The following is a 54726-nucleotide window of genomic DNA, read 5'->3' as shown; positions in this document are numbered from 1 at the left end:
GCGCGACGCCCTCGGCGGTGAGCGCGTCGGTGAACAGCTGCCCGAGCTTGCGTGCGTTGCGGTCCAGTGCCCGGTAGACCTCGGCGTCGGCGGCGCGCAGCGTGGCGAGGCCAGCAGCGACGGCGACGGGGTTCCCGGAGAGCGTGCCCGCCTGGTAGACGGGGCCAGCCGGAGCGAGCTTGGCCATCACGTCGGCACGGCCGCCGAACGCCGCAGCCGGAAGACCACCGGACATGACCTTGCCGAAGGTGTAGAGGTCGCCCGCGACGCCCTCGACGCCGAACCACCCCGCCGAGGAGACGCGGAAGCCGGTCATCACCTCGTCCATGACGAGCAGCGCGCCGTTCTCGTGGCACAGCGAACGCAGCCCGGCGTTGAAGCCCGGCTCCGGCGCGATGGCGCCCATGTTGCCCGGCGCCGCCTCGGTGATCACGCAGGCGATGTCGGCGCCGTGCGAGGCGAAGGCCGCCCGCACCGCGTCGAGGTCGTTGTAGGGCAGCACGAGCGTGTCCTCGGCCTGCGCGCCGGTCACGCCGGGCGTGGTCGGCAGGCCGAGCGTGGCCACGCCGGAGCCCGCCTGGGCGAGCAGCGCGTCGACGTGCCCGTGGTAGCACCCGGCGAACTTGACCACCTTGCGGCGCCCGGTGAAACCGCGCGCGAGGCGGATGGCGCTCATCGTCGCCTCGGTGCCGGAGTTGACCAGGCGCACCTGCTCGACGGGCTCGACCCGCGCGATCAGCTCTTCGGCCAGCTCGATCTCGCCCTCGGTCGGCGTGCCGAAGGACAGGCCGGCGGAGGCGGCGCGCTGGACGGCGTCGACCACGGCCGGGTGCGCGTGCCCCAAGATCATCGGACCCCACGACGCGACCAGGTCGACGTAGCGGTTGCCGTCGGCGTCGAAGAGGTGCGGGCCCTCGCCGCGCACCATGAACCTCGGCGTCCCCCCGACCGAGTGGAAGGCGCGGACCGGCGAGTTCACCCCGCCCGGCGTCGCGGCGGACGCGCGCTTGAACAGGGCTGCGGATGTCTCGGAACCGGAGTGTGCGGTCACCCCTCCAGTGTGGCAACCGGCGTGCGGTGCTCCGTCACGAGCCCCCGTGACGTGCCCCACGCAACCGCACCTCGAAGCTCGCGCCCTCGCCGGGAGCCGTCCGCACAGCGACTTCTCCGCCGTGCGAAGCCACGATCGCCGCCACGATGGCCAGCCCGAGCCCGGTGCCACCGCCGCTGCTCCTGCTGCGCCCCGCGTCCGCGCGGTAGAAGCGCTCGAAGATCCGCTCAGCGTCCTCCGCCGCGAGTCCGGGTCCGTGGTCGGTCACGCTCAGCACGACGTCCTCGCCGTCCGGGCGCGCAGCGACCTCGACCTCCTCGGAGGTGTGCCGGAGCGCGTTGCCGACGAGGTTCGCGAGCACCTGCCGCAGCTGGTCCTCGTCACCGCGCACGGTCAGCCCGCTCGGTTCCCCCAGCTTCAGCCGCACCTGCCGCCCCGGCTCGACGGCGTGCGCGTCGGCGACCGCGTCCACCGCGAGCACGGCCAGGTCGACCAGGTCGTCACGCCGCGAACGCTCCTGGTCCAGACGCGCGAGCAGGAGGAGGTCGTCGACGAGCAGCCCCATCCGCGCGGCCTCGTCCTCGATGCGGCGCAACGGTTGTTCCGGATCGGTCGCCGCACCCTGGCGGTACAGCTCCGCGTAGCCCCTGATCGAGGTCAGCGGCGTTCGCAGCTCGTGGCTGGCGTCGGCGACGAACCGCCGCATCCGCTCCTCCGAGCGCCGCGCGGCCTCCTCGGAACGCCGTTGCGCGCTGAAGGAGTCCTCGATCCGCACGAGCATCGTGTTGAGCGCCGCCGCCAATCCGCCGACCTCGGTGCTCTCCGGCCGCGCGGGCACGCGGCTGGAGAGGTCCCCGTCGGCGATGCGCTGCGCCGTCTCCCGCACCTCGTCCAGCGGGCGCAGGCTGGCCCGGACGAGGGTCTGGCCGAGCGCGCCGAGCAGCGTCAGCACGATGCCGCCGATCGCCAGCAGCGTGATCGCCAGCGCCTCGACCACGTCCTCCACGTCGTCCAAAGTGGACGCTGTCACGAAGAACCTGCCGCCGCCCGCGTCCCGCACCATGATCCGCCACGACCCACCGTCCACTGTGGACGGCACGGTGGCGAGCCCGCGCGGCAGCACTCCGGCGAGCACCGGGCTGCCCTGGAACTGGACGTCGACCATCCGCTGCTCGGCGAGCACGCGCCCGGTGGCGTCGGTGGCCTGGACCAGGAACGTGCCGGGCAGGTGCGCGCGGCTGCCCGTGGGTGACCCGCGTCCGGGCGGGCGCAGGTCGAGCTGGCTCACGTCGATCTCCGAGAGCCGCTTGTCGACCTGGGACTGCAAGTTGTTGCGCACGGCCGCGACCGCCAGCAGACCGACCACGACCATGCCGCCAGCGACCAGCACGGACAGGCCGACGACGAGCTGCGAGCGCAGGGGCACGCGGTCGAGCCTGGACCGGAACCAGGCGCGCATCACCGGGTTCCCGGCGGCTCGCGCAGCACGTAACCGATGCCGCGCACGGTGTGGATCAGCCGCGGCTGCGTCGAGTCGACCTTCCTGCGCAGGTAGGAGATGTAGGACTCGACCACCCCGGCCTCGCCGCCGAAGTCGTAGCGCCACACCGCGTCCAGGATCGATGCCCGCGACAGCACCTTGCCCGCGTTGCTGAGCAGGTGGTGCAGCAGCTTGAACTCCGTCGGCGACAACCGCACCGGCTCACCGGCGCGGCGCACCACGTAGGCGTCCTCGTCGAGCTCCAAGTCCGCGCAGCGCAACACTTTCCGCAGTTCCGGGCTTGGCGCGCGACTGCGCCGGAGCACCGCCTCCACCCTCGCGATCACCTCTTCGAGGCTGAACGGCTTGGTGACGTAGTCGTCGCCGCCGAGGGTCAGCCCGGTGACCTTGTCCTCCGCGGCGTCGCGTGCGGTCAGGAACAGCACGGGAACCCGGCCGCCCGTCGCGCGCAACGCGCTGATCACCTCGAAGCCGCTCATGTCCGGCAGCATCACGTCCAGCACCACGAGGTCCGGGCGGTCCAGTTCGGCGACGGCGAGCGCGTCGGCCCCGTCCGCAGCGGTGCGGACCTTGAAGCCCGCGTAGCCCAGGCTCGCCGCGAGAAGGTCCCGGATGGCCGGCTCGTCGTCGACGACGAGCACGCGCACCCTGTCGTCAGCCACGATCAGTCAGCCACTGTCAGTCAGTCAGCCAGCTCGACCGGCTCGAACTTGCCGCGCTTGGCCAGCAGCGCCTGGCGAACAGCGTCCAGCACCAGCAATCCGGCCGCCGTGCACAGGCCCGCCGCGAGCATCCACCACTGCCCCTCGTACCGCTCCAACTGGAACGGCTGGCCGCTCTGCCTGGGGTACTCCATGGGCACGATGCCGCGCTGCCACGCCCAGACCGCGATGAGGACGAACACGACCGCGAGCACGACCTCCGCGCCGACGATCCACCAGCGCTTGGGCTGGTGCAGGCGCGGTTCCCGGTGTTCGACCATGGCGCCTAGCCTCTCACGACGGCCGTTCCAGGAGCCGGATCAGGGCGTCCCGCAGGGCTTGCGCGTCGCGCGCCCACGCCAGCACCACGGCCCCGTCGTCGAGCCGGATCGGCAGCGCCGTCGCGCCCTTCGGCACGCTCCACCCCCCGCCGAGCACCTTCGCGCCGACCTGGGCGCCCACGTCGGTGACCGCCTCGATCCGCTCGACCGGAAGGTCCTCCCGGCCCTGGCGCAGCACGAACGGCGTCAGCTCCACCGCGCCGATCGCCCGCCGCGCACGCACCCACACCGCCGCCGCGACGGTGAACGCGAGCGCGACCAGCACCCACGTGCCCAGTCCCATCCCGCCCGGCCGCAGCAGTTCCACGACCACGCCGACCAGGCAGAACGCCGGGCCCCAGAGCACCGGCCACCAGCTCGCCCCGCGCTCGGCGTAGAGCACGGGAGCGGGCTCGTCGAAGCCCGGCCGCATCAGCGCGCTTCGCGGGCCGTGGCCAGCCAGTCCGTGGTCGGCTGCCGCCAGGTCATCATCAGCGCGCCGGTCACCAGCGCGATGATCAGGATCAGCACGGCGTTGAACGAGCCGCCGGAGAGCAGCAGGAACACGTGGAACACCGAGGCCGCGATCAGCGCGACCCGCGTCCACGCGAATCCCTTGCGCAGCAACACCGCCAGGATGATGTAGACCACCGCGAAGCCCAGCTGGAAGATCGTCTTCTGCCAGAGCACGTTGTTCAGGAACGCGTCGACGCTCTCCGGCGGGACGATCCCGGCGTCAGCGACCGCCTTGCGGATGTTGCTCTGCTCCAACCAGGTGAGCAGCACGTCCAGCGCGCAGAAGGTCGACAGCGCCAGCCACACGGCGACTGCGGTGCGCACGGACTTGGCCGACACTGCCGGTTCTTTGCTCATGCTCGGGGCCTCGCGAAGTAGCGGTTGGAGGCGGGCGCGTACAGCAGCACGGGCACCGCGACGATGGTGGCGATCGTGATCAGCGCAAACGCACTGGGCGAGCTGAGGTCCACGCCGTGACGGCTGGTCATCAGCCAGCCGAGGCCACCAACGCACAGCACAGTGACCACGGCGCGAGCCCAGTTCTTCCCGCCGCGCATCATGCCCACGACCGTCAGCGCCAGTGCGGCAACAACCCCGTTCACGACGGCGGCGAACAGCATCGAACCGCCGAAGGCGTCCGCGAACGCCTTGAGGAACCCGCCGGGCGGCGCGTCGTTGGCCGCGTCGACCAGCGAGCTGCCCAGGTGGATCGCCGAGAGGACGACCCCCAGCGTCGTGAGCGCGATGACCACGGCGACCACGCTGAGCCAGAACGCGACCTCGACGGTCTTCGGGCGCGGCTGGGGCGTGGTCACGCGTGCACGGTAGCCGACCGCCGCCGGATCACCCCTGGAGCTCGGGCTTGGCGAAGTAGCGGTTGGACGCGGGCACGTACAGCAGCACGATCACCGCGATGTTCACCGCGAAGACGAACAGCGCCAAGAACCCCGGCGCGCTGAGCGCCACGCCGTTGACGGTGGCCTGCATTCCGGCGAGCCCGAACACCAACACCACCGTCAGCACGATCCGGGCCCAGTTCTTCCGCTGTCGCATCAGGATCGCGAAGGTCACGAGCACTCCCGCGAGGATCACCGTCACGACCACCGACATGGTCATGGCGTTGTTGACCATGTCCTGGACGTATGCCTCCTGGCGCTCCGACGGGACGAAATCGAAGCGCCGGACGACGTGGCTGAGCATGGCGACCACGTCCTCGCGCTGGGCGAAGTAGTAGGCGAGCGACACGAACGCGCTGAGCGCGCTGACCACGCTCAACCGGAAGGCGAACTCGACCGTCTTCGGTCGCGGGAGCCGCTGCTGCTCAGTCATTCGTGAAAATTATTGGCGAACCCTCATACCTGTCCCCGGCTTCGAGGTTCGGCGAAGTAAGCGTTCGCGGTCGGCATCACCATCAGCAGCGTCGCGAAGACCGACAGCCCGACCATGCTCATGCCGTACCAGTCGGTGTCGACCCAGAACGAGGACACGGCGGAGACCACCGTCAGCCCGATCAGCACCACGCGCGCCCACCCCCGCCCGGCGAGCATCCGCAGCGCGAACCACACGTAGGCGGCGGCCAGCGCGAGCACCGCGACGCACACCACCCCGATCACCACCCCGGCGCCGAAGCGGACCACGCCGGAGTCCAGCTGCACCGAGTCGCCGCGCAGCACCGCGCCCGCGCGCTCCTCGTCCAGGGCCTCATCGGTCAGCAGGTGCCCGTCGGCGAGCACCAGCGGGATGAGCACGACCTCCAGCGCGGCGGCCGCGATCCACGCCCAGAACGAGATCACCACCTCACGGGGCCGCACGGGCGCGCGCCGACCGTCGTCGATCTCCGGGGCAGAGATCTCCGGGGCCGAGGGCAGCGACGACGGGTCAGGAGCAGTGGTCACACCCTCGACATCCGCCGCGAACCACGGACCGTTACCAAAATCGCCCGACCGGGTAACTCAGCGCAACGGGCGCCGGGGCATGCGCAGCGGCGCCATCTTCGCGAAGTACGCCAGCGACTCCCGCCGGAACATCAGCACGAGCGCGGTGGCGTCCAGCGCGAGCACGGTCGTCCCGAAGACCACGTCCAGCGCCGTCACCTGGAGCCCCGCCGTCGCGGTCACCCCACCGGCCAGCCCCACGAGCCCGAGCACGTTGAGGCTCACGCCGATCACCCCGAACACGACCAGCACCATCCGCGCCCACGGGAAACCCGCCAGCATCCGCGAGGACAGCCACGCGTAGATCGCGATGAAGCCCAGCGACAGCGCCAACCCCATGAACACCGAGGCCGAAGCCGCCGAGTCGACCTGGTCGAAGGGCAGGTCCGGGCGCATGGCCTGGAGCTGGTTCATGATCGCTTCGCGGTCGGAGAGCTTGGTGAGGGCCCGGCCCATGCTGACCACCGTGCTGGCGATCCAGAGCACCCGGGCCAGCTGCAACGGCTGCGGGGCCGGGGCTGGGGCCTGCTCCGAGGTCACCTCTGGTTCAGCCACTGCGCGGCTTCCACTGCCCAGTAGGTGAGGATGACGTCCGCGCCGGCGCGCCTGATCGAGGTCAGCGTCTCCAGCACGGCGGGCTTGCGGTCGATCCAGCCGTTGGCCGCGGCGGCCTCGATCATCGCGTACTCACCGGAGATCTGGTACGCCGCAACGGGAACGTCGGAGATCTCGGCGATCGCGCGGATCACGTCGAGGTAGGCCCCGGCGGGCTTGACCATCACCACGTCGGCGCCCTCGGCGAGGTCGAGCTGCACCTCGCGCAGGGACTCGCGGACGTTGGCGCTGTCCTGCTGGTAGGTCTTGCGGTCGCCCTTGAGCTGCGACTCCACCGCCTCGCGGAACGGGCCGTAGAACGCCGAGGAGTACTTCGCCGAGTACGCGAGGATGCCGGTGTCCAGCAGGCCCGCGCGGTCCAGCGCTTCGCGGATGATGCCGACCTGGCCGTCCATCATCCCGCTGGGGCCGATGAGGTGGGCGCCGGATTCGGCCTGCGCCACGGCCATCTCGCCGTAGATGCTCAGCGTCGCGTCGTTGTCCACCGAGCCGTCCGGGGCCAGCACGCCGCAGTGCCCGTGGTCGGTGAACTCGTCCAGGCAGCAGTCGGACATCAGCACGGTGGCGTCGCCGACCTCGGCGCGGACGTCGCGCAGGGCCACGTTGAGGATGCCGTCGGGGTCGATGCCGCCGGAGCCCGTGGCGTCACGGGTCTCGGGGACGCCGAAGAGCATCAGCCCGCCGACCCCCGCCTCCACCGCCTCCGCGGCGGCCTTGCGCAGCGAGTCACGGGTGTGCTGGAAGACGCCGGGCATCGAGCGGATCGCGACCGGCTCGCGGGCGCCTTCCTTGACGAACATCGGCAGCACGAGCTGGCGCGGCTCGACGGTGGTCTCGGCGACGAGCCTGCGGATCGCCGGGTTGCGGCGCAGTCGGCGCGGGCGGTGGGTGGGGAACACGGGCACTACTTCCCTTCTCGGGAAACCTTGCTGTGAAGCCAAAGCGGCGCGGTGAAGACAAAGCGGCCCCGGGCGAGGACACGCCCGGGGCCGCGGTGGCACTGCTGGAACCGCGGTCAGCGGCGGGCGCGCTTGGTCTTGCGCGGGGGCGGCAGAGCACCCTCCGCGCGCAGCCGGTTGGCGTGCTCGGCGAGCGCGTCGACCAGTGCGGGCACCTGGGCGAGGTCCGGCTGCACGTCCACGCGCAGGCCGAACTCCTTGGCGGTCTCGGCCGTCTGCGGGCCGATGCACGCCACCAGGGTGCGGGCGTGCGGCTTGCCCGCGATGCCCACCAGGTTGCGGACGGTGGAGGACGAGGTGAAGCACACCGCGTCGAAGCCACCGGTCTTGATCATCTCGCGGGTGTCCGCAGGCGGCGGGGCCGCGCGCACGGTGCGGTAGGCGGTGACGTCGTCGATCTCCCAGCCGCGCTCGCGCATCCCGGCGGCCAGCGTCTCCGTGGCGATGTCCGCCCTGGGCAGCAGCACCCGGTCGACCGGGTCCAGGATGTCGTCGTGCGGCGGGAACTCGGCGAGCAGGCCCTCGCTGGACTGCTCCCCGGAGGGGACCAGCTCGGGGATGATGCCGAAGGAGCGCACCTTCGCCGCCGTGGCCTCGCCGATGCAGGCGATCTTCACGCCGGAGAACGCGCGGGCGTCCAAGCCGAACTCGGCGAACTTCTCCCACACCGCGCGGACCGCGTTGGTCGAGGTGAACACGACCCACTGGTAGCGGCCGTCCACCAGGCCCTTGACCGCGCGCTCCATCTGCGCGGGGCTGCGCGGCGGCTCCACCGAGATCGTCGGCACCTCGACCGGGATGGCGCCGTGCGACCGGAGGCGCTCGCTCATCGCGCCGGCCTGCTCCTTGGTGCGGGGCACCAGGACGCGCCAGCCGTAGAGCGCCCGCGACTCCCACCAGGACAGCTTCGCCCGGTTCGCGACGGCTCCGCCGACGGTCACCACGAGCGGGCCTGCGAGGTCACCGGCGTCGCTGGCGAGCGAGGCCAGCGCGGTGTCGACGGTCTTCTGCGCGCAGGAGGTGCCCTCGGTGGTCACCGAGACCGGGGTCTGCGGTGCGAGGCCCTGCTCCACCAGCGAGGACGCCGCCTCGGCGAGGTGGCTGGCCGAGGCGTGCAGCACCAGGGTGCCCGGAGCGGCGGCCAGTGCGGCCCAGTCCACGCTGCCGCGCACGTCGGCCTCGGTGTGCACCGCGCCGAGCGCGACACCGGCGTAGGCCGGGACCGCGGTGCCCGCGGCGACGCCGGGGACCACGTCGAAGGCGATGGTGGACTTGGCGACGGAGGCGGCCTCCTCGACCACCGCGTCGGCGGTCAGCGGGTCACCGGCGACGAGCCGGACCACAGAGCGGCCGTTCTTGGCCTCGTTCACCAGGTCCTTGGCCACGTCGGCGGGCTCGCCCACCGCGGGCCGGACCTCGGCCGTCTCCGGAACCAGGGCGGCGACCTCCACCGGGACGTCCGGGTCGGTGACCACGAGTTCGGCCCTGGTCAACAGCTCCTGGGCCCGGACGGTCAGCAGACCGAGATCACCAGGTCCGGAACCGACGAAGGCCACCCGTCCTGGGGTCTTGCGAGCGCGGGTCATCAGGCAATCCCCATTCCCATTCACTCCCCTGGGCCGCTGAGCACCGCGGCCCCGAGGTCGAGCAGTTCCTCGGCCACCGCGCGGCCGAGCTGCTCAGCAGCTGTCGTGTTTCCGATGGCCGAGGCGCGCAGCATGTCCCCGTGGGGGGTCGCCGCGACTCCTCGCAACGACAGGCGCAGCACGGTGCGCCCGTCGTCGTCGAGGTCCTCGACCACATCGGCCAGTGCCCCGACAGGAGCGCTGCAGCCCGCCTCCAACCTGGCGAGCATCGCGCGCTCCGCGGTAACCGCGGCGCGACTGGCCTCGTCGTCGAGCGTGGAGCGGATCAGGTGCTCCACGTCGACGTCGTCGATCCGGCACTCCACCGCCAGCGCGCCCTGTGCGGGCGCGGGCAGCATCTGCAACGGGTCCAGCGTCTCGCTGATCTCGTCGAGCCTGCCGAGGCGGGCGAGTCCGGCCCTCGCGAGCACCACGGCGTCGAGTTCACCTGAGGTGACCTTGCCGAGCCGGGTGTCCACGTTGCCGCGCAACGGAACCACGGTCAGCCCGAGGCCGAGGGCCTCCAGCTGAGCGGCCCGCCGCGGCGATCCCGTGCCCACCGTGGAGCCGACCGGCAGCTCCCCGAGGGTCAGGTTGTCCCTTGCGCACAGCGCGTCCCTCGGGTCCTCGCGAGGGGGCACCGCCGCCAGCACGAGCCGGGGGTCCGGCGCGGTCGGCAGGTCCTTGTAGGAGTGCACGGCCACGTCGATCTCGTTCGCCGCCAGCGCGTCGCGCAGTGCCGAGGTGAACACCCCGACCCCGATCTCGGCGATCGGAGCGCTCGACCGGTCCCCCGGGGTGCTCACGACGACCGTCTCGATCTCTGCTCCCGCGCGCTCCAGCGCCGCGGCGATCAGGCCGGTCTGCGCCAGAGCGAGCGCGCTGCCGCGCGTCCCGATCCGCAGTCTCGGCTTCACCGGATATCACCGTCCTGTTCGGACTGTCCACTGTGGACGCCATGGGTAAAGGGATCGAGTGCGCCGACCGCGGCAGGGGCCTGCGGGTCGAGCGCGAACAGCTCGCGGAGCGCGTCCGCGTAGTCGGAGCCGCCGGGCGCGGAGGCGAGCTGCTTCACCCGCACGGTCGGGGTGTGCAGCAGCTTGTCCACCACGCGGCGCACCGTCAGCGACAGCTCGTCGCGCACCTCGGGCGCCAGCTCCGGCAGCCGCGTCGACAGCCTCAGCAGCTCGGCGTCGACCACCTCGGCGGCGCGCCTGCGCAGCGCGGTCACGGTCGGGGTCACCGCGGCGGAGCGCTGCGCGGCCAGGTAGGCGCGCACCTCCTCCGCGACGAGTTCGGTGGCGAGCCTGGTGTCCGCACCCGCCTCGGCGTCGCTGAGCCGGGCCTGGAGGCTCTCCAGGTCCACCACGCGCACACCGGGCACCTCGGCGGCGGCCGGGTCGATGTCGCGGGGCAGGCCGAGGTCGCAGAGCACGATGTCGCGGCTGGCCCCGGCGAGCATGCCCGCGTCGATGACCACCTCGGTGGCACCGGTGCACGCGAACACCACGTCCGCCGTCGCCAGCTCGACGTCCAGCTCCGACAGGCCCGTTGCGCGCGCGGCGACGCCCTCGGCGGCGATGATCTCCGCCAGCCGCTGCCCGTTCTCCGGGGTGCGGTTGGCGACGACGATCTCCGCCACGCCCGCGCGGCGCAGGTGCGCCGCGGCCAGCCCGCCCATCGCACCGGAGCCGACGATCAGCGCGCGGCGGCCGGACAGCGTGCCCAGCACGGCGGCGGCATCGGCGAGGGCTTCGGTGACCAGCGAGGCCCCGGCGTGGTCGATACCGGTCTCGCTGTGCACGCGCTTGCCGACCCGCAGGGCCTGCTGGACCAGCTCGTGCAGGACCTTGCCGACGGTCCCGGCCTTGTCGGCCTCGCCGTAGGCGGTGCGCAGCTGCCCGAGGACCTGGGCCTCGCCGACCACCATGGAGTCCAGCCCGGAGGCGACCCGGAACAGGTGCTCGACGGCGCGCGCCGCGTAGTGCACGTACAGGTGCGCCGACAGCTGGCCGACGTCGGTGCCCGCCTGGCGCGCGAGCACGCCGGAGACGTCCGCGAGGCCGCCGTGGAAAGCGTCGACGACCGCGTAGACCTCGACGCGGTTGCAGGTCGCGACCAGCACGGCCTCGGAGACGTTGGGGCAGCGCAGCAGCTCGTCCAGCAGCTTCCCGGCCTCGTCACCGGAGACAGCGGCGCGTTCCAGGACGCGGACCGGTGCGGTGCGGTGCGACAGACCGACGGCGAGCAGGGTCATCGCCCGACCACCGCCTCGCCGACGCCGGGCCGGGTGCCGTCCACGGTCACCTCGGCCTGCGCCTCGTCAGCGCGGCGGGCGACGTGGAAGGAGAGGATCTGCATCTCCACCGCCAGGTCCACCTTGCGCACCTCGACGTGGTCGGGGACCCCGAGAACCACTGGTGCGAAGTTCAGGATGCATTGCACGCCGCCGGAGACCAAACGATCGCAAACATCCTGAGCCACCGAGGGCGGCGTGGCGATCACGCCGATGGTGACCTCGCGCTCGCGGCAGATCGACTCGATGTCCTCGATGTGCTCGACCGGAATGCCGCCGACGGGGACGCCCATCAGGTCGGAATCGACGTCGAAGAGCGCGGCGACCGGGAATCCCCTGCTCGGGAATCCGCCGTAGTTCGCCAGCGCGTGGCCGAGGTTTCCGATACCGACCACCGCGACGCTGTGCTTGCGGGTCAGGCCGAGAATGCGCTCGATCTCACTGATCAGCACGTCCACGTCGTAGCCGACGCCGCGGGTGCCGTAGGAGCCGATGTAGGAGAGGTCCTTGCGCAGCTTCGCCGAGTTCACCCCGGCGGCGGCGGCCAGTTCCTCGCTGGAGATCGTGGTGACCCCGTCCTCGCCCATCGCGGAGAGAACCCGCAGGTAGACGGCGAGCCTGGCGACGGCGGCCTCGGGAATGGCACGGGCCCGCTCACGGGCGGCCGGGACATCGCGGGCGGTGACCTCGCGGGCGGGTGCGTCGGCGACAGTGGCGGGCGGCTGGTCCCCGTTGTGCCCCTGGTCCCGCTGCGCCGCCACGCTGCTCTCCCTCGCCTGCAATCTGGAAATGGTTCGCCCGGCAGCTGACGTCCGCGAAGGTGGGGTCTTCCGCTCTCCAGCCGCAACGGCGACGTTCACACGGTAGCCGCTTGTGAACGCAGGCACAAAGTCGTGGCCGACCGACGTAACCAGCCGCACAATACCCGGCCACACGCAGGTCGTTGACCACTCGCGGCGGCGGAGGGGGTCCCGGGCCAGCTCATCGAGCACTCACCCGAACAGGTATTTCCCAGGCCGAAATGTGGGCATTCCGCCCGGGATCAGGCTAGCGCGGCCCGCAGCCGCGCCTCCTCCACCCTCCAGTAACCGTGCTCGCGGCCGTCGACCAGGAACACCGGGACGCGGTCCCCGTACTCCGCGCGCAGCTCGCGATCGGAGTCCACGTCCACCTCCGACAACGGCACGCCCAGCTCACCGCAGATCCGGGCCAGCTCCACCTTGGCGACCTCGCAGGGGTGGCAGCCTGCCCGGCTCATCAGCGTGACTTCGTGGGACATGCGCTCAATCATCCCTTGAGCAGCGTCCGCCCGATCACCATGCGCTGGATCTGGTTGGTGCCCTCCACGATCTGGAGCACCTTGGCCTCGCGCATGTAGCGCTCCACCGGGTAGTCCTCGACATAGCCAGCGCCGCCGAGCACCTGGACCATGTCCGTGGTGACCTTCATGCACATGTCGGTGGAGATCAGCTTCGCCATCGCCGCCTGCGTGGAGTACGCCTGCCCCGCGTCCTTGCGCCGGGCCGCCGACAGGTAGAGCTGCCGCGCCGCCTCGATGCCCGCGGCCGCGTCGGCGAGCATGAACGAGACGCCCTGGAACTCCCCGATCGCCTTGCCGAAGGCCGTGCGCTCCCGCGCGTAGGCGACCGCCACGTCCAGCGCGGCCTGCGCGACGCCCACCGCGCACGCCGAGATCCCGAGCCGCCCCGCGTCCAGCGCCTCCAACGCGATCTTGAGGCCCTGCCCCTCGGCCCCGAGCCGCCGCTCCGCCGGGAGCTGCGCGCCCTCGAAGATCACCTGCGCGGTGAGCGAGGCCTTCATGCCCATCTTGCGCTCCGGCCGCGCCACCGAGATCCCCGGAGTGTCCGCGTCCACCAGGAACGCCGAGATCCCCTTCGGGCCGTCGTCCCCCGTGCGCGCCAGCAACGTGTAGAAGTCCGCCGCTCCCGCGTGCGTGATCCACGCCTTGGTGCCCTGCACCGTGTAGACGCCGTGCTGGTCCGCCTTCGCGCTCGTGCGCAGCGCCGCCGCGTCCGATCCGCTGTGCGGCTCCGAGAGGCAGTAGGCGCCCAGCTTCTCCCCGCCCAGCAACGACGGCAGCCACCGCTCGCGCTGCTCGTCCGTGCCGAAGTTCGCCAGCGCGTGGCAGGACAGCGTGTGCACGCTGACCCCGAGGCCGACCGCCAGCCACGCTCGCGACAGCTCCTCCACGACCTGGAGGTACACCTCGTACGGCTGTTCCCCGCCGTCGTAGCGCTCCGGGTACGGCAACCCCAGCAGGCCCGAGCGGCCCAGCGTGCGGAAGACCTCGCGCGGGAACTCCCCGGTCGCCTCGGCCTCAGCCGCCTTCGGGGCCAGTTCGCGCTGGGCCAGCTCGCGGGTCAGCGCGAGCAGCTCGGCGGCTTCCTCGGTCGGCAGCTGGCGTTCGATCACGGGCGCGCTCATCGCGGCGGTCCTCCACGCGGGTGCTCAGAACTCGGACCGTCCGATTGTGGGGCCACCGATACTAGGAAGTCCAACTATCCGTGCACACCCGCAGCCCTAGGCGCTTGCCTGACGATGGTCGGGACTGTCACAGGGCTGACCTAGCTTTGCGTCGTGCGGTTGATCTATATCGACGATTCCGGCGCGCAGGAGTCCGGACTGGCCGTCTACGCCTGGGTGGAAGTGCTCGACACCGACTGGCGGCGCGGACTGAGGTGCTGGCTCGACTGGCGACGCGACCTGCACACCGCAACGGGAGTTCCAGCCAGCTACGAACTGCACGCCACGAGGTTCCGCCCGACGGGAGGAACGCCCTGGGATCACAGCAAGGCCAACCGCACAGAGGTGATGGCCGATGCCTTTCGGACGATCGCCGCTCTGCCCGGCGTCCGTGTCGGCGCGGTCTTCCGCGAGACCAAGGGAACGAACTTCACCAAGGCCAAGGCGGACCTCTACAGCGACCTGATCACCATGCTCGACGAACGCCTGCACACGGCCGGTGAACTGGGCATGGTGTTCATGGACGGAGACGGCACCGATCCGGCCTACCGGCTCGCCCACCGAGGCTTGAAGCTGGACACGCGCTGCCTTCTGGAAGACCCGTCGTTCCAGGGATCGCACACGAGCCAATGGGTGCAGCAGGCGGACCTCATCGCATACGCCGCGTTCATGACCGTCCTACGAGCAGACTCGAAGAGGGTGATGTGGCAGTGGTACCCGAACATCCTCGGCGAGGTGTGCGCATTGGGCGGAATGCCCCAGCCACTGTAAAGCCCGAAAAAGAAGCAAGACCCGTTGATCCACTGGAGTGGGACGGGTCCGCGCCTCAACTATAGCGGAAGACAAGCCCGGCAACCACAGGCTTGTCTTCCCGGGTCAGAGATCGCGGAGCTTGCGGCGGGCGAGCTTGCCGGTCGCGGTGTGCGGCAGGACCTCGACGAACTCGACCTTGGTCGGCACCTTGAACTTGGCCAGGCGCTCGGCGCAGTGGGCGAGCACCTTCTCCTCGCTGAGGTCGGCGTCCTCGGTGCGGATGATGACGACCTTGACGGCCTCGCCGGTGGTGTCGTCGGGGACGCCGACAGCGGCGGACTCGCGCACCCCGGCCAGCTCGGCGAGCACGGACTCGACCTCGTGCGGGTACACGTTGAAGCCGTTCACGATGATCAGGTCACCCGCGCGGTCCACCAGGTGCAGGTCGCCGTCGGAGTCGAAGTAGCCGACGTCGCCGGTGCGGAACCAGCCATCGGCGTCGGGGCCGTCGGAAGCGTCGGGCCAGTAGCCGCTGAGCAGGTTGGCCCCGCGCGCGGCGACCAGGCCGGTGCTCTCGGCGTCCTCGCCCATCTCGAAGCCGTCGGGCAGCGCCTCGCCGTCGGAGTCGACCAGCCGGACCTCGACGCCGGGCAGCGCCTGGCCGACCGAACCGGGCTTGATCCGCCCGGTGCCCAGGGTGGTGGTGAGCACCGGCCCCGTCTCGGTCAGGCCGTAGCCCTCGTAGATGTCGAGGCCGGTGATCTGGCGCATGCCGCGCAGGACCTCGTAGTCCAGCGGTGCGGCGCCGGAGGTGAAGATCCGCACGGTGGCCAGGCGCTCGCGCAGCACCTCGGCGGGCTGGCGCAGCAGCACGGTGTACATCGGCGGGACGCCGACGAGCGTGGTGACGCGGTGGTTCTCGATCGCCTCCAGCGCCGCGTCCGCGTCGAAGCGGGCGAGCAGCACGCCGGTGCCGCCGCTCGCGCAGACCTGGAACAGGCCGGGGCCCAGGCCGTAGACGTGGAACAGCGGCAGCGCCAGCAGCACCCGGTCAGCTGCGGTGACCGGACAGGGGCGCAGCTCGGAGCACTGCTTGGTGTTGGCCAGCAGCGCGCGGTGGGACAGCATCACGCCGCGCGGCGAGCCGGACGTGCCGGAGGTGTAGGCGAGCACGGCCAGGTCCTCGCCGCCGCGCACGGACTCGCCGGGCGTGAACGAGGTGTCGAGCGCGGGAACGTCCTCGGAGTCGATCAGCACGCGGGCGCCGCTGTCGGCGAGCACGCGCTCCTGCTCGCGATCGGAGACACCGGGGCCGATCGGGACGACGGCGCAGCCCGCGCGCAGCGCGCCGAGCACGGCGACGCAGAACGGCAGGCCGGTCGGCAGCTTCACGGCGATCCGGTCACCGGGCTCGGCACCGTCGGCGCGCAGCCGCGCGGCCTCGGCGCTGACCGCGGAGTCCAGTTCGGACCAGGTCAGCGTGCGCCCGTCGGCTGCGTCGACCAGCGCGGGATGAGCGGGGCCCCGCTGGGCGGCCGCACGCACCAGATCGGCGACGTTGACGACGGACATGCGCGACCTCCTACTGGGCGATTCCGGGTGACCCGAAAGCGGATTACCCGGGACGGGAAGTCTGTCATGGGTGTGCTACGTCACGCATCCGCCCGGCGTGCGTCACCCCCTCGGTGGCACCAGCCACTACCTACCGGCGAGTAGTAAGACGTATGCTTCGGCGAACCGCCCCGGGCGGCGTGGCCGTCCTCACGCAGCGGAGCAAGGGAGCGGCGGATGACCCAACCACTGGGCCGGGCCTGCTCAGGGCTTGCCCCGACCACCAGAACGACCCTGCGTCCCGTGCCGGATGAGGCGGCGATGACCGATGTGTGGCGGCTGGTCGCCGCGGCGCAGGACGGCGACGTCGCGGCCTTCGGCGAGCTCTACGACCGCTACGTCGACGTGGTCTACCGGTACGTGCTGTTCCGGCTCGGCGACCGCGCGCTCGCCGAGGACGTGACCAGCGAGACGTTCCTGCGCGCGCTGCGCCGCATCGGCTCGGTCAGCTACCAGGGCCGCGACGTGGGCGCGTGGTTCATCACCATCGCCCGCAACCTGGTGCTCGACCACGTGAAGTCCAGCCGGTACCGCTTCGAGGTGCCGACCGCGGAGCTGGGCGAGACCCGCGAGGAGCACGCCGGTCCCGAGCAGTCGGTGGTGCGCGACGCCACCAACGCCGAGGTGCTGCGCTGCGTCGACAAGCTCAACACCGACCAGCGCGAGTGCATCGTGCTGCGGTTCCTGCACGGGCTCTCGGTCGCTGAGACCGCCGAGGCGATGGGTCGCAACGAGGGCGCGGTGAAGGCGCTCCAGCACCGGGCCGTGCGCAAGCTCGCGGAGCTGCTGCCCCGAAGCCTTCGCTGACGTGGCTTGATAGCGGCGTAACCGATCCGGTATCACCTCGTTTGTCCAGTCTGGAAGGGACGAGCGACGGTGACTGCGGAACGCGAGGACGAGGTGGTGGCGCTGCTGCGCCGCTGCGCTCCTCGCGATGCCCCTGACCAGGAGACGCGCGAGCGGATGAAGGCCAGGCTGCTCGCCGTGCTGAGCGCCGTCCCACCGCCCGCCGCCGTGCCCGCGGCGCGCGCTGACGGCTGAGCGTCTGGGCACATCCCCACAGTTGCGCCACGGGTCGATCGCTACGCTGGAACGGGTCATCAGCAGGCCAGACGATCAAGGACCGGAGGCGCCGAGGTGCCACTGTGGCGCAGGGATGTCGACAGCTCGGAGCGGGAGTCCCGGGCGATCGCCGCTGGCGAAGCCTCCGCCGAGGCCGCCGCCGCTGAGCTGGAAGCCGCCCTCGCCGTGCCGCCGGACCTGACCGCGGCGGCGTTCTTCGACGTGGACAACACGATGATGATGGGCGCGTCGATCTTCCACTTCGCCAGGGGCTTGGCCGCCCGGAAGTACTTCACCACCTCTGACCTGGCCGGATTCGCCTGGCAGCAGCTGAAGTTCCGGATCGGCGGCAAGGAGGACGCGGACGGCATCCGCAGCAGCCGTGAGCAGGCGCTGTCCTTCGTCGCGGGCCGCTCGGTCGAGGAACTGGTCACCCTCGGCGAGGAGATCTACGACGAGCTGATGGCGGACCGGATCTGGTCCGGCACCAGGGCTCTCGCGCAGATGCACCTGGACGCTGGCCAGCGGGTCTGGCTGGTCACCGCGACCCCGGTGGAGCTGGCGCGGATCATCGCCCGCAGGCTCGGCCTGACCGGCGCGCTGGGCACGGTCGCGGAGAGCGTCGACGGCGTCTACACCGGCCGTCTGGTCGGCGATCTGCTGCACGGGCCGGGCAAGGCGCACGCGGTCCGCGCGCTCTCCGCCCGCGAGGGCCTGAACCTGCGCCGCTGCACGGCTTACTCGGACTCCGTCAACGACGTCCCGATGCTCTCGGTCGTCGGCACCGCGGTCGCGGTCAACCCCGACCAGGGCCTGCGCGACGTGGCGCGGGCGCGCGGCTGGGAGGTCCGGGACTTCCGCACCGGTCGCAAGGCGGCCAGGATCGGCGTGCCCACGGTGCTGGGCGCTGGGGTCGTCGCGGGGGCCTTGGCGGCGGGCATGGCCTACCGCCGCCGCGGCCGCTCCTGACGGGTGTGACTACCTGGGGCCGGGACCACCCGGACCAGGGCCACCAGGGCCCTGCTGGTCCAGCGGAACGATGAAGACAGCGGTGCCGTAGGCCGCGATCTCCGTGCTGCCCGGCATGATGTCGCCGCTCTCGAAGCGCATCGCGAGCACGGCGTTGGCGCCCATGCCCGCGGCGTTCTGCTTGAGCCTGCCGAGCGCCTCGAACCGCGAGTCGTTAAGCAGCTGCGTGTAGCCGGCCTGCTCGCCGCCGAACATGCCCTTGAAGCTGGCGCCGATGTCGGAGAAGGCGTTGCGGCTGCGCACGGTCGAGCCGAACACCTCACCGATCACCCGGACGACGCGGAAGCCGGGCACGTCGTTCATCGTGCTGACCAGGATCGGTGGCGGCGGTGGCATGGGGGGCATGGGTTGGTTCACGGCGGCGATGCTAGCCGCGAGATCCGCCCCCACGTGGGAGAACGCCGGTGTTCAAGTGCGGTTTCAGCTCAGCGTTCACCCGAGGAAGACGTTGCGGCGCTGGGTGAGCAGTCGGTAGAGCGTCTGCTGGATGGTCTCGCGCACCTGGTCGGTCAGGTTGAACACCAGCATCGGGTCGTCGGCGGCCCCGGCCTCGTACTGGTCGGTGGTGATCGGCTCGCCGAACTCGATGTACCACTTCGACGGCAGCGGAACGAGACCAAGCGGCCCGAGGTGCGGGAAGAACGGCGTCACCGGGAAGTACGGCAGGCCGAACAGCCTGGCCAGCGCCTTCACGTCGGCGATCATCGGGTAGATCTCCTCGGCGCCCACGATCGAGCACGGGATGATCGGCACCCCGGTGCGCAGCGCGGCGGAGACGAAACCGCCCCTGCCGAAGCGCTGGAGCTTGTAGCGGTCGCGGTACGGCTTGCCGATGCCCTTGAAGCCCTCGGGCCAGACACCGACCAGCTCGCCGTTGCGCAGCAGGCGCTCCGCGTCCGCGCCGCACGCGAGCGTGTGACCGGCCTTGCGGGCGAGCGCGCCGAGCACCGGGAACTTGAAGACCAGGTCGGCGGCCAGCATCCGCAGGTGCCGCTCGGCGGGGTGGTGGTCGCGGACCGCGAGGCCCGTCATCACCGCGTCCATCGGCATCAACGTGCCGGAGTGGTTGGCCACCAGCAGCGCGCCGCCCTCGGCGGGCACGTTGTGCAGGCCGATCGTCTCGACGCGGAACCACTTCTCGTACAGCGGCCGCAGCGGCGGGAACAGCACGTTGTCGGTGAGCTCGCGGTCGAAGCCGAACTCGTCGATCTCGTAGTCGCCGGTGAGCCTCCTGCGCACGAAGGCGAGTGCGTCGGTCAGCCCGCGCTCGAACGCGGACTCCTCGCGCACCTGCTCGCGCTCGTCGGGCTTGTCCTCCTGCGGCGGCGGCAGCTCCTCCGCGGTCGGGACCGGGCGCACCGGCGCTGATCCCGCTGGCTGCTGCTGTTGCTGCTTGCGCGCCACCGAGCGGATCGGGATCACTCGTGCTCCTGCCATCGTCTTCACCTCCTCACTCCCTCATCGGCCCAGCCGGGCCAGCACTCCACGGATGCCCCGCTCGGCATCGTTGACGAGTTCCGGGTCGATCACCGGCCGCAGGCCGCGGCCGCGCACGTAGTCGTCGAACGCCTGCTGGGTGGTCCACCTCGGGGTGAAGCCGAACTGCTCGCGCAGCTTGGCCGTGTCCACCACCCTGCCGAAGTTCAGGAACCGCATCTGCTCCGGCGAGAAGTCCACCAGCCGCGCGCCGCGCACCACCTGCGCGAAGGGCTGCACCGCGAAGCTGGGCACCGGCATCGGAACCCGGCCCGCGCGGCGGATGGCCTGGGAGAGCAGCAGCAGTCCGTCCGCTCCCGCGTTGAACACCCCGGGCAGGTCGTGCAGCGTCGCACGCTCCAGGATCGCGAGGGCGTCCTCGGAGTGCAACAGCTGGACACGAGCGTCGTAACCGAGCACCGTCGGCACGACCGGCAGCGCGAAGTAGCGGGTGAGCACCGTGTCGATGCGCGGACCGATGAAGTTGGTGAAACGCAGCGTCGAGATGGTGACGTCCGGGCGGCGCCTGCCGTAACCGCGCACGTAGCCCTCGACCTCGACCGCGTCCTTGGCGTAGCCGGAGGACGGCAGGTCCTTGGGGCCCATCGACTCGGTGAACACCGCGGGGTCGCGCGGGCTCGAACCGTAGACGGCGGTGGTCGACTTGACCACGAACTTGCGCACCAGGTCGGACTTCTGGCACGCGGCCAGCAGCTGCATCGTCCCGATGACGTTCATTTCCTTCATGGCCGTGCGGCCGGTCGCCCCGGGGTTGGCCGAGAGCGAGGCGTGCACGACGGTGTCCACCTTGGCGGTGGCGATGACCTTGGCGATCAGCGGGTTGCGGATGTCCGCGCGGACGAACTCGGCCCGGCCCATCCGGCGCAGCAGGTCGCGCGGCGGGGGCACGGTGTCGACCCCGAGCACGCGTTCGATGTCCGGGTTCGCGGCGAGACGGGCGGCGAGGTGTCCGCCGAGGAAACGGCTGACCCCGGTGACGAGAACGACGTTGGGCGCCATGCGACTCCCTGGGCACTGGCGGTGAAGGGTGGGATGTTACCCGCCGGAAGCTTCGCAGGAGTCGGCCAGATCGTTAGCCAGATCCCGGGCGCGTCACCGTACTGGACGAGTGCGTTTCCGATCACTCTGTGCTGCGGGGCACACCACGAGGCGGTCCAGGACGCGCGAACGCCCGCGCCGGAGCGTTCCGGGCGCGGGCGTCACGGGATCAACCGCAGGGGCGGTCGCGTACTGCTTACTTGCCCTGCTTGCGACGCGCGTGGCGGGTCTTGCGAAGCAGCTTGCGGTGCTTCTTCTTCGACATGCGCTTGCGACGCTTCTTGATGACCGAGCCCATGCGGGTTCCTTCGCTGTTGACGTTTGCGTATTTCGAGCTTCTCGCACGCCCACGCACACCTGCCGGCGGCCTCGGGCACGCAGCGGCTTGCCAGAGTACCTGGGCGGGCTGAAGCCCCTCTCGTCAGCTATCCAGCCGAGTAGTACGCGTTCTCCAAGTAGGCGTGCACCTCGTTCTCCGGGACCCGGAACGAACGGCCGACGCGCACCGCGGGCAGCTCGCCCGAGTGCACCAGGCGGTACACGGTCATCTTCGAGACACGCATGATGTCGGCCACCTCGGCGACCGTCAGAAACTGGACCTGACCGAGCCTGTCGTCCTTCTTCTCCCTGCCAGTCGGCATGTGTCACCGCATCTTTCATCGCCACGTGGCGCGCCGCCGGCTTCCCCTCCGGCGGAACTCAACACGCACGCGCTCCCCCTGAGGGTAACCGGGCTGGTGTGGCTGAAGCGACTAGCGGGAAGTTCCCTCGTGCGCCCGGCCCAGCTCGACGGAGCGGTCCCGGGCCGCCTCGATCGCGGCCAGCAGCGCGGCGCGCACGCCGTGCTTCTCCAGCTCCCTGATGGCCATGATCGTGGTGCCCGCCGGGGAGGTCACGGCCTCGCGCAGGGCGACGGGGTGCTCGCCGGAGTCGCGCAGCATCTTCGCCGAGCCGATGGCCGACTGGATGATCAGATCGGCGGCGACGGCCCTGGGCAGACCGAGCAGGATGCCCGCGTCGATCATGGCCTCGACCAGGAAGAAGAAGTACGCGGGGCCGGACCCGGAGAGCGCGGTGACCGCGTCCTGCTGGGCCTCGGGCACCCGGACCACCTTGCCGACGGCGCCGAGCATGCCCTCGGCCAGCTCCATGTGCGCCCTGGACGCGTGCCGCCCGGCCGAGATCGCGCTCATCGCCTCGCCGACGACCATCGGGGTGTTGGGCATGACGCGGACCACCGGGGTGCCCTCGGGCAGGCGGCTCTCGAACAGCGCGGTCGGCAGGCCCGCGCAGAGCGAGACCACGAGCGTGCCGGAGGACAGCGAGCCGTTCAGCTCCTCCAGCAGCGGCTCGATGTCCTGCGGCTTGACCGCGACCACGAGCGCGTCGGCCAGCTTGGCGGCCTCGGCCACCTCGACCCCGCGCACGCCGTAGCGGCGGGTCAGTTCCGCGGAGCGCTCCGGGTGGCGCTCGGTGAACACCAGCTCGCCGCACGGGTGCCCGGAGGCCAGCAGCCCCGACAGCAGCGCCTCACCGATCTTGCCCGCACCCAGTACCGCGATCGTCGTCATGACCGGAAAGCCTAGGGCGTTACCCCGCGCTGGTCAGAGCGAGTTGCCGGGCCTGGCAGACGAGCTTGCCGGTGGAGTCGATCACCGTGGCGTCCTCGTCGAACCACTGGCCGAGCACGGCGCGGGAGTCGACCTGCAAGCGCAGCCAGCCGGTGCTCGGGCGGGAGCGCAGCAGGGCCGTGAGCTGCACGGTCGGCGACCAGCTGAGCCTGCCCAGGTTGAACGTGACCGGCATCGAGATGTCCCCGGCCACCAGGGCGAACAGCGGGTCGGGCTGGCCGTCGCGCGGGCGCACCCACAGGCGCAGGCGCAGCGGGTCGCCGATGTTGCCGTTGAGGAAGCCGGCGCCGTCCGGGTCGAGCATGACCTGACAGGCCTTGGACATCCGGAAGGTCTTCGCCGCGTCCGTGGCACCGACGTCGATGGCCCGCGCCGGGGGCTCCGCGGGGAGGTCGGGCAGGTCCGACCACGCGGGAACGGCGTCGGGCAGCCTGCCGACGGTGATCATGGCGTGCACGCAGGTCCGGCCGCGCTGCACCAGCTCCGCCTGCACGACGGTGACCGTGCGGCCCGCCTTGGCGACCGTCGTGCGCACCAGGACCGGGCCCAGCTCGGGGGTGTGCAGGAAGTCCGCGCTGACGCTGAGCGGGTCGAGACCGCCGGCACCGCCCGGGTCCACCGCGGCGAGCGCCGTCCTGGCGATCAGCGCGAGCAGGTAGCCGCCGTGCGGCTTGCCGCCGATCGTCCAGTCCGCGGCCAGCTCGCCGGTGAAGCTGCCGTCGCCCATCGGCCGCACGGTGGTGGCGATGGCGAAGGGGGTGACCCGCACCGGGTCCGTGCGCAGTCTCATGAGGTACCGACCAGGGAGCGCAGGAAGAAGGTGGTGTTGGCGGGGCGCTCGGCCAGCCGCCGCGTCAGGTAGCCGTACCACTGCCCGCCGTAGGGCACATAAACCCGCATCGTCTCGCCCGTCTCGGCCAAGCGCCGTTGTTCGTCCGGTCGCACTCCGAAGAGCATCTGGTGCTCGTAGCTGCCCGGAGCGCGGTCGTACCACTTCGCCCGCTCGCCGATGATCGACACGAGCCGGGGGTCGTGCGTGGCGAACATGGGGTAGCCCTGCCCTTCCAGCAGGACGTTCGCGCAGCGCACGTAGTTCAGGTCCACCTCATGGGGGTCGGCGTAGGCCACCGACTCCGGCTCCGCGTAGGCGCCCTTGCACAGCCGCACCCGCGAGCCGGCGAGGTCCCGGCAGTCGCCGAGGGTCCGGCGCAGGTACGCCTGGAGGACCGCGCCCACCGACGGCCAGGTCCTGCGCAGCTCGGCGAGCACGCCCAGGGTGGAGTCGGTGGTGGTGTGGTCCTCCATGTCCAGCGTGACCGTGGTGCCGCACTGCTCCGCAGCCGCGCAGATCCGCGAGGCGTTGGCCAGCGCGAGCCCCTCGTCGAAGGCCTGACCCACCGCGGAGAGCTTCACGCTCACTTCGGCGGAGCCCGAGAGCCCTGCCGCGTGCAGGCTGTCCAGCAGGTCCAGGTACGCCCGCACGGTGCGGTCGGCCAGCTCGCGGTCGGTCGTGTGCTCGCCGAGGTAGTCCAGCGTCACCGCGAGCCCGTCCCGCGCCAGCGCGGCGGTGACCGCGACGGCGTCGCCGGTGCCCTCGCCCGCGACGAAGCGGTCGACGACACCTCGGCTGAGCGGGGCGGTCGACACCACCCGCTGGACGGCGTCGTTGCCCGCGGCGGCGAGGATCAACGAGCGCAACGGATTCACGGGCGGAACTGTACGTCAGCAACAAGATCAAAAAGCTTGCGGCGGACACATCTCGGCAACGAGAAAGTCGATCAAGCCGGATCGAGGCGCGGGTTCTGCCCGAGGTGCAGCCGCGCGAACAGCAGCGCCTCGGCCAGATCGCTGACCCGCTGCTCGCGGCTGGTGGCCTTGCGGGTGCTCACCTCGAGTACCACCTGGCCGTCGAAACCGTTGCGCGCCAGCTCTTCGCACAGCTGCGCGCACGGCTGGTTGCCGCGCCCGGGGACGAGGTGCTCGTCGGTCGGCGCCCCGGTGCCGTCTGCGAGGTGGATGTGCCGCAGCCCGGAACCCATCCGCTTGGCCAGCTCCAGCGCGTCCACGTGCGCGGCGGCGGTGTGCGACAGGTCGAGCGTGTAGTTCGCGTAGCCGATGTCGGTGGGGTCGTAGGAGGGCCGGTAGCCGGACAGGCGCAGCTGGCGCTTCCTGCCCAGCGGGCGCAGCGGGAACATGTTCTCCACCGCGACCGCCACCTCGGTCACCCGCTCCAGCTCGGCGACCAGCTGCGGGAAGGAGTCGGCGTACTTGCGCTGCCACCGGAACGGCGGGTGCACCACCGTCGTCGGGGCGTCCAGCGCCGCGGCTGCCGCGACGGCGCGGCGCAGCCGCACCTCCGGGTCGGGCGACCAGATCCGCTGGGTGATCAGCAGGCAGGGCGCGTGCACGGCCAGCACGGGCACGCCGTGCATGTCGGAGAGCCTGCGCAGCGCGCTGACGTCCTGGCTGACCGGGTCGGCCCACACCATGACCTCGACGCCGTCGTAGCCGAGCTCCTTGGCGTACTCGAACGCGGCGGCGGCGGGCTGCGGCCAGACCGCCGCCGTGGAGAGTCCGACCGGGATCAACGGTTCACCAGCAGCAGAGCCGCCGGTGAGATGGTCACCACCAGGCCGACCAGCACGGTGAGCACGATCGTCTGGAGGTCGTCGGCCTTGCGGATCTTGCGGACCAGCCACACCATGCCGCCGATCACCGCGAGCGCGACGAACAGCGCGACCGGGGCCATCCAGCTCCACAGGAACTGGAACCCGATCCAGAGCCCGGCGCCGCCGACGAGACCCCCGCCGAGCTGCGCGAGCATGACCAGCCACTCCTTGGTCGGAGACGGCTCGTCCTCGTCGTACTCGTCGTAGTCCTCGTCCTCGTCGGCGTCGGACTCGGCGCGCTCGGCGTCGTCGTCCTCGTCGTCGGCGACCGGACGGCGGGCGTCGTCGTCCTCGTCCAGCTCGTCCTCGCGCTCGTCGTCGACGACCGCGGGGGCCTGGCTGGTCGGGTAGTCCTCGTCGGCGGGACGCCCGGTCCGCAGCGCCGCGTACGGCTGCTGGCCGGTGTTGCCGAACCAGTCGTGGTCGCCGTCGAGGCCGGCGGGGGCCGCGCCGGTGAGCGGGGGCGTGGCGCCGACCTGGGTGGGCGCGGCGTCATCGGTGATCCGGGGGAACTGCTCGGTGACCGGCTCGCCCGCCGCGGCGCCGGGCGGCGGCACGGGCAGGGCCTGCGAGGTCTGCGCGGCCGGGTTCGGTCGCGGGGCCAGGCGCTGGCCACCGGGGGTTCCCGGCGGCGGGTAGTCGCCGCTGATCGCCGGGTACTGCGCGGTCACGTCCGCGTCGGGGGTGCCGGGCGGCGGGGCCAGGTGCGAGCCGGTGCTCTGCGGAGCCGGGTGCTGCCCGGTGCCCTGCGGCAGCGGGTGCGCGCCGGTTCCCGGCACCGGGTGCTGGCCCGTGCCCGGAACGGGGTGAGCGCCGGTGTTCGGCGGGGGCGCGGCGAAGCGACCCGAGGCGTGCGGCGGCCCCCCGGCCTGCGGGCTGGGCTCGAAGCGCTGCGGCGCGGGCTGCTGCTGGGGCGGCGGCGCGGCGAAGCGACCGGTGCCCTGTCCGGGCCCGGCCTGCGGGCGCTGCTGCGGCTGGCCCTGCTGCGGCTGGTGCGGTTGCTGCCCCTGCTGCGGCTGACCGTCGTCGCGGATCGCGCGCATCTGACCGGAGTCCGTGAGGATCCGGTTGATGATCGCCTGCGGCGCGGTCTCGTTGACGTCGTCGTCGTCCCGCCTGCGCCTGCGTCGCGCCGTTGGCGGGCCGTCGGCCCCGTACTGGGCGAGCAGCTCCGCGACGGTCTTCTGGCCGTCGTCGTGCTCCGACTCGCTGTTCTTGCTCATTGAGTCCACCGTGCCCCGTACCGGCCTGTCCGTCCAGAACTGTGATCCTGCCGACCCGAAAGCTGATCGATCGAGCCGTTCACTGCCGGAGCAGTCTGGACTGCTTCCTCCGTCTGGTCCAGCCGCCTCAAGATCACGCCCTCGCGCAGCGCCCACGGGCAGATCTCCAGCTCGGACAGCGACAACGCTCGCATTGCGGCCTCCGCCACCAGTGCGCCCGCGACCAGCTGGTGCGCTCTGCTGTGGCTGACGCCCTCCAGCTCGGCGAGGTCAGCGGCTGACATGCGGGAGATGAAAGCGATCAGTTGGCGCAGCCCGGCGTCCGTCAGCGTCCTGCGGGCCATCGGGCCAGCGGAGGACGGCGCGGCTCCGGTCAGCCTCGCCAGGGTGCGAAAAGTCTTCGAGGTGGCCACCGCGTGGTCCGGCGGCCCGATCTTGCGCAGCCGCCGCGCCACCGGGGCGAGTTCGGCGTCCAGCCGCTCGCGCAGCTCGCGGACCTCGCGCTTGGTCGGCGGGTCGGAGGCGAAGCGGGTCCTGGTCAGCCTGCCCGCCCCGAAGGGGAGGGACAGCGCGAGGTCGGGGTCCTCGTCGATGCCGACGGCGATCTCCAGCGAGCCGCCGCCGATGTCGAGCACCACCGTGTTGCCCGCCGACCAGCCGTACCAGCGGCGCACCGCGAGGAAGGTGTAGCGGGCCTCGTCCTCGCCGGAGAGGACCTTCAGCTCCACGCCGGTGCGCTCGTGCACCAGCGCGAGCACCTCGGCGGAGTTGCTGGCCTCGCGGACCGCGGAGGTGGCGAAGGCCATCAGCTCGGCGCAGCCGAACCCGACGGCGGACTCGCGCGCGTTGGCGACGGCGTCCACCAGCAGCTCGGCGCCCTCGTCGCTGAGCCGGTCACCGTCGGTGATCTGCTCGGCGAGCCGCAGCACCGACTTCTCCGACCGCATCGGCGTCGGGTGGGCACCACGATGCGCGTCCACCACCAACAGGTGGACGGTGTTGGACCCGACGTCAAGCACCCCTAGGCGCACGGAGACAAGGCTACCCGCCGGTCGGGGGCGCGGTGGCCATCGGCCCGGCCCGGGCGCGGGAGGGCGCCGTCCGGGGCGCGCGGCCCCGGACGCGTGATCAACAGCCTACGACTCGAACTTGTAGCCCAGCCCACGGACCGTGACCAGGTACCGGGGCAGCGAGGGGTCCGGTTCGATCTTGGAACGCAGCCGCTTCACGTGCACGTCCAGCGTCTTGGTGTCGCCGACGTAGTCCGCGCCCCACACCCGGTCGATCAGCTGGCCGCGGGTGAGCACCCTGCCGACGTTGCGCAGCAGGTACTCCAGCAGGTCGAACTCCTTCAGCGGCAGGCTGACCTCCGCGCCGGAGACCGTGACCACGTGCCGCTCCACGTCCATCCGCACCACGCCCGCCTCCAGCACCTGCGGCGCGAGGTCGGAGTCCATCGCGTTGTCGGCGCCCCTGCGCAGCACCGCGCGGACGCGCGCGATCAGCTCCCGCGCCGAGTACGGCTTGGTGACGTAGTCGTCGGCGCCCAGCTCCAGGCCGACCACCTTGTCGATCTCGCTGTCCCGGGCCGTGACCATGATCACGGGCACCGAGGAGCGCAGCCGCAGCGCGCGGCAGACGTCGGTGCCGCTCATCCCCGGCAGCATCAGGTCCAGCAGCACGATGTCGGCGCCGTTGCGGTCGAACTCCTCCAGCGCCTCCTGGCCGGTCGCGGCGACGGCGGTGGCGAAGCCCTCCTTGCGCAGCAGGAAGGCGAGCGGGTCGGCGAAGGACTCCTCGTCCTCGACGATGAGCACCCTGGTCACGAGACTCCTCCGGATTCGACGACGGCGAGCGGCGCCGGGTCCTCCGGTGCCGCCACTGAGGGCGCGACCTCCGCGACCCGGTGTGCCGGGATGCGGAGGGTGAAGGTGGAACCGGTGCCCGGCTTGCTCCACAGCCGCACCTCACCGCCGTGGTTGGCGGCGACGTGCTTGACGATGGCCAGTCCGAGGCCGGTGCCCCCGGTGGCCCTGGAGCGGGCCGGGTCGGCTCGGTAGAAGCGCTCGAAGACGCGCTCCTGGTGCTCCGGGGCGATGCCGGTCCCCCGGTCGGTGACCGCGATCTCCACGGTCCCGTCGGCGAAGCGGCGGCTGAGCGAGACCGGGCTGCCCGGCTCGGAGTAGGAGACGGCGTTGTCGATCAGGTTGGTCAGCGCGGTCACCAGCAGCGTGCGGTCGCCGTCCACGAGCAGGCCGCTCTGCCGGTCCACGGTGATCTCGATGCCCGCGGACTCCGCGGCCAGCCGGGAGCGGCCGAGCGCCTCGTCGACGACGTCGTCGACCTCCAGCACCTCCAGCTCGGGCAGCGCCTCGGCGCCGGTCAGCCGGGACAGCGCGATCAGCTCGGTGACCAGGGTGCCGAGCCGGGTGGCCTCGCGGAGGATCTTGCCGCTGAACCTGCGCACCTCGACCGGGTCGTCAACGGCGTCCAGCACGGCCTCGGCCAGCAGCGCGAGCGCGCCGACCGGCGTCTTCAGCTCGTGGCTGACGTTGGCGACGAAGTCGCGGCGGGTGGCTTCGAGGCGGACGGCCTCGGACTGGTCGGCGGCGTCGACAACGGCGAAGCCGTCCCCGAGCGGGCGGACCTCGGCGAGCACGGCGGCGGGCTGGCGGCCGACCCGGTTGTCCAGCGGGGTGAGGTCGACCTCGACGGGCTCACCGGTGGCGATGGCCTGCTCGGCGGCCTTCTCGGCGCGGAGGTCGGGGCGGTTGTCCCTGACGAAGCCCAGCTCGACCGAGCGCGGGTTGTGCACGACGACCGCGCCGAAGCGGTTGATGACCGCCACCCCGTTGTGCGCGGAGTGCACGACGCGTTGCACGAGATCGGCCACGGTCAGCTCGGCGGGTCGGTTCCGGGCGCGCCGACCGGCGGCGCGCCCGGAGACAAAGCCGACCCCCGCGCCGACCAGCAGCACACCGATCAGCAGGGCGATGCAGCCCGAAGCGGTCACGGGCGCATCGTAAGCACTGGTCCGGGCGGTTGGACTACTCCCAGACGGCTATACGTGACGCCCGTGACACCTGTTCGAGGCGTTGTTCAGCGACAGGTCTCGAACCGTTAACCGAACGGTTATCGGCCCTGGCTCGCGACGGCCTTGATCGCACCCGCCGCTGCCTCGGGGTCGAGGTAGGTACCACCGGCGGTGACCGGCTTGAGGTCCTCGTCGAGGTCGTAGCGCAGCGGGATGCCGGTGGGGATGTTCAGCCCCGCGATGGCCTCGTCGGAGATGCCGTCGAGGTGCTTCACGAGCGCGCGCAGCGAGTTGCCGTGCGCGGCGACGAGCACGACCTTGCCCGCGCGCAGGTCGGGCACGATCGCCTTCTCCCAGTACGGCAGCATGCGGATGCCGACGTCCTTGAGGCACTCGGTGCGCGGCAGCTCGGAGCCGAGCCCGGCGTAGCGCGGGTCCTCGTCCTGGGAGTAGGTGCTGCCCAGCTCGATGTCCGGCGGCGGGGTGTCGTAGGAGCGGCGCCAGAGCATGAACTGCTCCTCGCCGTAGGCCTCCAGGGTCTGCTTCTTGTCCTTGCCCTGGAGCGCGCCGTAGTGCCGCTCGTTGAGCCGCCAGTCGCGGCGGACGTCGATCCAGTGCCGGTCGCAGGCGTCGAGCGCGAGGTTGGCGGTGGAGATCGCGCGTCGCAGCAGCGAGGTGTGCACCACGTCGGGCAGGAGCTTGGCCTCGCTGAGCAGCTCACCGCCGCGCTTGGCCTCGACCACCCCCTTCTCCGACAACGGCACGTCCACCCAGCCGGTGAACAGGTTCTCGGCGTTCCAGACGCTCTCACCGTGGCGGAGCAGAACCAGGGTCGCTGTCATGGCGTCAAGCCTGCCAGATCACTCTTTCGTGTTAGGACGGAGTCCGGCGAGGACCGTGCGCACGTGGAAGGCCGACTGCTCCTCGGTCATCGCCCCCGGCAGGAACAGCGCGCCGGAGAGCGCGGGCCCGATCAGCATCTCGACCAGGAACTCCGGATCGGTGCCCGCCAGCAGCTCGCCCTCGGCGACCGCCCGCCGCAGCCGCTCCACCATCGCGGCCCGGCCGGGGCGGACCACCTGGGTCCAGTAGACCTCGAACAGCTCGGGGCGGCGGTGGATGTCGGGGACCAGCTCGGCGACCAGCTTGCCCGCCCTGGTGTCGATCATGCTGCGGTAGAGCTGCCAGACCCGCTCGACCAGGACCGGCTCCAGCGGTCCCTCCTCGAACTCCTGGTGGATGAAGTGCAGCGAGGCCAGCGCGTCCTGCAGCAGCTCGTCCCCGGACTTCCACCTGCGGTAGATCGTGGTCTTGGCGATCCCGGTGTGCGCGGCGAGGCGTTCGATGGAGAACCCGGCCATGCCCTTGTCGACCACCAGGTCCACCGCTGCGGAGAGGACCTGGCCGTCGATGGCGGCGTTGCGCGGTCGGCCGCCGCGCTGCGGGCGCTCGGGCACTGGCGTGGACATGTCACGAGAACCTAACCCGAATCGGCCGTCCAGCCGAACGCGGTTGGCGGCGAACGCCAAGGCGAACGTTGGCGTCGTTCAGCATCGCTGAAAACGCGGGCGCGCGGTGCGGTCAGCCGATAGGTATCGGTCGTTCCGTCCCATCACCACGACCTGGGGGTCACCGTGACCAGAAGTCTGACCGTTCTCGCCGCCGCCGGAGCAGCCGCGGCGCTCTCCCTGCTCGCCCCGCTGACCGCGCAGGCGGCCACCGGCCAGTTCGTCGTGCTCACCGCGACCGGCCAGTCCTACGCGATCCAGAACCCGCCGGCGTTCAAGTGCTTCTCCCTGGCCTGGGAGGGCGTCGGCGCGAACAACCGCACGAACGCCACGGCGCTGGTGTACTCCAACGCCCAGTGCTCCGGCTTCGCGACCACCGTCCCGCCCGGCAGCTCGACCCTCGTGCCCAACGGCTACCAGAGCGTGAAGTTCAGTTCCTGAATGACTCATTCAGGACCATCAACGCGCTGAATGACTCATTCAGGTACCTGAACTCCCTGAATGAGTCATTCAGGGAGTTCAGGGCACCAAACGCGGCATTCGCGAGGCCGCGCGGGACAGGGGCTAGGCGCGCTCGCGGGCGCGGAGGTCCTTGCGGAGGATCTTGCCGCTGGCCGATTTCGGGATCGCCTCAAGGAATTCCACGACCCTGACCTTCTTGTACGGCGCCACGCGCTCGGCGACGAAGGCCTTCACCGCCGCCTCGTCGAGGTCGGCGCCCTGCTGCCGCACGACGAAGGCCTTGGGCACCTCCTCGCCCTCCTCGTCGCGCACGCCGATCACGGCGGCGTCGGCGATCGCGGGATTGGTCAGCAGCAACGCTTCCAGCTCGGCGGGCGGCACCTGGTAGCCCTTGTACTTGATCAGCTCCTTGACCCGGTCGACGATCGAGACGACGCCGTTCTCGTCGATCACCGCGACGTCACCGGTGTGCAGGTAGCCGTCAGCGTCCACAGTGGAGTCGGTGGCCTCCTGGTTGTTCAGGTAGCCCACCATCACGTTGGGCCCCTTGCACAACAGCTCGCCGGGCACCCCGGTGCCGACCTCCTCGCCGGTGGCGGGGTCGATCAGCTTGCACTCCATGTTCGGGATGATCAGGCCGACCGTGCCGATCGCGATGTCCTCGCGCACGTCCGGGATCATGTGGCTGACCGGGCTCATCTCGGTCATCCCGTAGCCCTGGCGGACCGTGCAGCCCAGCCGCGCCTTCACCGCGGCGGCCAGCTCCTCGTCCAGCGGAGCGGCACCGGAGAAGAGCACCTTCATCGGCGACAGGTCGTAGGAGTCGACGATCGGGTGCTTGGCCAGCGCCACCGCGACGGGCGGGGCGATGTAGACGCGGTCGGTGCGGTGCTCGGCGATCACCCGCAGGAACTCGGGCAGGTCGAACTTGGGCATGGTCACCACGGTCGCGCCGACGTGCAGCGCGGCGTTCATGGTCACCTGCATGCCGTAGATGTGGAAGAACGGCAGCACCGCCAGCACCCGGGTCTCGCTGCCGACCTCGATCAGCTCGCAGATCTGCGCGATGTTCGCCACCAGGTTGCGGTGGGTGAGCATCACGCCCTTGGCCCGCCCGGTCGTACCGGAGGAGTACGGCAGCACCGCCAGGTCGGTCGCCGGGTCGATCACCACGTCGGGCGGGGCCGCGCCCTCGGCGAACAGGTCGACGATGCTGGCGTGGCCGGGCGCCGAGTCCAGCACGATGATCTCCGAGACCCGCACTCCGTCGGCCTTGGCGGCCGCTTCGGCGCGGTCGAGGAACGCGGAGATGGTGATCAGCACGGTCGCGCCGGAGTCGCGCAGCTGCGAGGCCAGCTCGTCGGCGGTGTAGAGCGAGTTGGCCGTGGTGGCGACGGCGCCCGCGCGCAGCACGCCGTGGAAGGCGACGGCGTAGAAGGGCGTGTTGGGACTGAAGATCCCCACCACGTCGCCCTTGCGCACACCGCGCGCCGCCAGTGCTCCCGCGACCTTGTCGATCATCGCGGCCAGCTCCCCGTAGCTCAGCGAGCGGCCGGAGGAGCCGTCCACGAGCGCGGGGTGCTCGGCTCTCGCAGTGCCTTCCCGCTGGGAGAGATCGCCGAAGAGGTACTCCGGCAAGCTCACGTCGGGGATCGCAACATCGGGGAACGGGCTCCTGAAGATCATGAACGTCCCTCCGTCGGGTGGTTGCCCAGGTGGCGGCGCCCCATCGTGACCGGCTTCACAACCCAGGGTCAAGGCATCCGCCACCTGCAGGAACCCGACACCTTTCCGTTACTTTGCACGCCTAACTACACTCGAATGGAGTAACAAGGCAGGCTTGTGATCGCCCGGCCGGGTCTGCCAAGTTGGCAGCACCTCACTGGTCGGCTCCCACGCATTCCCCGATCCGGTGAGGCGTCACGCGGTTCGCATCCCCCGTCGAACCGCGGCCCGCCCGGAACACCGCCCAGGTGCCCCCCACCTGCGCGACCGGCCGGGGACACGCGTGGAGCGGTTCGAGCTCGCGACTCCCTCTCTCTCCCGAGCCGCTCCACCGTCCCCTCACTCCTCGGCTGTCACGACCGGGCTCGGCCTCCTCCGGCGGAGCCAGATCACCAGCGCCAGCACCGGAACCGCGACCACCACGGCGAACGGCAGCACGGCACCGATCGCCGTCAGCAGCCCGGAACCAAAGGCCAGCAGGGCGTTCCAGCCGCTCGCCAGCCCGGCGAGGAAGCCGGTGTCGGCCTTGGCGGGCGGAGCGCCGGTCCGCACCGCGGTCAGCGTCACCGTGGACATGGCCACCTGGTTGGACATCGACTCCAGACGCCGTTGCAGCGCTTCGAGATCGGCCTGCCTGCGGTTCAGCTCGCCCTCCACCTGGACGATCTCGCCGACCGTGTTGGCGCGGCCCAGCAGCGCCCGCACGCGCTCCACACTGGCCCGCTGCGAGGTGAGGCGGCTCTGCGTGTCCACGAGCTGGTCGGTGACGTCGGTGGAGCGCACGTCGCGCACGTTCACCGTGCCCAGCTTGGCCAGCTCGTCCAGGACCGCGTCGAGCTTGTCCGATGGCACGCGCAGGGTCAGCGTCGCGCGGGTCTCCCTGGTCTCCTCAGCGCCCGCGAAGCCGCCCGCTCTGGTCGCGGCCTCCTTGCCGCGCCCGACCACGCCCGCGACGTCGGCGGCGCTCAGCTCCAGGCGCGCGGTGCGGATCAGCTGGCGCTCCGGGGAGATCGAGTTCGGCGTGAGCGGATCGATCTTCTGGTCCGGCGGGACCGGCGCGTTGGGGGCGATGCCCGCCGCCTCACCCGCGCCGCGCTTGCCGAGGCTGCCATCGGCGGGGACGGGCGCCGAGAAGTCCTGCGCACCGCCGGAAGAAGTCGCGCCGGAACCACATCCGGCCAGCAAGCCCAGTGCGAGCACGGCACCGATCGCGGTGCCGAGACGTCGAGTCACGTTGGATGACGGCATGCCCCGAAGACGGAAGGCGACCTCAACCGCGTTCGTCCACCGGCATCACGATTGGGACTCGGCGTCTCCCACCAGGTGCTTGAAGGACTTCAGGTTGGCCAGGGACTCGCCACGGGAGACCCGCCAGTCCCACTCCCGCCGGATCGCGTCCGCGAAACCGATTTCCAGGAGGCTGTTGAAGTCCCCGTCCGCCGCTTCGAGGACTTGGCCGAGCAGCCGGTCCAGCTCGTCGGCGGTCACCGCGTGCAACCCGATCCTGCCGACGAGGTAGATGTCCCCCTCGGCGTCCAGGGTGTAGTGCACGCCGTAGAGCTTCGCGTTGCGGCGCAACAGGAATCGGTAGACGTCCTCGTGCTTGCCGTCGGGCTGGCGGCAGACGAAGGCCTCGATCAGCAGCGCCTCGCGGCCGATGATGAGCCAGCAGTTGGTCTGGAGCTTCTTGGTGCCGGGCAGCGTGACGAAGTACTTGCCCGCTTCCTTGCTCTGCCAAACGAGTTCGCGTTCGTCCAAAGTGGATTCGATCAGCTGCTGCACGGACATGCCCCGGCCTCCGTTCGCGCGGCGTCGGCGTAGGCGGCCAACAACCCCTCCGTGGTGCGTTCCCAGGAGAAGCGTGCCGCATGCCGCACCGCCGCCACCGACATGGCCGCGCGCCGCGCCGGGTCGAGCGCGATCCCGGCGAGCGCGTCCGCCCAGCGCCCGGTGCGGTGGTCGGGCAGGAGCAGCCCGGACACGCCGTCCGCGACCGCGACGGGCAGCCCGCCGACCGCCGTCGCCGCGACCGGGGTGCCGCACGCCTGGGCTTCGAGCGCGACGAGGCCGAAGGACTCGCTGTGGCTGGGCACCGCGATCACGTCGGCGGCCCGGTAGGCCTGCGCGAGCGCGGCACCGGAGCGCGGCGGCAGGAACCGCACCACGTCGGCGATGCCCAGCTCGACGGCCAGCCGCTGCAACAGCTCAGGCTGGTCGAGCCCGGTGCCGGAAGGACCACCGACCACGAGCGTCACCACGCGCTCGCGCAGCGACGGCGTGCGGGCCAACAGCTCCGCGGTCGCGCGCAGCAGCACGTCAGGCGCCTTCAGCGGCTGGATGCGGCCGACGAAGGCCGGGACGACCGCGTCGAGGGGCAGGCCCAGCTCAGCGCGCGCGGCGGCGCGGTCTCCCGGGGTGAAGCAGTCGAGGTCCACGCCAGGCGGGATCGTCAGGACCTGCTCGGGGCGCGCCCGGTACAGGCCGAGCAGCTGCGCCGCCTCGATCTCGGTGTTGACCACGAGCCGATCAGCGGCGGTGGCCAGCTCCTCCTCACCGATCACCCGCGCCATCGACTCGGGCCGCTCCCCCTCGGCGAGCGCGGCGTTCTTCACCTTGGCCAACGTGTGCGCCGTGTGCACGAGCGGCGTTCGCCAAGCTCGCTTCGCCCGCACACCGGCCTGCCCGGCGAGCCAGTAGTGCGAGTGCACCGCGTCGAAGCTGCCCTGCCCCACCGCGACCACCCCGGAGGCGAACTCGGCGACACGCGTCGGCAGGTCGTTCTTGTCCAGCTCCGGCGGCCCGGCGGGGACGTGCCGCACGGTCACCCCGGGCACCATCTCCACGGCGGGCGGCAGGTCGGGGGCGTTGGCCCTGGTGAACACCTCGACCTCGACCCCGTTCGCGGCGAGGTGCCTGCTGGTCTGCGCGACGTAGACGTTCATCCCGCCCGCGTCCCCGGTGCCCGGCTGCTCCAACGGCGAGGTGTGCATCGCCAGCACGGCGATCCGCTTGATCACTTGCCCCTCACTCATGACACAGCCCCCTGGCAGCGCTCGACGAACTCGGCCAGCTCGGCGGAGAAGCGCTCGGCGTGCTCCACGAAGGGCAGGTGTCCGCACTCCGGGTACCAGCTCGTCGCCGCGCCGGGGATGAGGTCGGCGGCGTAGCGGCCCGCAGCCGGGTCGACGACGCGGTCTTCGAGGCCGTGCAGGACGAGCGCGGGCACGTCGAGCCCCGCCAGCACGTCAGCACTGCCGACGTCCCTGCGGAACAGCCCGTGGCGCACGGCGGGCGGGGTGTTCAGCGCCGCACCGAGCCCGCGCTGGCGGATCTCGCCCAGCAGTGGACGCGCGGCCATGCCGTCGATGAACTCCTGGAGGGCGGGCACCGCGACGGCGGGGTCGTCGGACAGTGCGGCGGGGAGCGCGGCACGCATGACAGCTCCGGTGCGCCCGCCTTCACGACCTCGGCCGAGTTCGGTGATCGCGCCGACGAGCGCCACGCCCGCGACCGCCTGTGAACCGTGTTCACGCAGGTAGTCGGTGATGACAAGGCCCCCGTAGGACCAGCCGACGAGCACCGCGTCACGGCCCGCGTGCGTGAGCAGCGAAGCCACGTCGCCCGCCCAGTTCGCGGACCGGTCGTAACCGTCGGCGGGAGCTGAGGAGTTGCCGTGTCCGCGCAGGTCGGCGGCGATGAGGCGGAAGCGGGAGGTCAGGCGCTCATCGGTGAGCTGGGCGGCCCAGGACCACGCCGACTGCGCCCAGCCGTGCACGAGCACCACCGGAGGGGCGTCGGGTGGCCCGGCCTCCACCACGGCCAACCTGGTCCCACCGGCACCGCTCAGCTCCGAGAGTCGCACAACTCCAGTGAACCCGGAGAGCCCCCGCGTCCGCGAGGGCCCGTTCCCGAACTCACATCAGCCCAGAGCACATCAGCGCAGAGCCGTTCAGCGCAGAGCCGACTTGGACTGCCACTGGTTCCAGGTGAGCTGCCAGTCGTAGACGTCGTACTGCGGGGCGATCGCGGTCGCCGAGCCGGTGACCTCGACGGGGTCGCCGACCAGCGCGCTGTCGAAGAACTTCTTGGCGTCGGCTTCCAGCAGGTTCGCGCAGCCGTGCGAGGTGTTGGCCCTGCCGATGTTCGCCGCGTTGTCGTTGTTCTCGTGGATGAACTCGCCGTGGTTGGAGATCCGGACGGCCCACTTCTTCATGACGTTGGTGTAGCCGTACTTCGGGTTGTCCATCTTCTCGACGGGGTTCTTCTGCATCACGATGTAGGTGCCGTTGGGCGTGTTCAGGTCCTTGTTGCCGTCCTTGCCGTAGCTGGCCGGGTAGGTCGCGACGGTCTGGCCGTCGCGCTGCACGACGAGCTTGTGCGAGGGCGTGTGCGCCTTGACGATCTGCGCCCGGCCGATGCTGAACTGCGTGCTCACGTCCGCGCGGCCGAAGTTGCCGTCGCCGTAGGGCACCGCGTACAGGTTGGCCTGCACCTTGATCTTGGTGTTGGCGGGCCAGTACTTCTCCGGCCGGTAGTGCACCTCGCGGTCGTTGAGCCAGGCCCACGCGCCCTCGACCTTGGGCGTGGTCTCCACGACCAGCGCCTTCTCGGCGGCGGCCTTGTCCTTGACCTTCGCGTCGAACTCGACCTTGATCGGCATGGCGATGCCGACGACCGCGTTGTCGGTGGGGTTCACGGTGGCCCGGATGAGCTTGCCCGCCTTGAGGGTGCTGAACCCGCCCTTGACCTCGACCGGCTTGTTGTCGGTGCCGGTCGCCTTGCCGGTCCAGGTGTAGTTCTTCTCGAAGGCCAGCTTCTCGGTGCTGCTCCAGCTCAGCTTGTCCGGGGCCAGCTCGCCCTTGACCGCCTTGCCGTCGGCGTTGGTGAGGGTGACCTCGGTCAGCGTGCCCTGGGCGACGGTGACCTTGACCGGGGCGGTCGGGCTGATGTCCTTCGCGCCGTCGACGGGGTCCGTCGCGACCTTGGCGACGGGCGGGGCCTCGGGCGCGGGTGCTCCACCCTCGCCCCCGCTGCAGGCCACCAGCGAGAGAACCGCGGCGAGCGCCATGCCCGTCAGCCCGACAACGCCCCGAGTTCCCCGCTTACCCACGTCCATCGACCTCCACCTACCCATGGGCACGATCGTGCACCTCCCAGAAGACGTTCGGCGTGAAGCCGAGGGTGCGCCAGTCGGGTGTGACGGTCGTCACCTCGAACCGCTCAAGATCGCCTCAACCGGTGCAAACGTCCACGAACAGCTCGGCCAGCACCGGCTCGATGGGATTGGCGTAGCCCACCGTCCCGCCCTGGTTACCCGCGAAGTGCAGGCCGATCACGCGCCCCGACTGGTCGACGACGGCGGCCCCCGAGTCGCCCCGGTCGCCGAAGCGCCCCGCCGCCACCTCCACCCGGACCTGGTCGCGCATCCGCCGCACGCCGAGGCCCGCGCCGTAGTCGAGCTGCACGGTCGCGTCCACCGACACCACGACGCCCGCGGTGAGCCCGGTGCTGCGGCCGCGCTTGCGCACCGGAGCTCCGATGCGCGCCGCGGCGTGCCCGGCGATCGGCCCGATGCCCACGATCGCGGGCTCGGTGGCGCTGCCCGAGCGGAACCTGATCAGCGCGGCGTCCACCTTGGACGAAAGGGCGCCGCGCGCGAGACTGCCGCAGACGTCGTCCGGGCACCGGCCACCGTCCACTCTGGACGGATGGGTCAGCTCGTCGCCGATCGCCCAGCCGTCGTCGACGCACGCGACGTGGAAACTGGTCAGCCCCAGCACTTCCCCGCCGCTGAGCCGGTCGGTGACGAGCACGCCGAGCGTGCCGACCGTGACGTACTCGCCGTACTCCGGCGCCAGCGGCGGCCCGAGCCGGATCGGCCTGCACGGGCCGATGCTGATCCCGCCGAGCAGGGTCGAGTAGGCCTCGGGCGGCGGTTCCGGCGCGGAGTCCGCGCGCATCAGCGCCGTGTGCGCCACGACGTCGTCGCGCACCACGTCGACCGGAACGCCCTCGACCTCGCGCGGCAGGATGTTCCTTGCCGGCAAACGGTTCTCGGGGAGCTTGTCGAGCACCGAGACCGAGATCGCGAGCTGCCCCACCGGCAGCCCCGCAACGCGCCGCTGCGCGATGTCCACTCCGACAACCCCTGGCAGATCGAGAAAAGCGTCCTCGACCCGCCGCTTCACCGGTCGGATCTCGTCCCTGCGCCAAGCCCGGGTGTCGCCCGCCATGATGCCCTCCTCGTCAGAGCTGGCATCCGCACATCCCATGAAACACGCGCAGTTAGACGATCGTCACACGACGTCACCCGAACGGCCCCCGCTCACCCAGGCGTTTGCCCACCCACGGGCTAGAGCGAGCAGCCGATGAGGACGGGCTCGGGGTGCAGGCGGACACCGAAGGCGGACGCCACGCCGTCGCGCACCTCGGCGGCGAGGGCGAGCAGGTCCTCGGTGCGCGCGGAGCCGCGGTTGGTCAGCGCGAGGGTGTGCTTGGTGGACAAGGAAACCCGGCCGTCGCGGGCGCTGTGGCCCTTGCGGAAACCGGCGCGCTCGATCAGCCACGCGGCGGAGAGCTTCACGTGCCCCTCGGTCGCGGGGAAGCTCGGCACCGGGACGTCCTGCCCGACCACGGCCGTGATCCGCTCCAGCACACCGGGGAGGTCGTGCTCGGCGAGGATCGGGTTGGTGAAGAAGGAACCCGCGCTCCACGTGTCGTTGTCGACCGGGTCGAGCACCATTCCCTTGCCGCGCCGCAGTTCCAGCACGGTCTTGCGCACCTCGCCGACGGGCGCGCGCTCACCGACCTCGACGCCGAGGGTGCGGGCGAGTTCGGCGTAGGCGATCGGGGCGGAGCGCCCGCCGTCGGTCAGCGAGTACCGCGCGCGCAGCACGACGGCGTTGTCCTTGCCCTTCAGCACGCTCGTCCGGTACGCCAACCCCAGCTCGGCGGCGGGCACCATGCGCACCTGGCCGCTCTCGCGGTCCAGCAGGTCGACGGAGACCAGCACGTCGGTGATCTCCACGCCGTACGCGCCGACGTTCTGCACGGGGGTCGCGCCGACGAGGCCGGGGATGCCGGAAAGGCACTCCAGGCCGCCGAGGTCGTTGGCGACGGTGTGCGCGACGACGTCGTCCCAGTCCTCGCCCGCCTCGACGGTCAGCTGCACGCGGCCGTCGCTGAGCCGGTCGATGCGCCTGCCGGAGGTGCCGATGCGCACGACGGTGCCGTCGAAGCCCTCGTCGGCGATCACCAGGTTCGATCCGCCGCCCAGCACGAGCAGGGATTCCGATGAGGAGTCGGCGGCGCGCACGACCTCGACCAGCTCGGCGGAGGTGGTGGCGTTGACGAACCGGGCCGCCGGACCGCCCAGTCGCAGCGTCGTGTGGTCGGCGAGCGCGACGGCTTCGGTGGCGGACGGCGGTGTGGTCACGGCCGTCAACGGTAGCCTGACGCGCCGTGGCCACCAGCACCGAGACCTCACACGAGTTCCCGTTCCCGGCGCACGCGCTGCTCGCGGCGCTGACCGATGCCGACTACCTGCGCGCGCGGCTCGCCGCGGTCGGCGGCGGCAAGGCGGAACTCCTCTCGCACGAGAGCACGGACGGCGAGAGCAAGGCGGTGCTCAAACAGGGCGTTCCCGCCGACAAGCTGCCCTCCTTCGTCCGCACACTGATCAACGGCGACCTGGTGATCGAGCGCACCGAGCGCTGGCGAGCCGCCGGGGAGGGCGCCGTCGGCACGGTCGTCGCCTCGGTGCCCGGCGCCCCGGCCTCGATCACCTGCTCGCTCCAGCTGAGGCCGAACGGCGCGGGATCGCAGCTGCTCAGCGCCCTGGAGGTGCGGGTGTCGCTGCCCTTCGTCGGCGGCAAGGTGGAGAAGGCGATCGTGGAGCAGATCGGCAAGCTGCTCGACGCGGAGAACACCTTCACGATGAGCTGGCTGACCGACAAGCCGTGAACCAGGCCCGTCGCAAGCCCCGGTTCGCGGCGGGCCGGGCCCGTGCGCTCGGCCTGCCGACCCGGGGCACCACCAACCCCAACCGGCTGCGCCGCGTCGACCGCTGGATGGCGTCGAACCCGCGCGTCGGCACGGTGCTGCGCGCGGCAGCCGACCCGCTGGTGATCGACCTCGGCTACGGCTCGTCGCCGGTGACCACCGTGGAGATGGCGCAGCGGCTGCGCGTCGTCCGCCCCGACCTGCGCATGCTCGGCCTGGAGATCGACGCCGAGCGCGTTGCCGCCGGTGTCGCCGTCGCCGACCCGCCGCTGCTGGACTTCCGGCGCGGCGGCTTCGAGCTGGCCGGGCGGCGGCCCGACCTGGTGCGCGCGTTCAACGTGCTGCGCCAGTACAGCGAGTCCGACGCCGAGCAGGCGTGGCGCACGATCCTGGACGGGCTGGCCCCGGGCGGCCTGCTGGTCGAGGGCACGTGCGACGAGATCGGCAGGCGCTGCTGCTGGGTCACGCTCGACGCCTCCGGACCGCTGACGATGACCTTCGCCTGCAAGCCCGCCGACATCGAGGTGCCGTCCGAGCTGGCCGAGCGCCTGCCGAAGTCGCTGATCCACCGCAACGTGCCCGGTGAGCGCGTGCACGATCTGCTCTCCGACCTCGACGCCTGCTGGGCCACCGCCGCGCCCTTCGTGCCGTTCGGTCCGCGTGCCAGGTGGGCCGAGGCCGTCCGCCTGTTCGCCGAGCGCGGCTGGCCCGTGCGCGACAACCACCGCCGCTGGCGCCTCGGTGAGGTCACCGTCGACTGGGCCGCGGTGGCCCCCGCCGACCTCTAGGGTCGAGCGCATGGAGCACGCCGACTTCGTCAATCACGTGCGAGAGCAGGCCGTGGCGCTGCGCGAGGCCGCGGTGGCCGCCGGCCCGGACGCGAAGGTTCCGCCCTGCCCCGGCTGGACGGTCTTCGACCTGGTGCGGCACATCGCCAACGTGCACTCGCGAACCGCTGAAGTGCTTGTCGCACAAGACATCTCGGCCCCGCCGCAGTTCGCGCGGGCGCCGAAGCAGTGGGATGAGCTGCTGGTGTGGTGGGACGACGTGGCCGCCACGATGCTGGACCGCTTCGTCGAGCTGGACCACGACAAGCCGACCTGGATGTTCGCCTCCATGCCCGGGAGCGTGCGCGTGTGGGCACGGCGGCAGGCGCACGAGACGGCCATCCACCGCGTCGACGCGGACCTCGCGCACGGCGTGGACTCCCGGCTGATCTTCGATCCGCAGTTCGCCGCGGACGGCATCGATGAGCGCCTGGTCGCGCTGCCGCTGGGCAACTTCAGCTCCTCGACCGCGAACGGCACCGTGCTCTTCCACGCCGCCGACGCGGGCCGCGCGTGGACGATGACGTTGAGCCCTGGCGAGACGCCCGAAGTGACTCCGACAGCGGACCCCGCGCTCCACACCGACGCCGTGGTCGCGGGGACGGCGGACGCGGTCTACCGAGCCGTCTGGAACCGCCCGAGCACGGCGGTGAAGACCGGAGACCCGTCGTTGTTCGACGCACTGCCCACGATCTGACTCACACCACGTCGAAGACGACGGGAAGGTGGTCCGACGCCTTGTGGAAGATCTCCGTGTTCGGCACCGAGAAGTCCCGCACAGTCACCGAAGCGGTGTGGAAGCAGTAGTCCAGGCGCAGCACCGGCTCGTCGAGCTTGATGGGGAACAGCTGCGTGGGAAAAGTCGGGCGACCGGCCGGGCTCGCGTCCTGAAGCCCCAAGGACTCCAGCAGTTCCGCGACTTCACCCCGCTGCATGTCCGCGACGATCGGCGCCAGCGCTCCGGCGAGCACAGGAGCGCTCTCGTACACGCCGGTCAGGTCGGGCAAGTCGTTGGCCTTGAACGAGTTCAGGTCGCCGACGACAACGGTCGGAACGCTGGAGTCGATCTCCGCGGCCAGCGCCTTCACCTGCGAGACCCGCACGTCCTCGCTCAGGTCGTCCAGGTAGACGAGCACGAGCCGCAGCCCGCCGCGCAACCGCGCGGAGATCGCGTTGCGCGTCGCGACCCGAACTGAGCGGACGTCCTCCAGCTCGACGTTGCTCAGCAAAGTGAGGCCGTTGTTGTGCCCCAACTCCGTCAACCGCTCGTCGCCCAGGTTGACGCAGAACGCGTGCTTGTAGCCGAAGTGCTCGCAGATCTCGTCGGTCGTGAAGACCTCGTCCCACCGGAACGTGTCGACGAGGCCGACCACGTCGGCCCGCAGCTGCTCGACCGCCAGCTTCACCTCGGGCAGCCGCTGGGGCACGGGCGATGCCGTCTCGTACCCGTCGAAGCCACCGCTCATGATGTTGTAGCTGGCAATGCGCATGCGCCGACCCTAGCTCCAGACCGGGGTTGCGCATCGCTCGATCGTGACCGCCTGACAGACTGACCAGCCATGTCCAGCCCTGAACGCCGCTACGTCATCACACTCGGCTGTCCCGACCGCTCCGGGATCGTCGCCAAGATCTCGACGTTCCTCGCGGAGTTCGGCGGTTGGATCGTGGAAGCGGCCTACCACACCGATCGCGACACCAACTGGTTCTTCACCCGCCAGGAGGTCCGCGCCGACTCGCTGCCCTTCGGCCTGGACGAGCTGCGCACGCGCTTCGCCAGGGTCGCCGCCGAGCTGGGCAGCCGCACCGACTGGCGGGTGAGCGACACCGGAGTGCCGCGCCGCGTGGTGCTCCTGGTGTCCAAGGCCGGGCACTGCCTCTACGACCTGCTCGGCCGCGTCGCCTCGGGCGAGCTCGACGTCGACGTGCGCGCCGTGATCGGCAACCACGCCGACCTCGCCAACATCACCAGGGCGCACGGCATCCCGTTCCACCACGTGCCCTTCCCCGGCCCCGGCCAGGACCCCGACGGCAAGCAGGCCGCCTTCAACCAGATCCGCCAGATCGTCGACTCGCACCACCCCGACGCCGTGGTGCTCGCCCGCTTCATGCAGGTCCTGCCGCCGGAGCTGTGCGCGGCGTGGGCGGGCAAGGCGCTCAACATCCACCACAGCTTCCTGCCGTCCTTCATCGGCGCGCGCCCCTACCACCAGGCGTACGCGCGCGGCGTGAAGCTCGTCGGCGCGACCTGCCACTACGTCACCGCCGAGCTCGACGCGGGGCCGATCATCGAGCAGGACATCGTTCGGGTCGACCACACCGACAGCAGCGGTGACATGGTCCGCAAGGGCCGCGACATCGAGAAGGTCGTGCTCGCGCGCGGCCTCCGCTGGCACGTCGAGGACCGCGTCCTGGTGCACGGCAACCGAACCGTGGTCTTCCACTAACCCTTCGCCAGGGCCACCAACGGGAAGACGGGCTCGTGGTCCTGGCCGTGGCCGACGAAGGAGCCTTCGCCGCACACGGAGAGCCCGTACCGCGCGCCGAGAGCTTCGACGCGAGCGCGTTCGTCCCGCGCGCCGGGCATCGCGATGGTGCCCTCCGCCAAGCGGTGCGCGGCGCGTTTGTCCACAGTGCACACGAAAACGCCGCCCGGCCGGAGCACGCGAGCGACCTCGCGCACCACCGCCTCCGAGTCGGGCATGAGGTGCAGCAACCAGATCGCGGTCACGGCGGAGACGCTGGAGGACCGCGCGGGCAGCCGACGCGCATCGGCCCGGGCGACCCGTCCCGGCAGGCGCAGCACGGCGTGCCCGAGCATCGCGCTCGAAAGATCAACACCAATTACTGGGCGAGTCATGGTCGCGGCGACGATCCCCGTGCCCACCGCGACGTCGAGCACCGGGCCGGGTGGGAGCAGCCGTTCGATCGCATCGGCGGCGGCCCGAGCGCGGGGCTCACCGCCTCGGGTCGAGTCGTAGCGAGCGGCCTCGACCTCGTAGTCCGGCATGCTCACCGGCCCAGACCCTCCACGACCTCCGCACCGGCCAAGCGGGCCAGCACGTCACCGGGGATGAAGAGCTTGCTGGAGCGCACTCCGCTGCCGATCACCAGCTCGGGCGCGGCGGCCACGACGGAGTCCAGCAGGATCGGCCAACCCTCCGGCAGCCCCACCGGAGTGATCCCGCCGTAGGCCATGCCGGTCAGGCTGACCGCCTCGTCCATCGGCGCGAACGACGCCTTCCGCGCCTCCAAGCGCTTGCGCGCCAAGCCGTTCACGTCGGCGCGGGTCGTCGCCAGCACCAGGCACGCGGCGAAGCGGACGGTGTCGCCGCGCTTGCCGCTGATCACGACGCAGTTCGCCGAGGCGTCCAGCGGCGAGCCGTACTTCTCGCAGAACGCGGCGGTGTCGGCCAGCTCGGGGTCGATCTCGGCGACCCCGACGCGGTCGCGGTCGGCGTCGGACAGCGCGCTGAGCGCCTTGGCGACCGGCTCGGCGAGCAGCTCCGGGTGCTCGGCGGCGGGCAGGACGGTGAGCGATCCGGCGATGGTCCAGGTCATGCGCCCAGGCTAAACACCTTCAGGATGGCGGCGTTGAAGGCGTCCAGGTCCTCGGGCGTGCGGCTGGTGATCAGCTGCCAGCCGTTGTGGTCGCAGACGAAGACCTCCTCGTCCACCCAGGTCGCGCCCGCGTTGCGGATGTCCGTCGTGAGACTCGGGAAGGACGTGAGCGTCTTGCCGCGCACCACGTCCGCCTCCACGAGCACCCACGGCGCGTGGCAGATCGCCGCGATCGGCTTGCCCGCCGCGACGAACTCCTTCACCAGGCGCACGGCGTGCGGGTTCATCCGCAGCTTGTCCGCGTTCGCCACGCCGCCGGGCAGTACGAGCCCCGCGTAGTCGGCGGCAACGGCCTCCTCGAACGCGATGTCGACGGGGAAGGAGTCAGCGGGGTCGAGGTGGTTGAAGCCCCGCACCTCGCCCAGTTCCGGGCCGAGCAGGCGCGGTTCGGCGGGGGCGTCGAGCACGGTCTGCCACGGCGAGGTCAGCTCGACCTGCTCGATGCCCTCGTCGGCCACCATGAACGCGATTCTCTTCAGGTATTCGGCCATGCACTTCGGCTACCCACGAGACGGCCGGGCAAGCCACTCGCCGAGCAGTTGCCGCACGCGCGGCCGGTGGGTGAGCAGCGGCGCCCGCGTCGGCAGCACTTCGAGCCGACCGTTCGGGAACGCCGCCGCGACGGCCTCGCCGACCTCGCGCGGGTGCTGGCCGTCGCCGGTCGCCGCGATCACCAGCACGTCCGCGCGCACCGCCGCCACCTGCGCGGGATCGCTCAGCGGGGCCTGGCCGGGAAGGGCCGCGAGCGCGTCGCCGAGCCGCATCAGCGCGGCGATCCTGGTGTCCACGTAGTCGCCGAGCTCCACGCCTCGAGGAAGGTGTTCCACCATGAGTTCGCGCAGCTCAGCGCGGTCGCCACGGGCCACGGCAGTGGCTTGGCGGAGCAGTGGGAGGTCAGGGTCGCTGCGCGGCTCGGTCAGCGCGGCGGGCAGCAGCAGGGCGAGCCGGTCGAAGCGCTCCGGCTCGCGCGCGACGAGGTTGATCAACGCGGCCGCGCCGAGCGAGGTCCCGATGGCGGAGGTGGCTCCCACCTCGGCGGCGACCGCCGAAACGTCGTCGGCCACGCGCTCGTAGCGCCAGTACCCGGGCGGGGCGTCGGGTGCGTCGCCGTGACCCGGCAGGGTCAGCACGACGCGGGTGCCCGGCAGGCCGGAAGCGGGCAGCCGCGCTTCGCCGGGAGTCGTCCCCAGTCCGGGAACGACGACGGTGACCGGGTCGCCGGAACCGTGCGCCTGCCAGATCACCAACGGGGGCCGCGCTGGACCTCTAGCAGCTTGGGGCGCACGTCGACGATGTAGACCAGCACCGCGACGAGCGCGGGCAGCCAGAAGAGCGAACCGGGGCCGCCGAGCTGGAACAGGACCAGCGCCGCGGTGGCGCCTCCGGTGATGCCCAGCCATGCGGGCTTGGTCAGCTTGTCGGCGACGGTGAAGGCGTCGGCACGCTGCATGAGGGCGTGGCCGAACGCGTACACACCGACCGGGATCGCCGCCCAGTAGATGACGAGCAGGATGATGACGTCTGGCCTCCACACGACTCCCAGCGTACGGGCTGTTCCGGTGATCCGGAGCCCCCGAGCGCGTCAGGGCCCCTGATCCACGGGAGTGATCAGGGGCCCTGCGGGGTTCGCGCTGGAGATCAGTTCTTGGTGGTCTTCTTCGCGGCGGCGGGCTTGGCGGCCTCGGTGCGGTTGGCGGCCTTGCGGGCGGTGCTGCGGGTCGCGGCGGCGGCCTCGGCACCGGCGTCGACGACGGCCTCGGCCACGTCCTCGGCGACCCGCTCGGTGGCCTGCGCGGCCTTCTCACCGGCGGAGCGGGTGCGGCGGGTGACCTTGCCGAGCACGTCGTCGGCCAGCTCGCGGACGTCGGTGACGACCTCCTCGACGCGGCCCTGGGCGACCTTGGTGCCCTCCTCGACCTGGGTCAGCGCCTTCTGCACCTGCGGGGTGTTGCGCAGGGTCTCCAGCGCCTCCTCGCCGCGCTCGGCGAGGTAGCCGTAGAGCTGCAGCGCGGCCTGGGTGTAGGCGTCGACGAGCTTGCGCAGCTCGGCCGGCTCCAGCTTGGCGCGCAGGCCGGTCAGGTCCTTGGGCAGCTCGTCGGCGGCGGACTTGGCGGCCTCGGCGCCGTCCTTGGCGGCCTCGCGGGCCTTGCCGAGCGCGTCGGTGACGGCCTTGGCGGCGAGGTCACCGGCGCCGAGCGCGGCCAGCAGCGGGGTGCGGGCCTGCTCCAGCACCGTGGTGACGACGGCGCTCGCCTGCTCGCGGACGTTCTGAGTGGTGGTCGACACGGTAGTGCTCCTTAGTTCTGGCGAGTCTCGGTCGGCTGGGACTGGTCGCCTTCGTCGTCCGAAGTGGACGGTGAGGCGCGGTTCTCCCGCCGGAAGGATTGGTAGACGTCGAGCAGCACCTGCTTCTGCCGCTCGGTGAGTTCGGAGTCGGCGAGCACGGCGTCGACAACGGCACCGCTCTCCCGCTCTTCGAGGATTCCGGCCTGCACGTAGAGCGCTTCGGCCGAGATCCGCAGCCCCTTGGCGATCTGCTGCAGGATCTCCGCGCTCGGCTTGCGCAGTCCCCGCTCGATCTGGCTCAGGTAGGGGTTGGACACCCCGGCCTGCTTGGCCAGCTGTCGCAGCGAGATCTGCGCGTTGGAGCGCTGCGTCCGGATGTACTCACCGATGTCGCGGACCGTGCCGACAACGGCTTCGTTGACGTCGCTGACGGCTTTCTCGACCCGGCTCATCCGGCCACCTCCTCTCGCTGTTACCCGACAGTACGCACGGGTGCTAGCTGTTGCAAGCAAAGCGCTTGCAGAAGGGTGGTGGCCTTGCCCACACCGACTCCGACTACGGTCTTGACGTGCGAGAACAGGTCCCAGCACTGCTAGCGGTCGCGGCGGGCGGCGTCATCGGCGCCCTCGCCAGATACGGCGTGAGCCTCGCCATCGGCGTTCCTTCCGAAGGGTTTCCCTGGGCCACCTTCGGCATAAACGTGCTCGGCTGCCTGCTCATCGGCGCGCTCATGGCCCTGCCCGCGAAGGGCCTGCGCAGGCCGCTGCTCGGTACCGGCGTCCTCGGCGGTTTCACCACGTTCTCCGGCTACGCCGTGGAGACCGAGCAACTGCTCGCGGGCGGGCACTACGTGATCGCCGGACTCTACGTCCTCGGCACGCTCTTCGCCGCGCTCGGCGCCGTGGTCCTGGGAGCGAGGCTGGTCAGGTGAACGCCCTCCTCGTCGCGCTCGGCGCCGGAGTCGGCGCTCCGCTGCGCTACCTCGCCGCCCTGCGCTTCGGCACGCGCGGCATCTTCGCCGTCAACGTGATCGGCTCGTTCGTGCTCGGCGCGCTCACCGGGGCGGCCGTGGCCACGCCCGGCATGGCGTTGCTCGGCACCGGCCTGTGCGGCGCGCTCACCACGTACTCGACCTTCGGCCACGAGACGGTGGAACTGCTCAGGGCCGGTCAGCGCAGGGCCGCTCTGCTGAACGTCGTCGGCAGCACGGTGCTCGGCGTGCTCTCGGCGGCGGGCGGAGTGGCGGCCGGAGCTGCCCTGTTCGGCTGAAGGCGCAACGGCCCACCTCGGGTTACCGTGATTGACGAGGTGCGCCATGGGCGAATTGAGCAAGCGCAAGGCACAACGGCTGCGCAACCGGATGGCCGCGACGCTGGCCACCCAGGGCGCCGTGGCCGATCCTCGCTGGCGCACGGCCTTCGAACAGGTGCCCCGGCACGTGTTCCTGTCCCGGTTCTTCAAGCCGCACCCGGACGGCGGCTGGACGGCGATCGCCGACTCCGACCACGAATGGCTCGACCTGGTCTACTCGGACTGGGTGTGGGTGACGCAGCTCGACTGCGACGACCGCCGGTGGGCCACGGCCAGGCAGCAGGGCCGCACCCCGGGCACAGCGACCTCCTCCTCCAGCATGCCGACGATCATGGCGATCATGTTGGAGGCACTGGAGATCCGGGGCGGCGAGAAGGTGCTGGAGGTCGGCACCGGGACCGGCTACAACGCGGCGCTGCTGTGCCACCGGCTCGGCCAGCGCAATGTGTCCACAGTGGACGTCGACCCGCTGGTCCTGCGCAGGGCGGCGGCAAACCTGGAGCGCGCCGGCTACCGCCCGACCGTGTCGACCTCCGACGGCGCAGCCGGTTACGCGCCGACCGCGCCGTACGACCGGGTGCTGGCCACCTGCTCGGTCGCGCGGATTCCGTTGCCCTGGTTGGCCCAGACCGTGGTCGGCGGCCTCGTCGTCACCACGCTGCACCGGCCGCTCGGCGCCGGGCTCGTGCGGGTCAAGGCCGGTCGCAACGGCACCGGCGAGGGCAGCGTGCTCCCGGCGGACGGCCGGTTCATGCCGCTGCGCGCCCATCGCGGCCCCGAGCTGGCCGAGCTCCTGCGCGCCATCGGCGACTCCTCCGCCCCCGCCTCGTCCACGAGCCTCGGCATGAACGTGGTGACCAGCCCGAGCAGCTCGTTCGAGTTCTTCGCCGGGCTCGCGCTGCCGGGCGTGCGGCCCGCCACCGGGGTGACCGAGGGCGACTCGCGGCAGAACTGGCTGCTGCACCCGGACGGCTCCTGGGTCCGGCACGTCTCCGAGCGCGGGCGCCACCACGTCGAGCAGGGCGGGCCCCGGCGGCTGTGGGACGAGACCGAGCACGCCTACGAGCGCTGGCGCGAACTCGGTGAGCCCAGGCGCGAGCAATTCCGGCTCACCATCGACTCCGGCGGCCAGTGGATCTGGCTCGATGAGCCGTCTGGCGGACAGCACTGGGAACTCGAATCCGCGTAATCTTCAGCCATGATCTGCCCGAAATGCAGCGATGTGTTGGTGACCTACGAGCGCAACGGCGTGCACGTCGACCAGTGCCGTGGCTGCCAGGGTCTCTACCTCGACCGAGGAGAGCTGGAACAGCTGGTCAGGGCGTCGAGCACGTACTTCAGGAGCCAGCGCGATGACCACAGGAAGAAGCGAAGGCGCGACGAGGACGACAGCTTCATCGAGGACATCCTCGAATTCATCATCTGATCCCGCCGAGCGGGTCTAGTCTTTCTTCCAGAATTCTCCGAACTTGTCTGCATGGAAATGCATCATTCGGTGCGCAGGCCCTCCGGCCGCATCGCGCGGCGCAGTTGCGGCAGCGTCAGCAGCGTCGCCAGCAGCACCGCGATCGTGGCCGCCAGGCCCATCGTCGCGATCCCCGCCCAGTCGTAGTGCTGCGGCATCGGCGTGGTGTTCAGCACCAGCACCGCCAAGCCCAGGCCGCACACCAGCGCGCCCCCCGTCCCCAGGAGCACCGGCACGGCGTTCTGCCACAGCACCGACAGCGCGAGCGTCGAGTACGGCACTCCGGTCGCCGCCAGCACCGCGAACTGCCGCCTGCGCTGCCTGACGTGCTCGAAGGCCACCACCAGCAGCCCGCCCGCCGCGAGCCCGAGCGTCACGGCGGAGCTGACCGTGACGAGCTGCCGGATCGCCGCGTAGATCCGCTCGGAGTCGCTGGCCGTCGTCGCCCGCGTGGGCGCCATGAGCGGCCCCGTCAACCCGATCACGTTGCGAATCCCTTCCAGGGCAAGGGAATCCTGCTCGCCGAACCAGACGGACACCTGGTGCTGGAACTCCGGCACCACGCCCGCGAGGGCCGAGGGGGTGAGCAGCAGGCCGGGCCCGATCCACCTGAGGTGCGCGGCCGGCCGAGCGACGGGGTGGACGCCGGAGGGGAACCTCCAGGTCACCAGGGCCTCGCGCGCGGCATCGGAGTCCAGCGCGAACTCCGTGCCGACCGGCACCTCCACGTGCTCACCGGCGCGGTCGGGATAGGAGAACACGTCGCCGTCCGCGCAGTTCTCGATCGGCGTCAACTCGCGCAACGCGGGGCACGGCGCGACGATCAGCTCAAGGGAATCGAACTCCCGCAACGGTTTCCGCGGGTAAGCCACGTCGTAGGAGACAGCGCGCGCGACGCCCGGAACGGCGCGCAACCGCTCCGCGAGCGCTCGCGCCGATTCCGCGTCGGAGGTGGCCGTCCACGCCCGACCGCCGTCGCCCTGCGGCGTCATGTGCTCGTTCTGGTGCATCGGATCGATGGTCAGCAGCAGCGCTTGGACCGCGATGCCGCCCGCCAGCAACGCCGAGAACCCGCCGACGATCCGCCACGAGGCACCACCGTGCGCTTCCATCCGCCGCATCGCGAGCTGCCAGGACAGCGGTCCGGTCCGCGACCGGCCGACGCAGCGTTCGAGCAGCCACGGCAGCACCATCGGCAGCCCCACCAGGATCAGCACCACCCCGAGGACCACGAGCGCCGGGCGGGGCTCCGACGCCATGCCGCGGTGCTGCCCCGCGAGCAGCGCGACCCCGGCCAGCACCGGCAGCAGCCGCCACCACAGCCTGCGCGGGGCACGGCCTTCTCCCCTGCGGACGCCGAGCGGCTCGATCAGCGTGCTGCGCAAGGCGAACAGGGCCGCCAAGACGGCGATCACCGGGACCACCACGAAGATCACCAGCGTCAGCGGGGGCGACGGCCGGATGTCCCGCGCGAACACGCTCAGCCCGAACGGCGAGCCCCAGTCGAGGAGTTCCCTGCCGCCCAGGAAGAACCCCACTCCGGCGACGAGCCCGGCCAGCGCGCCGACGAGGGACTCCCCCGCGGCGATCCGCCTGACCTGACCGCTGCCCGCGCCGATCAGCCGAAGAGCGGCGAGCCTGCGGTCCCGCGCGGAGGCCGACAGCCGCGCGCTGCCCGCGACGAACACCACCACCGGCACGCACAGCACCACCAGGGCGATGACGGCCAGCAGCACCAGCAACGGGTTGATGTACAGATCCTCCGCCGGGACACCGACGACGTAGGACCCGACGGCCCCCTCAGGCAGCTCGGCCCGCTCGACGCCGATGTAGAAGTGCAGTTCCGACGGCCCGCTCAGCCCCTCGTCACCGATGAGGCCGATGACGCGCTGGGGGAACCTCGGGCGCAGCAGCTCGCCGTCCCGCCCGGCCAGGAAGTCGCGCAGCGCGGGTGAGAACACGATCTCGCCCGGCTTCGGCAGCGCCTCGACTCCGGGCATCCTCGGCGGGTTCGGCCCGTCCGCGAAGAGCATCGCCCCGCCGAAGCGCCGCCCGGCGAACTCCGTGCTGACGTAGGAGCTGTGCAGCGGACTGACACCGGGAACCGGTCGGGTCGCTTCGCCGGAGGAGCTGATCAGGCGGTCATAGGTGCGCTGTTCGTGGGAGCTCAGCACGGAGTTCGCGGAAGCGACGGTGAGCAGTGCCGCGACGCCGAGCCCGATGCCAACCGTGATCCACACCAGGCGCACCAGCGCGCCTCTGCCGCCCGCGACCGCGAGCCGCACCCCGAGCGCGAAGTCAGCGAACCACTGGCCGCGCCTGCCCAAGTTCACGCGACGAGCTCGGTGTCCTGCGTGCGCCCGTCCCGAACGACGACCTCGCGGTCCGCGTAGGCGGCAACTCTCGGCTCGTGCGTGACGATCACGACCGCGGCGCGGGTCTGCTTGGCCGCGTCGAAGAGCAACCGCAGCACGCGCTCGCCGTTCAGCGAGTCCAGTGCCCCGGTGGGTTCGTCCGCGAAGAGCACCTTCGGCCTGGTGGCCAGCGCTCGCGCCACGGCGGCGCGCTGCCCCTGCCCTCCGGAAACCTCCTCGGGCCGTTTGGCCGCGATGTCGCCGACCTCCAGCTGGTCCAGCCACTGCGCCGCCACGCGCTCCGCTTCGGCCCGGCGCGTCCCGCCGAGGCGCAACGGCAACGCCACGTTCTCCAGGAAGGTCAGTTCGGGAACGAGCTGCCCGAACTGGAAGACGAACCCGAAGTCGTTGCGGCGCAGAGCACTTCGGTCACCGTCGGACATCTCCGACAGGTCCTCGCCCCGATAGGTCACCGCGCCCGCGTCCGGCTTGAGGATGCCCGCGAGGCAGTGCAGCAACGTGGACTTGCCGGAACCGGACGGCCCCATGACCGCGACCAGTTCCCCCGCGCGCACCGACAGGCTCGCGTCGACCAGCGCGGTCGTCTTCCCGAAGGACTTCGCGAGGCCCTTCGCCACCAGCAGCTCCGTCACGCTCCGGCCTCCCGCAGCTCGTCCAGCCGCGCCGCGGTCAGCTCCAGCCAGCGCAGATCGGCTTCGAGGTGGAACAGGGCGTGGTCGCACACCAACTGCTCGGCGAGGTCCCCGCCGTCCTTGCGCCTGGTCAGCGCGCGCATGAGCCGCAGGTGCTCCGCGCGCTGCGCGTCCAGGACGCCCTGCGCGCTCCTGCCGGACATCAACGCGAGAACCACCTTGGCGTACAAGGTGTTCTGCAGGTACAGCTCGGGTTTCTCCGGGGTGCCCAGCCACGCGTCGACGTCGGTGACCCCCGCGTCGGTGATCGCGTAGCGCTTGCGCTCCGGCCCTCCGCCCGCCTCGGTGCCGTCCACCTGCACGAGTCCGTTGCGCAGCAGGCGGGACAGGGTCGAGTAGACCTGGCCGTAGTGCAGTGGGCGATCGTGCCCGAACCGCTCGTCGTAGGCGCGCTTCAGGTCGTAGCCGTGCCGTGGACCTTTCTCCAACAAGCCCAGCAACGTGTGCCCCACTGACATGGGTCGGACTGTACACCGAGTGTATAGCCGGGGATGTCGATTTCTTGATGTGGTCCTCGCCCCGCCGTGCAACGCGCCACGGGAGTCGCCCGTATCCGGTTGAGAAGCAGTCGAAACCTGGGAGCGCGAAGTGCAGAAAGCCGTCGGACTGGTCGCCGCTGGCGCCCTCGTCGGTGTGATGATCACCGCGCTCGGCACGATGTCCATCGGCCCGGGCACAGAGGCCGGAACAGGACAAACGCGCACTCAAGTGGACAGCAGGGCCGCCCGCGCAATGCCTCCGGAGCCGCCTCCGGCAATCACCTACGTGCCACCGGAGGACGGGGCGAGTGCCCCCAAGGGCGAGAAGGAGGGCAAGACCACCAAGGGCACCTGCTCCGCCGATCCGAGCTACCACGACAAGGACACCAAGGGCATGACGTCCTCGGCTGCCCAGGCGTGGACCAAGG

Annotated in this window: 66 protein-coding genes (2 of these 66 running past the window's edge); 14 read left to right on the top strand and 52 right to left on the bottom strand. The window is 71.3% G+C overall.

Features of this window, described 5'->3' with window-relative positions; translation table 11 throughout:
- The 17 genes from hemL to CCN37_RS17985 form a co-directional block, all read right to left on the bottom strand.
- On the bottom strand, nt 1-1051 hold the 5' portion of the coding sequence (gene hemL / locus CCN37_RS18065) for a glutamate-1-semialdehyde 2,1-aminomutase (protein ID WP_086822070.1). 272 nt of this gene lie to the left of the window's left edge; only the first 1051 of its 1323 coding nucleotides appear in the window; the start codon lies at nt 1049-1051; its stop codon lies off the left edge, out of view.
- A 34-nt stretch (nt 1052-1085) separates the two neighbouring features.
- Nucleotides 1086-2477, bottom strand: a complete 1392-nt coding sequence (locus CCN37_RS18060) for a cell wall metabolism sensor histidine kinase WalK (protein WP_210408093.1) — start codon at nt 2475-2477, stop codon at nt 1086-1088.
- Nucleotides 2478-2509: 32 nt separating this feature from the next.
- A complete protein-coding gene (locus CCN37_RS18055; RefSeq protein ID WP_371504449.1) occupies nt 2510-3214 on the bottom strand; it encodes a response regulator transcription factor in 705 nt (234 codons plus the stop codon).
- Nucleotides 3215-3234: 20 nt separating this feature from the next.
- The gene (locus tag CCN37_RS18050; protein WP_086822062.1) at nt 3235-3534 is read right to left on the bottom strand and encodes a hypothetical protein; all 300 of its coding nucleotides are present in this window, start codon (nt 3532-3534) and stop codon (nt 3235-3237) included.
- 13 nt (nt 3535-3547) lie between these two features.
- Entirely contained in the window at nt 3548-4006 is a 459-nt protein-coding gene (locus tag CCN37_RS18045) for a hypothetical protein (protein ID WP_086822060.1), read from the bottom strand.
- Nucleotides 4006-4446, bottom strand: coding sequence for a hypothetical protein (locus CCN37_RS18040; protein WP_143261664.1), 441 nt, complete (start codon nt 4444-4446; stop codon nt 4006-4008). The genes CCN37_RS18045 and CCN37_RS18040 overlap by 1 nt, the downstream gene beginning before the upstream one ends.
- Complete coding sequence (locus tag CCN37_RS18035) at nt 4443-4904, bottom strand: hypothetical protein (RefSeq protein ID WP_086822055.1); 462 nt, start codon at nt 4902-4904, stop codon at nt 4443-4445. Before CCN37_RS18035 ends, CCN37_RS18040 begins: the two co-directional genes overlap by 4 nt.
- A gap of 28 nt (nt 4905-4932) precedes the next feature.
- Nucleotides 4933-5418 (bottom strand): hypothetical protein, encoded by a 486-nt coding sequence (locus CCN37_RS18030; protein WP_086822052.1) that lies wholly within the window; start codon nt 5416-5418, stop codon nt 4933-4935.
- Between the two features lie 23 nt (nt 5419-5441).
- A complete protein-coding gene (locus tag CCN37_RS18025) occupies nt 5442-5984 on the bottom strand; it encodes a hypothetical protein (RefSeq protein ID WP_086822049.1) in 543 nt (180 codons plus the stop codon).
- Nucleotides 5985-6041: 57 nt separating this feature from the next.
- Nucleotides 6042-6578 (bottom strand): hypothetical protein, encoded by a 537-nt coding sequence (locus CCN37_RS18020; protein ID WP_143261663.1) that lies wholly within the window; start codon nt 6576-6578, stop codon nt 6042-6044.
- Nucleotides 6560-7537, bottom strand: coding sequence for a porphobilinogen synthase (gene hemB, locus CCN37_RS18015; protein WP_086822137.1), 978 nt, complete (start codon nt 7535-7537; stop codon nt 6560-6562). The genes CCN37_RS18020 and hemB overlap by 19 nt, the downstream gene beginning before the upstream one ends.
- 116 nt (nt 7538-7653) lie before the next feature.
- Nucleotides 7654-9183 carry a bifunctional uroporphyrinogen-III C-methyltransferase/uroporphyrinogen-III synthase gene (locus CCN37_RS18010; RefSeq protein WP_086822043.1) on the bottom strand — a complete coding sequence of 510 codons (1530 nt, stop codon included), beginning with the start codon at nt 9181-9183 and terminating at the stop codon, nt 7654-7656.
- 20 nt (nt 9184-9203) lie between these two features.
- Nucleotides 9204-10139, bottom strand: a complete 936-nt coding sequence (hemC, locus tag CCN37_RS18005) for a hydroxymethylbilane synthase (RefSeq protein WP_086822041.1) — start codon at nt 10137-10139, stop codon at nt 9204-9206.
- The gene (locus CCN37_RS18000) at nt 10136-11479 is read right to left on the bottom strand and encodes a glutamyl-tRNA reductase (RefSeq protein WP_086822038.1); all 1344 of its coding nucleotides are present in this window, start codon (nt 11477-11479) and stop codon (nt 10136-10138) included. The genes hemC and CCN37_RS18000 overlap by 4 nt, the downstream gene beginning before the upstream one ends.
- Entirely contained in the window at nt 11476-12279 is an 804-nt protein-coding gene (locus tag CCN37_RS17995) for a redox-sensing transcriptional repressor Rex (protein WP_086822033.1), read from the bottom strand. The genes CCN37_RS18000 and CCN37_RS17995 overlap by 4 nt, the downstream gene beginning before the upstream one ends.
- A gap of 281 nt (nt 12280-12560) precedes the next feature.
- Entirely contained in the window at nt 12561-12797 is a 237-nt protein-coding gene (locus CCN37_RS17990) for a glutaredoxin family protein (RefSeq protein ID WP_086822030.1), read from the bottom strand.
- An 8-nt stretch (nt 12798-12805) separates the two neighbouring features.
- Nucleotides 12806-13963 carry an acyl-CoA dehydrogenase family protein gene (locus tag CCN37_RS17985; protein ID WP_086822025.1) on the bottom strand — a complete coding sequence of 386 codons (1158 nt, stop codon included), beginning with the start codon at nt 13961-13963 and terminating at the stop codon, nt 12806-12808.
- Between the two features lie 153 nt (nt 13964-14116).
- Here CCN37_RS17985 and CCN37_RS17980 point away from each other — a divergent pair, with 153 nt between their 5' ends.
- On the top strand, nt 14117-14773 hold the full coding sequence (locus CCN37_RS17980) for a DUF3800 domain-containing protein (RefSeq protein ID WP_086822021.1): 657 nt from the start codon (nt 14117-14119) through the stop codon (nt 14771-14773).
- A gap of 105 nt (nt 14774-14878) precedes the next feature.
- Here the strand turns inward: CCN37_RS17980 and CCN37_RS17975 are convergent, their stop codons facing one another.
- A complete protein-coding gene (locus CCN37_RS17975; protein WP_086822018.1) occupies nt 14879-16327 on the bottom strand; it encodes an AMP-binding protein in 1449 nt (482 codons plus the stop codon).
- A gap of 216 nt (nt 16328-16543) precedes the next feature.
- Here CCN37_RS17975 and CCN37_RS17970 point away from each other — a divergent pair, with 216 nt between their 5' ends.
- From CCN37_RS17970 to CCN37_RS17965, 3 genes are all read left to right on the top strand, one after another.
- Nucleotides 16544-17173, top strand: a complete 630-nt coding sequence (locus CCN37_RS17970; RefSeq protein WP_086822015.1) for a sigma-70 family RNA polymerase sigma factor — start codon at nt 16544-16546, stop codon at nt 17171-17173.
- Nucleotides 17174-17242: 69 nt separating this feature from the next.
- Entirely contained in the window at nt 17243-17407 is a 165-nt protein-coding gene (locus CCN37_RS39970; RefSeq protein WP_168200719.1) for a hypothetical protein, read from the top strand.
- Nucleotides 17408-17503: 96 nt separating this feature from the next.
- Entirely contained in the window at nt 17504-18397 is an 894-nt protein-coding gene (locus CCN37_RS17965; RefSeq protein WP_246843113.1) for an HAD family phosphatase, read from the top strand.
- A gap of 9 nt (nt 18398-18406) precedes the next feature.
- Here the strand turns inward: CCN37_RS17965 and CCN37_RS17960 are convergent, their stop codons facing one another.
- The 15 genes from CCN37_RS17960 to CCN37_RS17890 form a co-directional block, all read right to left on the bottom strand.
- Nucleotides 18407-18814, bottom strand: a complete 408-nt coding sequence (locus CCN37_RS17960) for a YbjQ family protein (protein ID WP_246843112.1) — start codon at nt 18812-18814, stop codon at nt 18407-18409.
- A gap of 75 nt (nt 18815-18889) precedes the next feature.
- The gene (locus CCN37_RS17955; protein WP_086822132.1) at nt 18890-19894 is read right to left on the bottom strand and encodes a lysophospholipid acyltransferase family protein; all 1005 of its coding nucleotides are present in this window, start codon (nt 19892-19894) and stop codon (nt 18890-18892) included.
- Nucleotides 19895-19915: 21 nt separating this feature from the next.
- On the bottom strand, nt 19916-20953 hold the full coding sequence (locus CCN37_RS17950) for an NAD-dependent epimerase/dehydratase family protein (RefSeq protein ID WP_086822008.1): 1038 nt from the start codon (nt 20951-20953) through the stop codon (nt 19916-19918).
- Between the two features lie 235 nt (nt 20954-21188).
- Nucleotides 21189-21290, bottom strand: a complete 102-nt coding sequence (locus tag CCN37_RS17945; RefSeq protein WP_076993459.1) for a 30S ribosomal protein bS22 — start codon at nt 21288-21290, stop codon at nt 21189-21191.
- Nucleotides 21291-21417: 127 nt separating this feature from the next.
- Nucleotides 21418-21633 (bottom strand): helix-turn-helix domain-containing protein, encoded by a 216-nt coding sequence (locus CCN37_RS17940; RefSeq protein ID WP_086822005.1) that lies wholly within the window; start codon nt 21631-21633, stop codon nt 21418-21420.
- 111 nt (nt 21634-21744) lie between these two features.
- Nucleotides 21745-22563: a pyrroline-5-carboxylate reductase gene (gene proC, locus CCN37_RS17935; RefSeq protein WP_086822002.1), complete on the bottom strand. Its 819-nt coding sequence runs from the start codon at nt 22561-22563 to the stop codon at nt 21745-21747.
- 19 nt (nt 22564-22582) lie between these two features.
- The gene (locus CCN37_RS17930; protein WP_086821999.1) at nt 22583-23413 is read right to left on the bottom strand and encodes a thioesterase family protein; all 831 of its coding nucleotides are present in this window, start codon (nt 23411-23413) and stop codon (nt 22583-22585) included.
- A complete protein-coding gene (locus CCN37_RS17925) occupies nt 23410-24330 on the bottom strand; it encodes a proline dehydrogenase family protein (protein WP_086821996.1) in 921 nt (306 codons plus the stop codon). Before CCN37_RS17925 ends, CCN37_RS17930 begins: the two co-directional genes overlap by 4 nt.
- Before the next feature lie 71 nt (nt 24331-24401).
- Complete coding sequence (locus CCN37_RS17920) at nt 24402-25211, bottom strand: sugar phosphate isomerase/epimerase (protein ID WP_086821993.1); 810 nt, start codon at nt 25209-25211, stop codon at nt 24402-24404.
- Nucleotides 25208-26515 carry a hypothetical protein gene (locus tag CCN37_RS17915; RefSeq protein ID WP_086821990.1) on the bottom strand — a complete coding sequence of 436 codons (1308 nt, stop codon included), beginning with the start codon at nt 26513-26515 and terminating at the stop codon, nt 25208-25210. Before CCN37_RS17915 ends, CCN37_RS17920 begins: the two co-directional genes overlap by 4 nt.
- Complete coding sequence (locus CCN37_RS17910) at nt 26512-27546, bottom strand: Ppx/GppA phosphatase family protein (RefSeq protein WP_086821987.1); 1035 nt, start codon at nt 27544-27546, stop codon at nt 26512-26514. Before CCN37_RS17910 ends, CCN37_RS17915 begins: the two co-directional genes overlap by 4 nt.
- 105 nt (nt 27547-27651) lie before the next feature.
- Entirely contained in the window at nt 27652-28341 is a 690-nt protein-coding gene (locus CCN37_RS17905; RefSeq protein ID WP_086821984.1) for a response regulator transcription factor, read from the bottom strand.
- Nucleotides 28338-29528: a cell wall metabolism sensor histidine kinase WalK gene (locus CCN37_RS17900; RefSeq protein ID WP_086821981.1), complete on the bottom strand. Its 1191-nt coding sequence runs from the start codon at nt 29526-29528 to the stop codon at nt 28338-28340. Before CCN37_RS17900 ends, CCN37_RS17905 begins: the two co-directional genes overlap by 4 nt.
- A gap of 119 nt (nt 29529-29647) precedes the next feature.
- Nucleotides 29648-30391 carry a phosphoglyceromutase gene (locus tag CCN37_RS17895; protein WP_086821978.1) on the bottom strand — a complete coding sequence of 248 codons (744 nt, stop codon included), beginning with the start codon at nt 30389-30391 and terminating at the stop codon, nt 29648-29650.
- 18 nt (nt 30392-30409) lie between these two features.
- A complete protein-coding gene (locus CCN37_RS17890) occupies nt 30410-31018 on the bottom strand; it encodes a TetR/AcrR family transcriptional regulator (RefSeq protein ID WP_086821975.1) in 609 nt (202 codons plus the stop codon).
- 165 nt (nt 31019-31183) lie between these two features.
- Here CCN37_RS17890 and CCN37_RS17885 point away from each other — a divergent pair, with 165 nt between their 5' ends.
- A complete protein-coding gene (locus CCN37_RS17885) occupies nt 31184-31498 on the top strand; it encodes a hypothetical protein (protein WP_086821972.1) in 315 nt (104 codons plus the stop codon).
- Nucleotides 31499-31621: 123 nt separating this feature from the next.
- Here the strand turns inward: CCN37_RS17885 and CCN37_RS17880 are convergent, their stop codons facing one another.
- The 8 genes from CCN37_RS17880 to CCN37_RS17845 form a co-directional block, all read right to left on the bottom strand.
- Nucleotides 31622-33205, bottom strand: coding sequence for a 4-coumarate--CoA ligase family protein (locus CCN37_RS17880; protein ID WP_086821968.1), 1584 nt, complete (start codon nt 33203-33205; stop codon nt 31622-31624).
- A 378-nt stretch (nt 33206-33583) separates the two neighbouring features.
- A complete protein-coding gene (locus CCN37_RS17875; RefSeq protein ID WP_246843111.1) occupies nt 33584-34477 on the bottom strand; it encodes a DUF4349 domain-containing protein in 894 nt (297 codons plus the stop codon).
- Between the two features lie 60 nt (nt 34478-34537).
- Nucleotides 34538-35032, bottom strand: a complete 495-nt coding sequence (locus CCN37_RS17870; RefSeq protein WP_086821959.1) for a YbjN domain-containing protein — start codon at nt 35030-35032, stop codon at nt 34538-34540.
- Nucleotides 35014-36276, bottom strand: a complete 1263-nt coding sequence (gene mshA, locus CCN37_RS17865) for a D-inositol-3-phosphate glycosyltransferase (protein ID WP_086821956.1) — start codon at nt 36274-36276, stop codon at nt 35014-35016. The genes CCN37_RS17870 and mshA overlap by 19 nt, the downstream gene beginning before the upstream one ends.
- Entirely contained in the window at nt 36273-37106 is an 834-nt protein-coding gene (locus CCN37_RS17860; RefSeq protein WP_086821953.1) for an alpha/beta fold hydrolase, read from the bottom strand. Before CCN37_RS17860 ends, mshA begins: the two co-directional genes overlap by 4 nt.
- Nucleotides 37107-37193: 87 nt before the next feature.
- Nucleotides 37194-38360: an Ig-like domain-containing protein gene (locus tag CCN37_RS17855; protein ID WP_086821950.1), complete on the bottom strand. Its 1167-nt coding sequence runs from the start codon at nt 38358-38360 to the stop codon at nt 37194-37196.
- Between the two features lie 115 nt (nt 38361-38475).
- Complete coding sequence (locus tag CCN37_RS17850) at nt 38476-39477, bottom strand: hypothetical protein (protein ID WP_086821947.1); 1002 nt, start codon at nt 39475-39477, stop codon at nt 38476-38478.
- A 119-nt stretch (nt 39478-39596) separates the two neighbouring features.
- The gene (locus CCN37_RS17845) at nt 39597-40688 is read right to left on the bottom strand and encodes a UDP-N-acetylmuramate dehydrogenase (RefSeq protein WP_086821943.1); all 1092 of its coding nucleotides are present in this window, start codon (nt 40686-40688) and stop codon (nt 39597-39599) included.
- Nucleotides 40689-40705: 17 nt separating this feature from the next.
- On the opposite strand from CCN37_RS17845, the gene CCN37_RS17840 reads away from it, so the two are divergent.
- The 3 genes from CCN37_RS17840 to CCN37_RS17830 are packed head-to-tail and all read left to right on the top strand — an operon-like array spanning nt 40706 to nt 42769.
- Entirely contained in the window at nt 40706-41206 is a 501-nt protein-coding gene (locus CCN37_RS17840) for a DUF2505 domain-containing protein (protein WP_086821940.1), read from the top strand.
- Nucleotides 41203-42033, top strand: coding sequence for a class I SAM-dependent methyltransferase (locus CCN37_RS17835; RefSeq protein WP_086821938.1), 831 nt, complete (start codon nt 41203-41205; stop codon nt 42031-42033). The genes CCN37_RS17840 and CCN37_RS17835 overlap by 4 nt, the downstream gene beginning before the upstream one ends.
- 10 nt (nt 42034-42043) lie before the next feature.
- Entirely contained in the window at nt 42044-42769 is a 726-nt protein-coding gene (locus tag CCN37_RS17830) for a maleylpyruvate isomerase family mycothiol-dependent enzyme (RefSeq protein WP_086821936.1), read from the top strand.
- Between the two features lies 1 nt (nt 42770).
- On the opposite strand, the gene CCN37_RS17825 is transcribed toward CCN37_RS17830, so the two are convergent.
- A complete protein-coding gene (locus CCN37_RS17825; protein WP_086821934.1) occupies nt 42771-43562 on the bottom strand; it encodes an endonuclease/exonuclease/phosphatase family protein in 792 nt (263 codons plus the stop codon).
- Between the two features lie 69 nt (nt 43563-43631).
- Between CCN37_RS17825 and purU the strand changes: the two genes are divergently transcribed.
- Nucleotides 43632-44516 carry a formyltetrahydrofolate deformylase gene (gene purU / locus CCN37_RS17820; protein ID WP_086821932.1) on the top strand — a complete coding sequence of 295 codons (885 nt, stop codon included), beginning with the start codon at nt 43632-43634 and terminating at the stop codon, nt 44514-44516.
- On the opposite strand, the gene CCN37_RS17815 is transcribed toward purU, so the two are convergent.
- From CCN37_RS17815 to CCN37_RS17785, 7 genes are all read right to left on the bottom strand, one after another.
- Nucleotides 44513-45079 carry a class I SAM-dependent methyltransferase gene (locus CCN37_RS17815; RefSeq protein WP_086821930.1) on the bottom strand — a complete coding sequence of 189 codons (567 nt, stop codon included), beginning with the start codon at nt 45077-45079 and terminating at the stop codon, nt 44513-44515. The genes purU and CCN37_RS17815 overlap by 4 nt on opposite strands.
- Nucleotides 45080-45081: 2 nt before the next feature.
- Nucleotides 45082-45630, bottom strand: a complete 549-nt coding sequence (locus CCN37_RS17810; protein ID WP_086821928.1) for a YbaK/EbsC family protein — start codon at nt 45628-45630, stop codon at nt 45082-45084.
- The gene (locus tag CCN37_RS17805) at nt 45627-46181 is read right to left on the bottom strand and encodes a type 1 glutamine amidotransferase domain-containing protein (protein ID WP_086821926.1); all 555 of its coding nucleotides are present in this window, start codon (nt 46179-46181) and stop codon (nt 45627-45629) included. Before CCN37_RS17805 ends, CCN37_RS17810 begins: the two co-directional genes overlap by 4 nt.
- 9 nt (nt 46182-46190) lie before the next feature.
- Nucleotides 46191-46934 (bottom strand): alpha/beta fold hydrolase, encoded by a 744-nt coding sequence (locus CCN37_RS17800; protein ID WP_168200722.1) that lies wholly within the window; start codon nt 46932-46934, stop codon nt 46191-46193.
- Nucleotides 46931-47224 (bottom strand): DUF2516 family protein, encoded by a 294-nt coding sequence (locus tag CCN37_RS17795; RefSeq protein ID WP_086821921.1) that lies wholly within the window; start codon nt 47222-47224, stop codon nt 46931-46933. Before CCN37_RS17795 ends, CCN37_RS17800 begins: the two co-directional genes overlap by 4 nt.
- 104 nt (nt 47225-47328) lie before the next feature.
- A complete protein-coding gene (locus tag CCN37_RS17790; RefSeq protein ID WP_086821919.1) occupies nt 47329-47976 on the bottom strand; it encodes a hypothetical protein in 648 nt (215 codons plus the stop codon).
- 11 nt (nt 47977-47987) lie between these two features.
- The gene (locus CCN37_RS17785) at nt 47988-48428 is read right to left on the bottom strand and encodes a helix-turn-helix domain-containing protein (RefSeq protein ID WP_086821917.1); all 441 of its coding nucleotides are present in this window, start codon (nt 48426-48428) and stop codon (nt 47988-47990) included.
- A 116-nt stretch (nt 48429-48544) separates the two neighbouring features.
- Here CCN37_RS17785 and CCN37_RS17780 point away from each other — a divergent pair, with 116 nt between their 5' ends.
- The 4 genes from CCN37_RS17780 to CCN37_RS17765 are packed head-to-tail and all read left to right on the top strand — an operon-like array spanning nt 48545 to nt 50713.
- A complete protein-coding gene (locus tag CCN37_RS17780) occupies nt 48545-48907 on the top strand; it encodes a CrcB family protein (protein ID WP_086822129.1) in 363 nt (120 codons plus the stop codon).
- Nucleotides 48904-49245, top strand: a complete 342-nt coding sequence (locus CCN37_RS17775; protein ID WP_086821915.1) for a CrcB family protein — start codon at nt 48904-48906, stop codon at nt 49243-49245. Before CCN37_RS17780 ends, CCN37_RS17775 begins: the two co-directional genes overlap by 4 nt.
- A gap of 46 nt (nt 49246-49291) precedes the next feature.
- Nucleotides 49292-50476, top strand: coding sequence for an ATP-grasp peptide maturase system methyltransferase (tgmC, locus tag CCN37_RS17770; protein ID WP_086821912.1), 1185 nt, complete (start codon nt 49292-49294; stop codon nt 50474-50476).
- Nucleotides 50477-50485: 9 nt separating this feature from the next.
- Nucleotides 50486-50713: a zf-TFIIB domain-containing protein gene (locus CCN37_RS17765; RefSeq protein ID WP_086821910.1), complete on the top strand. Its 228-nt coding sequence runs from the start codon at nt 50486-50488 to the stop codon at nt 50711-50713.
- Between the two features lie 62 nt (nt 50714-50775).
- On the opposite strand, the gene CCN37_RS17760 is transcribed toward CCN37_RS17765, so the two are convergent.
- The 3 genes from CCN37_RS17760 to CCN37_RS17750 are packed head-to-tail and all read right to left on the bottom strand — an operon-like array spanning nt 50776 to nt 54277.
- The gene (locus tag CCN37_RS17760) at nt 50776-53085 is read right to left on the bottom strand and encodes an ABC transporter permease (protein ID WP_086821908.1); all 2310 of its coding nucleotides are present in this window, start codon (nt 53083-53085) and stop codon (nt 50776-50778) included.
- Complete coding sequence (locus CCN37_RS17755) at nt 53082-53759, bottom strand: ABC transporter ATP-binding protein (RefSeq protein WP_086821907.1); 678 nt, start codon at nt 53757-53759, stop codon at nt 53082-53084. The genes CCN37_RS17760 and CCN37_RS17755 overlap by 4 nt, the downstream gene beginning before the upstream one ends.
- A complete protein-coding gene (locus CCN37_RS17750; protein ID WP_086821904.1) occupies nt 53756-54277 on the bottom strand; it encodes a PadR family transcriptional regulator in 522 nt (173 codons plus the stop codon). The genes CCN37_RS17755 and CCN37_RS17750 overlap by 4 nt, the downstream gene beginning before the upstream one ends.
- A gap of 130 nt (nt 54278-54407) precedes the next feature.
- Between CCN37_RS17750 and CCN37_RS17745 the strand changes: the two genes are divergently transcribed.
- A protein-coding gene (locus tag CCN37_RS17745) for a D-alanyl-D-alanine carboxypeptidase family protein (RefSeq protein WP_246843109.1) crosses the window boundary here: on the top strand, nt 54408-54726 show its 5' end (the start). 329 nt of this gene lie beyond the right edge of the window; only the first 319 of its 648 coding nucleotides appear in the window; it begins with the start codon at nt 54408-54410; the stop codon falls past the right edge of the window.

The sequence above is a fragment of the Allokutzneria sp. NRRL B-24872 genome, from assembly GCF_002155965.1.
GTDB lineage: Bacteria > Actinomycetota > Actinomycetes > Mycobacteriales > Pseudonocardiaceae > Allokutzneria.
This window is presented reverse-complemented; position numbering and strand designations above follow the sequence as displayed.

Coding starts and splice junctions, on each gene's coding strand:
- CCN37_RS18050 (WP_086822062.1), bottom strand. CDS start 3,534: ATGGTCGAACACCGGGAACCGCGCCTGCACCAGCCCAAGCGCTGGTGG.
- CCN37_RS18045 (WP_086822060.1), bottom strand. CDS start 4,006: ATGCGGCCGGGCTTCGACGAGCCCGCTCCCGTGCTCTACGCCGAGCGC.
- CCN37_RS18040 (WP_143261664.1), bottom strand. CDS start 4,446: ATGAGCAAAGAACCGGCAGTGTCGGCCAAGTCCGTGCGCACCGCAGTC.
- CCN37_RS18030 (WP_086822052.1), bottom strand. CDS start 5,418: ATGACTGAGCAGCAGCGGCTCCCGCGACCGAAGACGGTCGAGTTCGCC.
- CCN37_RS18010 (WP_086822043.1), bottom strand. CDS start 9,183: ATGACCCGCGCTCGCAAGACCCCAGGACGGGTGGCCTTCGTCGGTTCC.
- CCN37_RS18000 (WP_086822038.1), bottom strand. CDS start 11,479: ATGACCCTGCTCGCCGTCGGTCTGTCGCACCGCACCGCACCGGTCCGC.
- CCN37_RS17990 (WP_086822030.1), bottom strand. CDS start 12,797: ATGTCCCACGAAGTCACGCTGATGAGCCGGGCAGGCTGCCACCCCTGC.
- CCN37_RS17985 (WP_086822025.1), bottom strand. CDS start 13,963: ATGAGCGCGCCCGTGATCGAACGCCAGCTGCCGACCGAGGAAGCCGCC.
- CCN37_RS17975 (WP_086822018.1), bottom strand. CDS start 16,327: ATGTCCGTCGTCAACGTCGCCGATCTGGTGCGTGCGGCCGCCCAGCGG.
- CCN37_RS17970 (WP_086822015.1), top strand. CDS start 16,544: ATGACCCAACCACTGGGCCGGGCCTGCTCAGGGCTTGCCCCGACCACC.
- CCN37_RS17955 (WP_086822132.1), bottom strand. CDS start 19,894: ATGGCAGGAGCACGAGTGATCCCGATCCGCTCGGTGGCGCGCAAGCAG.
- CCN37_RS17950 (WP_086822008.1), bottom strand. CDS start 20,953: ATGGCGCCCAACGTCGTTCTCGTCACCGGGGTCAGCCGTTTCCTCGGC.
- CCN37_RS17945 (WP_076993459.1), bottom strand. CDS start 21,290: ATGGGCTCGGTCATCAAGAAGCGTCGCAAGCGCATGTCGAAGAAGAAG.
- CCN37_RS17940 (WP_086822005.1), bottom strand. CDS start 21,633: ATGCCGACTGGCAGGGAGAAGAAGGACGACAGGCTCGGTCAGGTCCAG.
- proC (WP_086822002.1), bottom strand. CDS start 22,563: ATGACGACGATCGCGGTACTGGGTGCGGGCAAGATCGGTGAGGCGCTG.
- CCN37_RS17930 (WP_086821999.1), bottom strand. CDS start 23,413: ATGAGACTGCGCACGGACCCGGTGCGGGTCACCCCCTTCGCCATCGCC.
- CCN37_RS17915 (WP_086821990.1), bottom strand. CDS start 26,515: ATGAGCAAGAACAGCGAGTCGGAGCACGACGACGGCCAGAAGACCGTC.
- CCN37_RS17895 (WP_086821978.1), bottom strand. CDS start 30,391: ATGACAGCGACCCTGGTTCTGCTCCGCCACGGTGAGAGCGTCTGGAAC.
- CCN37_RS17890 (WP_086821975.1), bottom strand. CDS start 31,018: ATGTCCACGCCAGTGCCCGAGCGCCCGCAGCGCGGCGGCCGACCGCGC.
- CCN37_RS17880 (WP_086821968.1), bottom strand. CDS start 33,205: ATGATCTTCAGGAGCCCGTTCCCCGATGTTGCGATCCCCGACGTGAGC.
- CCN37_RS17870 (WP_086821959.1), bottom strand. CDS start 35,032: ATGTCCGTGCAGCAGCTGATCGAATCCACTTTGGACGAACGCGAACTC.
- mshA (WP_086821956.1), bottom strand. CDS start 36,276: ATGAGTGAGGGGCAAGTGATCAAGCGGATCGCCGTGCTGGCGATGCAC.
- CCN37_RS17855 (WP_086821950.1), bottom strand. CDS start 38,360: ATGGACGTGGGTAAGCGGGGAACTCGGGGCGTTGTCGGGCTGACGGGC.
- CCN37_RS17850 (WP_086821947.1), bottom strand. CDS start 39,477: ATGGCGGGCGACACCCGGGCTTGGCGCAGGGACGAGATCCGACCGGTG.
- CCN37_RS17830 (WP_086821936.1), top strand. CDS start 42,044: ATGGAGCACGCCGACTTCGTCAATCACGTGCGAGAGCAGGCCGTGGCG.
- CCN37_RS17825 (WP_086821934.1), bottom strand. CDS start 43,562: ATGCGCATTGCCAGCTACAACATCATGAGCGGTGGCTTCGACGGGTAC.
- purU (WP_086821932.1), top strand. CDS start 43,632: ATGTCCAGCCCTGAACGCCGCTACGTCATCACACTCGGCTGTCCCGAC.
- CCN37_RS17815 (WP_086821930.1), bottom strand. CDS start 45,079: ATGCCGGACTACGAGGTCGAGGCCGCTCGCTACGACTCGACCCGAGGC.
- CCN37_RS17810 (WP_086821928.1), bottom strand. CDS start 45,630: ATGACCTGGACCATCGCCGGATCGCTCACCGTCCTGCCCGCCGCCGAG.
- CCN37_RS17805 (WP_086821926.1), bottom strand. CDS start 46,181: ATGGCCGAATACCTGAAGAGAATCGCGTTCATGGTGGCCGACGAGGGC.
- CCN37_RS17785 (WP_086821917.1), bottom strand. CDS start 48,428: ATGAGCCGGGTCGAGAAAGCCGTCAGCGACGTCAACGAAGCCGTTGTC.
- tgmC (WP_086821912.1), top strand. CDS start 49,292: ATGGGCGAATTGAGCAAGCGCAAGGCACAACGGCTGCGCAACCGGATG.
- CCN37_RS17765 (WP_086821910.1), top strand. CDS start 50,486: ATGATCTGCCCGAAATGCAGCGATGTGTTGGTGACCTACGAGCGCAAC.
- CCN37_RS17750 (WP_086821904.1), bottom strand. CDS start 54,277: ATGTCAGTGGGGCACACGTTGCTGGGCTTGTTGGAGAAAGGTCCACGG.